Below are 57428 nucleotides of genomic sequence, written 5' to 3'. Positions count from 1 at the left end.
CAATCCGCCCGCGCAACGCAATCTGCCGTCCGGCGACGGGGATGGCGGGGCGCCTGATGCCCAGGCCCCGTATCTGCTGGAAATCAGCCATGTCAGCAAGGGCTTTCCTGGCGTGGTTGCGCTCAATGATGTGCAACTGCGTGTTCGCCCTGGCAGCGTGCTGGCGCTGATGGGCGAGAACGGAGCCGGAAAATCGACCCTGATGAAAATCATTGCGGGCATCTATCAGCCGGACGCGGGTGAAATCCGTCTGCGGGGCAAGCCGGTCAGCTTCGATACGCCTCTTTCCGCGTTGCAGGCAGGCATCGCCATGATTCATCAGGAACTGAACCTGATGCCGTTCATGAGCATTGCCGAGAACATCTGGATCGGTCGCGAGCAGCTCAACGGCCTGCACATGGTCGATCACCGCGAGATGCACCGCTGCACTGCCGAGCTGCTGGAGCGCCTGCGCATCAAGCTCGATCCCGAGGAACTGGTCGGCACGCTGAGTATTGCCGAGCGGCAGATGGTGGAGATCGCCAAGGCCGTGTCATACAACTCGGACGTGCTGATCATGGACGAACCGACCTCGGCGATCACCGAAACCGAAGTCGCTCACCTGTTTTCGATCATCAGCGACCTGCGTGCCCAGGGCAAAGGCATCATCTACATCACCCACAAGATGAACGAAGTCTTCGAAATCGCCGACGAGGTGGCGGTGTTCCGCGACGGCGCCTACATCGGTCTGCAGCGCGCCGATAGCATGGACGGCGACAGCCTGATCACCATGATGGTGGGCCGGGAACTGACCCAGCTGTTCCCCGAGCGGGAGAAACCGGCAGGCGATGTGCTGCTGTCCGTCAACCGGCTGAGCCTGAACGGCATTTTCAAGGACGTGAGCTTCGACCTGCGTGCCGGGGAAGTGCTTGGCATTGCCGGGCTGATGGGCTCGGGGCGCACCAATGTGGCCGAGACGCTGTTTGGCATAACCCCCAGCGACAGCGGCGAGGTGCGCTTCGATGGCAAGACGGTGCACATCGGCGATCCACATCAGGCCATCGAACTGGGTTTTGCGCTGCTCACGGAGGATCGCAAATTGACCGGCCTGTTTCCATGCCTGTCGGTGATGGAAAACATGGAGATGGCCGTGCTGGCCAACTATGCCGGTAACGGTTTCGTGCAACAGAAGGCCTTGCGCTCCCAGTGCGAAGACATGTGCAAAAAGCTTCGGGTCAAGACGCCGTCGCTGGAGCAGTGCATCGACACATTATCCGGCGGCAACCAGCAGAAGGCGCTGCTGGCGCGCTGGCTGATGACCAACCCCAAGGTACTGATTCTGGATGAGCCCACACGCGGTATCGACGTGGGTGCCAAGGTAGAAATCTACCGCCTGATCTCCCTGCTGGCCAGTGAAGGCATGGCAGTGATCATGATTTCCTCGGAGCTGCCGGAGGTTCTCGGCATGAGTGACCGGGTCATGGTCATGCACGAAGGCGAAATGATGGGCATCCTTGATCGCAGTGAAGCGACCCAGGAAAAAGTCATGCATCTGGCCTCCGGCCACAAGGTTCATTGAGTTCGCACTACAGGGCTCGGTAGAAGAAGAACAAGAGGATAACGAACATGAGCGACGCGATTCTGCAAAATAAACCGGCCATGACGCCGACCAGAAGCAAACGGCGGCTGCCCACCGAGCTGAGCATCTTTCTGGTGCTGATCGGCATCGGCCTGATCTTTGAACTGTTCGGCTGGATCGTCCGCGATCAAAGCTTCCTGCTCAATTCGCAGCGTCTGGTATTGATGATCCTGCAGGTGTCGATCATCGGCTTGCTGGCCATCGGTGTGACCCAGGTGATCATCACCACCGGCATCGACCTCTCCTCCGGCTCGGTGCTCGCGCTTTCAGCGATGATTGCCGCGAGCCTGGCTCAGACTTCCGACTTCTCCCGGGCGGTGTTCCCGTCGCTGACCGACCTGCCGGTATGGATTCCGGTCGTCGTCGGTCTCGGGGTCGGGCTGCTGGCCGGTGCCATCAACGGCAGCATCATTGCCATAACCGGCATTCCTCCCTTCATTGCCACGCTGGGCATGATGGTCTCTGCGCGCGGTCTGGCACGTTTCTATACCGAAGGCCAGCCGGTCAGCATGCTCTCCGACTCGTACACGGCCATCGGCCAGGGCGCGATGCCCGTGATCATCTTCCTGGTGGTGGCGGTCATCTTTCACATCGCCCTGCGTTACACCAAGTACGGCAAGTACACCTACGCCATTGGCGGTAACATGCAGGCTGCACGTACTTCGGGCATCAACGTCAAGCGCCATCTGGTGGTTGTCTACAGCATCGCCGGGCTGCTGGCCGGGCTGGCGGGGGTGGTCGCCTCGGCGCGGGCGGCAACCGGACAGGCCGGGATGGGCATGTCCTACGAGCTGGACGCCATCGCCGCTGCGGTCATCGGTGGCACCAGCCTTTCCGGTGGGGTGGGGCGGATCACCGGTACAGTGATCGGTGCGCTGATTCTCGGCGTGATGGCCAGCGGCTTCACCTTTGTCGGCGTGGACGCTTATGTGCAGGACATTATCAAAGGCCTGATCATTGTCGTGGCCGTGGTAATCGATCAATATCGCAACAAGCGCAAGACCAAGCGCTGATTCAATCATCTGCATCAGAGGGCCTTTTCAGGCCCTTTTGTGCGTTGGATGTTGCAGGAACCGATTCGTTGTCAATGGGTCAGAGCCTCATCAAGCAACCTGCTGGCCAGGTCTTTCGCCCGCATTTCAAGGGTTTTACGGCAATTGTTGTACAAAAACCCTTCAATTGTGTTGCCGAGCCCGCTAGCCGGCCTTAGACTGCCGCCCCTCGTAAATTGAGTGCCAGGTGGCGCTTGGAGATTATTGGTTTGTACGGCAACGTCAGGCCGCTCCTCAATGCACGTTTTTTTATAGAGAAATAAATGACAAAGGAAAAGTTGCTGGCCATGCCGGCCGATGACTACATGAACGCCGAGCAGCACGCTTTCTTCGTCGAGCTGTTGCAGGGCATGAAGGTCGAGATCCACGAGCGTATCGAGCAGAGCCGCATTGCGATCGAGAGCCTGGACACGCCTGCCGACCCGGCTGACGCTGCTTCGGTCGAAGAAGAGCGTCACTGGCTGGTCAACGTGATCGATCGCGACCAGCGCATGCTGCCACAGTTGGAAATGGCCCTTTCGCGCATTGCCGATGACACCTTCGGCTGGTGCGACGACAGCGGCGAGCCAATCGGCCTCAAGCGCCTGCTGATCAGCCCGACCACCAAATATTGCATCGAGGCGCAAGAGCGCCACGAGCAGATCGACAAGCACCAGCGCCAGGCCTGATACGCAGGCAGCCGCGACTGAGTGACCAGACCGGGAGGCAAGCAATTGCCTCCCGGTTTTGTTGTGCCCGGAATTTGTCGAAAACGCTTTGATCGCCACCGCCTGGTCGCTACGACCAACAGCGCATGGCACAAGGCCGTTATCTGGCGTTTAATAGCGTCATAACGACAATGACAGACGGGGTGACGCAACATGGCCGAGAACCTATCCATGGCAGCCGGATTGCCGCTGGCCGATACGCCCGACGCTACATCCAGGTGGTGGGTGCCGGCGGTGCAAAGCGTTGTCCTGTGTCTGCTGTTCGCCGCCATGAGTGTTGCGGGCCTGTCGCTGTATGTCGTCGTTCCTCTGGCCTTGCTGGTGGTCTGGTTGCCGCGCCTGGTGCGCAGCCGGCCAGCGTTGCCGCAACGCGCGTTGGCTGACAGCGATATCGCCTTGCTGACCCGCGACCTGTCGCGCACCACCAGTCATAACGCGCTGTCCGCGGCCCAGGTGGCTTTTTCGGTCGGGCACCTGGCCGGCAAGGTGCAGTCGCAACTGGGGGCTGCCGAACAGATCGTCAGCAGTGCCGAGCAGATGATCGCCACCGAACAACAGACGGCCCAGTTGAGTCAACAGGCGTTGGTTGCCGCCAGCGAGGCGCGGCAGCGCAGCGAATCGGGCAGCGGCGTGCTGAATGAGTCCATCGAACGCATGCACCGCCTGAGCAAGCGTGCCGTCGGCAGCCGCGAGTTGATCGAGGCGCTGAGCCAGCGCAGCGAAGAGATCCAGCGTGTGACGCTGGTCATTCAGTCGATTGCCAGCCAGACCAACCTGCTGGCGCTCAATGCCGCCATCGAAGCGGCGCGGGCTGGCGAGCACGGACGCGGTTTCGCCGTGGTTGCCGACGAAGTCCGTGGTCTCGCTGGCCGCACTGCCAGCGCCACAGGCGAGGTAGGGCAGATGGTCGCGGATATCCAGCAGCGTACCGCACAGGTCGTGGAGCAGATTCGCGAGCTGTCGTCCGATCTGGATAGGGGGGTCGAGCAGATCGAGCTGACCGGCGAGCACCTGGGCAATATCGCCCGGCTTGCGGTCGAGCTGGAAAGCCAGGTCGGCGAAATCGCGCAGGGCGCGCGGAGTAATCAGGATCAGTTGGCGAGCCTGTTCGACGCTGTCGAGCATATGCGCAGTGACCTTGCCGTCAGCGATGAGCAGACCCGGCAACTGGCCAGGTCCGCAGTGCAGATGGAGGGGCAGGCCGAGACCATCAGCCAGCGTCTGGCGCAGGTTGGTCTGGATGAATACCACCAGCGCATTTATGACCTGGCCCGTGAAGGCGCGCGAATGATCAGCGAAAAGTTCGAGGCCGATATCGAACAGGGGCGGGTCAGCCTTGATGACCTGTTTGATCGTAACTACAAACCCGTCGCCAATACGTCGCCCACTCGGTTTACGACGCGTTTCGACCGTTACACCGATCAGGTATTGCCAGCACTGCGGGAACCGCTACTGTCTCGCCATGAAGGTCTGGTATTTGCCATCGCCTGTACCCAGCAGGGCTATGTGCCGACGCACAACAATGCCTTCAGTCAGCCCTTGACGGGCGACGCGACGGTGGATAACGCGCGCAATCGAAGCAAGCGCAAGTTCGATGATCGCACCGGCATTCGCTGTGGCAGCCACCAACAGCCGGTCCTGCTGCAAACCTACACGCGAGACACCGGCGAACTGATGCACGACCTGTCCGTGCCGATCATGGTCAACGGGCGACACTGGGGTGGTCTGCGCCTTGGGTACAGGCCGCAAGGCCGCTGATGTGTAAGCGATCATTCAGGTCGGTAAGCCCGGCAAGGGAGCTGGCCTTTTAGTTGGTCTTTTTAACGCAAGAACGCATCAAAAAAGTTATCGCTGCGTGTGTGTAGGTTTCTATTCATAAATAATAAATTCATGGCTACAGATGTTGTAGGAGTTGTCTGAAAAGACGCAACATGACTTGACTGCTCACTGTCTTTAAGCAAGCTGTTTAAATCAACGTTATTTACGTTTTGATTTAAGTGCGGCCTTTTCTTGGCTTGCCTCTAAGGACGGAAAAGTTATGAGCGATAAACGGAGTTTTCAACAGTCAGCAGTCCTTTCAGATGTGGTCACGCGGCGCGTGACGGCGCGAGTAGGCATTTTCTTCGACGGTACGGGAAATAATCGCTTCAATAGTCAGATCGGGGCCGACTGCCAGGCATTGATCGAGATCAATGAGGGGCAGCACATTAAAGCGTGTGCGGGTCGTCATGTTCAGCCTGGCAGTAGTTACAATAATGATCCGAGCAATATAGCCAGACTGGTCGATATCTACCGCCTGCAACCTGTTGCCGAAAATGACGGTGACGGCCTGAAGGTGTATTACCCGATCTATGTAAGCGGGGCCGGCACTACTTCCGGTGGACGTGATTCGGTATGGCCGGGGCAGAGTTTCGGTCGCGGGGCAACCGGTGTGATCTCCAAAGTGGAAAACGCATTCAAAAAGCTGGCGTCGGTATTGAAGGCGTTCCCCCGCGACAACCCCGATTGTGTGCTGGACGCGCTGGAACTGGACGTGTTCGGCTTCAGTCGAGGTGCAGCGTCGGCCAGGCATCTGGTCAATGAAATTCTCAAGCAGCGTTCGGGCATGCTCGAGCCGATACTCGAAAGCCGCAAGGTCAGGTTGAGCGACCGTTTCAGCTGGAGCAACGGCAGCGTACGGCTCAAGGTTATCGGTCTGTTCGACACCGTTGCAGCCATAGGCAGCTTCAAGGACATGGGCAATACCCGCGATGCGAGCAACAGGAGGGTCAATCTGTACCTGCCTCCAGGGTGCGCGCAGCAGGTGTTGCATCTGGTGGCCCGCGATGAATCCCGGCGCAACTTTGCGTTGAACAGCGTCCTGCCAGTGTGGCCCCGGGAAATCGTTCTGCCCGGTGCACATTCCGATATCGGTGGTGGTTATCCTCCACAGATGGAAGAAAACGTACTGCTCACGCGCCCTCGCGGCAGTGTGGTCAGCCGTGGCAGCCCGTACGAGGCGGCACCGAGCTGGAAGGAGGCACAGGCTGAATTAAGCCGAATGAATCGCGATCACTGGATCGACCCGCTCGATAGCCAGGCCTGGCTGAGGGTTCAGGCATGCGAGAGCAAGTGTTATCCGTGCAGGAAAAGTTTGAATGGCATGAGTACGGTCGTTGCCGCAGTGGGCATGAGCCGTCAGGTGTTTGGCCACCTGTCGAGGGTGTCGTTACTGATCATGCACACACTGGCGTGTGACGAGGGCGTGCCTTTCGACCCGGTGCCACAAGCACCTGAATTCCAGCTTCCTCCCGAGCTTGAGAACATTTCTACCCGGTTGATTGATTATGCGCGAGGCGGGTCTTACCTGCTGGACAGCCATGAAGAGGCATTACTGCGCTGGCGCTACATCCATCAGTCTGCGCACTGGAATGCAGTCGTCGGCAGAGTGGGTACTTTTGGCGACGCTGTTTTCGTCCACGCACCACAGCCAGGCGGCCGGATATTGCATCCCAATATCGGCCAGCCCGGTTATCCGCAATAGGTATCAACGCCCGAGTGGCTCACTCGGGCTTTTTGTGAAGGCGCACGTTGAGTTCGTCGACCACCATCGCCCATTCGGCATCTTCGTGCAGCTGTTCCTTGAGAAAGTCAGACTGACGCGGCGTCCAGAACTCTGCGTCGATCAGTTTGACGTCGTCGGGCAGAGGATGGCTGGCGATAAACTTTTCGATGCTCTCATCATCGGAGTCAAGCCCCAACTGTTCGAACAGGTCTTTGATGGTAGTTGTAGTCTGTTCCATGTCATCTCCTCGCCGGGGGGTATCCCCGTATTCATCAGTTCTTATGGGAGTGGCGGGCACAGGCAAGAGTTCGATGCATTTGGCTGTGCAGGAAAAGATGGCTTTTTCTACAGTGGATATAAATGCTATGTTTCCGCTATCGCAGGATGCACCCAACGCAGGCTGGAACCCGTCCAGCCTTTGCGCCGTGCCCGGGGTGGCCGCTATTTTCAGGGCCCCAGCGCTTGCGCGACACTGCTGTGTACAAAAGGTATATATCCCGTAGCAGCCATGAGCCGGTAGAATCCGCCACCCGCCTGCACAAGGTGTGCGGCGGCGCTGTCTGCGTTTCTGCGTGCAGCATGCCGGACAATCTCCGGCCACATGAAGCGGTCTATGGATGAATCACTTTCTCGACTGCCCTGACATCAGGCAGCCTCATTTCATGTTTGAGGGTTTGTACTTTGGCTGTAAGTAATCTGGATACCCACGCCTTGTTCGTGCTCGGCGACCTCCGCGCACAATTGGTCAAGCAGTTCCAATCCCGTTTTGTCTACATCACCGAGCAATCAGCCGAAGGCATTTATATCGCTGAAATCGACACCGAAAGCGCCTTGGTCGTCGACGACAAACCTCGCCTTGAGCTAAAGGTGGGCGACCATTTTCGCGCGTCTGTCCTGCCCAGCCGCGAGGGCGGCAAGCTTGAATTGAAATTTCGTGAAATCAAGACCACCGTGTACGGGCTGGGTGAATATGCCTTCGTCGATATTCCCGAGGGCCACGGTATCGTGTTCAAGGAAGGTCAGACCGTCTTCATGGTCTTCGCTGCGAAAGAGCAACTGCAGATCGGCATGAGCAAGCTTCTCAAAGGCGCCGTCGGCAAGACCGCCAAATGGCGCAAGGGCGAGCTGACGTTCAAGGCCAGCGAGTAACACTGGCCAGGCATCGACTCAGCCGCCTGCTGATTCTCCATTGCCGTTACCACTGCTGACTTCCGCGGGCACATCGTCACCGGCCATGCGCTTGCGGAACAGCGCTGTGCGCGCCAGCAACAGGGTGGTCACCGGTACCGTGATCGCCAGCAATACCGGGATCAGCCAGGCGTGGATCACCGGTTCCGACTTCAGCGCCGAGAAGTAGATGATCGACGCCAGCGCAACGCACCAGGCACCCAGCGTCGACGCCAGGGCGGGCGGGTGCATGCGCTGGAAAAAGTCCTTGAGGCGCAGCAGCCCGAGCGCGCCGGTCAAGGCGAACAGGCTGCTGGCGATCAGCAGCCCGGCGGTCAGTATTTCCACCCAGAAGGGCACTGTATTCGGCAGTCCGGTCATTCGATCACTTCTCCGCGCAGCAGGAACTTGGCCAGAGCGAACGAGCCGACAAAGCCGAACAAGGCAATCAGCATGGCTGCTTCGAAATACGTGTCGCTGGCATAGCGAATGCCAAGCACCAGCATCATCAGCATGGCAATGATGTACAGGTAATCCAGCGCCAGTACCCGGTCCTGGGCCGAAGGCCCCTTGAGCAGGCGCACCAGGGTGATCACCATCGCCAGGGCGAAGATCAGCAGGCTGATCAGGATGGCGTTGTCGAGCAGTGCACTCATTGAAAGATCTCCATCAACGGTCGCTCATAAGTGGTTTTGAAGTGCTCGATGAAGTGCGCTTCGTCCTCCAGATCGAAGACATGCATCAGCAGCACGCTGCGATCCAGTGCCAGCTCCGACCACACCGTTCCCGGCACTACCGTGGTGACCATCGCCAGCGCGGCGAGGCCGTGGGCGTCGTGCAGGTCCAGTGGAATGCGCACGAAAGCCGAGCGTGGCGGACGGCTTTCGAGCCGCCAGACGCTCAGGCCGACCTGCACGTTGGAGACCACCACGTCGCGTCCCACCCGCCACAGAAACTTCAGGATCGTGCCGGGTTTGCGAATACGTACCGGCAGCGGGCGCAAGGGGGCCATCAATATTGGGGCGAGAAACCCCAGCACCGCGCCCAGCAGCAGGTGACCGGGGCTGATCGACAGATTCAATACCAACCACAACAGCCAGAGTGCCAACGAGAGCAGTGGGGCGGGAAACAGGCGCTTCATGGCTGCTCCTCCGGATCTGCTTGCTGGCTGGTGGGGCCGGGTATCGGGCGTGTGGCGAGCACTGACTGCACATACTGTTTGGGCTCATGCAGCGCTGCGGCGGTGTCCTGGGTGTAGCGCAACAAGGGCTCGGCCTTGAAGGTCAGCGCGATGCACAGACCCAGAAGAATGATGATCGGCAGGCATTCGTTGCGACGCAGCATCGGCGAAGGGCGCTCGTGTGGCGTCCAGAAACGTTGCGTGCCGAGCCTTGAAAAAGCGATCAGCGACGCCAGCCCGGAAAAGATCAGCAGGCCGATCAGCATCCATGCCTGAGTGGAAAGCGCCTCATCCTTCGCGACGTCCAGGCCCAGCGGGTTCATCAGCGCGCTGATCAAGGTGAGCTTGCCGATGAACCCCGAGAGCGGCGGCATGCCGATGATCAGCAAGGCGCAGGCAATGAAACTCAGACCCAGAAAAGCCATGGTCATGGGAATGACCTGACCGACCACGACCTTCTGTTCGTCGTCCAGGTTGGCGCCGGGCGGCGGATGCAGAGATTCCAGGGTACGAGGCAATTGATCCACGTCGTATTCCAGAGGGATCTCGTTGGCCGAGCGGGAGCGTTCGATCAGTTCGCCCAGCAGGAACATGGCGCTCAATGCCAGCGTCGAGCTGACCATATAGAACAGCGCGCCCGAGGTCAGGCTCGGCTGGGCGAAGCCGACGGCGGACAGCAGAATGCCCGCTGACACCAGTATGCTCAGGCTGGCGAGGCGTTCCAGGCGCTGGGCGGCGATGATGGCGATGGCCGCGGTGAAAATCGTCGCCATGCCGCCGTAGATCAGCCAGTCGCCGCCGAAGAATGCCGAGGCACCGGCCTGACCGGAAAACAGCAGGGTCCACAGGCGCAGCAGGGTATAGACACCCACTTTGGTCATGATCGCAAACATTGCCGCCACCGGCGCGCTGGCTGCCGAGTAGGCGGGAACCAGCCAGAAGTTCAGCGGCCACATGCCGGCCTTGGCCAGGAACGCCGTGGCCAGAATCGCAGCCCCCGCGTGCAGCAGGCCAAGATCGGACTCCGCCACCTGCGGGATCTTGATGGCCAGATCGGCAAAGTTCAGCGTGCCGGTCACCCCGTAAATCAACGCAGCACCGATCAGAAACAACGACGAAGCCAGCAGGTTGATCGAAATGTAATGCAGCCCCGTCGACACCCTTGCCCGGCCAGAGCCATGCAACATCAAGCCGTAGGACGCTGCGAGCAGTACTTCGAAGAACACGAACAGGTTGAACAGGTCAGCGGTCAGGAACGCACCGTACAGCCCCATGAGCTGGATCTGGAACAGCGCGTGGAAGCTGGCACCGGCCCTGTCCCAGCGAGCCAGCGCGAACAGCAGGGCGCAGACACCGACGATCCCGGTCAGCACCAGCATCATCGCCGACAGGTGGTCCACCACCAGCACGATGCCGAACGGCACGCCCCAGTTGCCCGGCAGGTAGACACCGATCGAGCCGCTGCTGCCGCTGTGTTGTACCCAGAGAAACAGCACCACGGAAATGCCCAGCCCGAGGATGCTGGAAAACAGATTGATACGGCCCTTGAGCGGCCGGTGCTTTTCACCCAGCCAGAGCATCAGCCCGGCGGTCAGCAGGGGCAGCAGGATGGGCGCGATGATCAGTTGGTTCATCCAGCTCATGCCTTGGGCTCCCGGCCATCTACGTGGTCGGTGCCGGTCAGGCCTCTGGAGGCGAGCAAGACCACCAGAAACAGCGCGGTCATGGCGAAGCTGATGACAATCGCGGTCAGCACCAGCGCCTGTGGCAACGGGTCAGTGTAATTGAGCAGGTCCTGAGGAATGCCGTCCTTGATGATCGGCTCTCTGCCGATGAACAGGCTGCCCATGCTGAAAATGAACAGGTTGACCCCGTACGACAGCAGGCACAGACCCATGACCACCTGAAAGGTACGTGGCCGCAGGATCAGCCAGACGCCCGAGGCGGCCAGCACGCCGATGGCGATTGCAATGACTTCTTCCATCAGAGGATTCCTTGCGGGTTGGCGACAGGCTTGGGCAACTGCGTCGGCCGATGGCTGCGCACCGACTGGTGCGCCAGTGCGGTAAGAATCAACAGCGTCGAGCCGACCACCACGGCGTACACGCCGACATCGAAGAACAGCGCGCTGGCGATGTGAATGTCACCCAGGATCGGCAAATCGACATGGGCGGTGTGGGTGGTCATGAACGGATAACCCAGCAGCATCGAGCCCGCGCCGGTCAGCACCGCGCATAACAGGCCTGTGCCCATCCAGCGTAGCGGGCGCAGGCTCATTTGCGCCTCGACCCACTGGGTGCCTGCCACCATGTATTGCAGGATGAACGCCACCGACATCACCAACCCGGCGACAAACCCGCCGCCGGGCTGGTTGTGGCCGCGGACGAACAGGTACATCGAGATGATGAAGGCAATCGGCAGCAGCAATCGAACCAGCGCTGCCGGAACCATCATGAAGCCGAGCGCGGTATCGCTGGCGCTGCGCGGGTTGACCAGATCCGTCACCACATCACGGGCCAGCAGGCGCTGCTGGGCGGGCAGCAGAATGCTTTCCTTCGGTGGGCGGAAGCGTCGCAACAGGGCGAACACTGTCATGGCGACCGCCGCCAGCACGGTGATTTCGCCAAACGTATCGAAGCCGCGGAAATCCACCAGCATCACGTTGACCACGTTGGTGCCGCCGCCCTGGGGCAGCGCGCGACTCAGGTAGAAGGACGAGATGGCGTTGGGCGTCTGGCGGGTCAGCATGGCGTAGGAGAGTATCGCCATGCCCAGCCCCACGAGCACTGCCAGGCCGAAGTCGCGTATGCGCCGGGTACGGGCACGCAGGCGTGCGCTGAGCGGGGCGACGTCTTCATTGCGTCGTGGCAGCCAGCGCAGACCGAGCAGGATCAGCACGGTGGTCACCACCTCCACGACCAGTTGCGTCAGCGCCAGATCAGGGGCCGAGAACCAGACGAAGGTGATGCAGGTCATCAGCCCGCAGACGCTGACCATGACCAGTGCCGCCAAACGGTGATATTTACCTTGCCAGGCCGCACCTATGGCGCAGGCAATCGCGATCAGCCACAGCGTGACAAACACCCCGGAACCTGGAATCTTCGGCCGGTCGCCCCAGGTCAGGCCGCTGAAATACATCGGAATGAAACCGCCCAGTACCGCCGCGAGCACCAGCAGAAACAGTTGTGGCTGCAGGCGGCGAGTGCTGACCTTGCGTTCGAAACGGCGTGCCCAGTGCATCATCACCACCTGACTGCGCTCGAAAAAGCGCTTGCCATTGAGGCGTCCCACCAGCGGCGGGGCGGTAATGCGCTCGTGCTTGAGCGGCTTGCGCAGCAACAGGTACAGAATGATACCGCCCGCCATCGCCACCAGGCTCATGACCATCGGCAGGTTCCAGCCGTGCCAGATCGCCAGGCTGTACTCGGGCAGTGTGCCACCGACAACGGGGCGCGCAGCGGCGGCGAGCAGGGGAGCGACCGATTGCGCCGGGAAAATCCCCACCACCAGACACGTCAGCACCAGCAGTTCGACCGGCGCACGCATCCAGCGCGGCGGTTCGTGGGGCAAGTGGGGCAGATCCTTGGCCGCCGGACCGAAAAACACATCGACGGTGAAGCGCAGCGAATAGGCAACGCTGAAGATCCCGGCGATGGTCGCAATCACCGGCAAGGCAATCTCGACCCAGGCAGTGGCGGAAATGAACACGGTTTCGGCAAAGAACATTTCCTTGGACAGAAAGCCGTTGAGCAGCGGCACGCCGGCCATCGAGGCGCTGGCGACCATCGCCAGCGTCGCGGTGTAGGGCAGCAGCCTTATCAGGCCACTGAGACGGCGGATATCGCGGGTCCCGCTCTCGTGGTCGATGATGCCGGCGGCCATGAACAGCGACGCCTTGAAGGTCGCGTGGTTGAGAATATGGAACACCGCGGCCACCGCAGCCAGCGGGCTGTTGAGGCCGAGCAGCAGGGTGATCAGGCCCAGGTGGCTGATGGTCGAGTAGGCGAGCAGCCCCTTGAGATCGTTCTGGAAGATGGCCGCGTAGGCGCCGAGAATCAGCGTGCAGGCACCCGCGCCACTGACGATCCAGAACCATTGCTCGGTGCCGGACAGCGCCGGCCACATGCGCGCCATGAGAAAGACCCCGGCCTTGACCATGGTCGCCGAGTGCAGATACGCCGACACCGGCGTGGGCGCGGCCATCGCGTGCGGCAGCCAGAAATGGAACGGGAACTGGGCGCTTTTGGTCAGTGCGCCGATCAGAATAAGGGTCAGTAACACCGGGTACAGGGCGTGCGCACGAATCGCGTCGCCGGAGGCCAGAACACGGTCAAGATCATAACTGCCGGCCACATGGCCGAGGATCATCATGCCTGCCAGCAGCGCCAGACCGCCCGCGCCGGTAACCATCAGCGCCATGTAAGCGCCGCGTCGGGCATCGGCCCGATGGTGCCAATAGCCGATCAGCAGGAACGAGAAAAGACTGGTCAGCTCCCAGAAAAACACGATCTGAATCAGATTGCCGGACATCACCAGACCGAGCATGGCGCCCATGAAGGCCAGGAAAAACGCAAAGAAGCGCGGCACCGGGTCGTCCGGCGACATGTAATAGCGGGCATACAGCGAAACCAGCGCACCGATGCCCAGTACCAGCATCGAGAACAGCCAGGCGAAGCCATCGATACGCAGAACGAAGTTCATGCCCAGGCTTGGCAGCCAGAAATACTCTTCACGAATCACGCCGCCGTCGGCGATCTGCGGGAACCACAAGGCCATCTGCACAGCGCCGATGAGAGCGATCAGACCGGCCAGAAATGATTCCGCGTTACGCGCGTTGTGCGGCAAAAAGGCCGCCAGACAGCTGCCGATGAAAGGCAGAAGCAGTAGAACTATCAGGGACATAGGCTTCTAATCTGCAGGGGAATGTCAAGCATCATACGTGCCAGACACTCCGATACCAAAGGGACGGTTTCCGAAATTTCCTACAAAAAGTGTCTGTTTTTTTAATTCAGTAAATAATTGCTTCTAATGCAGCGAAAGGTCGTTGACGCAGTTCCGAGGAAACAAGGTGTTTCATGGCTGGCAATACCCGCTGTTCATTCAGCTTTGCGCGCGCCTTGTTGTCCTTCCTCTTCGTCGACAGTGTTGTGTTCATCAGGCGCAGAACGCCGTTTCATTTCGCTGACGATCACCCCGGCCACGATCAATGCCGCACCCAGCAGGGCGATGCCCGGCAAACGCTCGCCGGCGAGTCTTCCGACAATGCCGGCCCAGACCGGTTCACCGGCATAAATCACCGTGGCGCGGGTCGGCGAAACACTTTTCTGTGCCCAGTTCATGGCGATCTGGATCGCCGCACTCATGGTCCCAAGCCCCACAGCGCTGAGCACCAGCAACCAGGAAAACTCCGGCAAGTGTTCCTGGGTGGGCACGATCATCAGAAATGCCAGCGCCGATGCGGTGGCCAGTTGCACCACGGTGACTCGACGCACATCGACCTCACCGGCATAGGCACTGATCATGATGATCTCGGCGGCGATGGCCACCGTGCTGATCAGTGTCACGATCTCGCCGGAACTGAGTTGCAGAGACGCTCCCTGCGGCCCGGCTACCAGCATCAGCCCGGTGAAAGCGAGGATGATGCCCAGTGTCGGCATCAACCCTGGTCGCCGGCCCAATACCAGCCATTGCAACAACGGCACGCAGGGCACGTAGAGTGCCGTGATGAACGCCGACTGACTACTGGGGATGGTCTGCAGTCCGATCGTCTGCAGGCCGTAGCCGAGCATGATCGCGGTGCCGATGAAGACACCGGCCTTGAGTTCGAGAAAGGTAAGACCGCGCAGCACCTGCATTGAAAACAGCGCTACGATAAGCGCTGCGGCGGCAAAGCGCAGACCGACGAAGAACATCGGCCCGCTGACAGTCATCGCATGCTGGACCAGCAGAAAGGTGCCTCCCCAGAGCATGGTGATCAGAATCAGTACGGCTTCTGCCTTGCTGATGCGGGGTATGCGGCTGATAGACTTCATGTCAGCTCCGGATTCCTGTTAATTGCCATGTGCGCGATGAGAGGCTGAACACCCTGACAGTGTCCCTGGGCTGGGCAGTATAATGCGCAACGGTTTGATGTGAGCACCAGCATGCACAAAGAAAATTCCCAGCGCCCTCCGGTGCTGCAGCACGTCAGCCAGAACGTGCGGCGTCTGCGTACCAGTGCGGACCTCAGCCAGACGGCGCTGGCGGAAAAGTCCGGGGTCAGCCGACGCATGCTGGTCGCTATCGAGGCCGGCGAGAAAAACGTCAGCCTGGCGACTCTGGACCGCGTGGCCGAAGCCCTGGAAGTGGCGTTCAGCGACCTGATCCAGGCGCCCGAAAATCGTGATTACAGCCGCATCAACGAGCTGGCATGGGCCGGTACTATCGCGGGCAGCAAAGCGGTGCTGCTGGCCAGGGCCGTTGCCCGGCGCGAGGTGGAGTTGTGGGAATTCTGTCTGCAGCCTGGGGACGCCTATGTCTCGGAGGCCGATCCCGATGGCTGGAGTGAACAGGTCTACGTCGTCGAAGGGCATCTGACGTTGCGCTTTGCCGACCCCGCGGCCATGCAGCAGGTAGGGGCGGGCGAGTTCTTCATGTTCCCCAGCAATCAGCCGCACCGCTACTGCAACGACGCCGATGTGCCCCTGCGCTTTGTGCGTAACGTCGTGCTCTGACCTTCCCACTCTTTTACAGCCACCCCAGCGAGGCACTGTTCGATGACCGAAGATTCCCACCAGACGGCTGACATTCTGATCATCGGCGGCGGTCTGAGCGGGACCATGCTGGCGGCGCAACTGCTGCGCAGACCGGGCCGGCGCCGAATCCTGATCATCGAAACCCGCAGCGAACTCGGCAGGGGCGAGGCCTACAGTGCGACGGAGCCGGGCCATACACTCAATGGCAACGCTGCACGGATGAGCGTCGATCCGGATAACCCGGATGACCTCACCCAGTGGCTGACTGACTATCTGGCTGCCGGTGGCTGGCCTGAAGCCGCCGAGCAGAGGGTCCCGGTCGCCGAGCTGTTCCCGCCGCGCGGCGTGTTCGGGCTTTATGTCCAGCAGCGACTGCGTGAAGCCCGAAGCGCTGGTGAAGCCTTTGGCTCGACCGCCGTGCATGTGCCCGGCGAGGCAGTGGACCTGCAGGTCCATGCAGATGGCGTAAGTATCTCGCTGGCTGACGGTCGTATGCTGCGCGGCAGTCGGGCCGTGCTGGCGACCGGCATGTACGCGGCTTCACGCACCCCGCGACGTGATTCGAACGAGCTGAACACGGCAGCACTGGACCCTTGGGATGTGGCGGTGATGAGAAAGCTCGATCCGCAGTCGAGGGTGCTGATCATCGGCTCGGGGCTGACCATGGTCGATGCGCTGGTTTCGCTGGAAACGGCCGGGCATCGTGGGCCCATCCAGATATTTTCCCGGCACGGCCTGTTGCCGCATGTCCGGCGTCAGCCGCCGGAATGGTCTGATTTTCTTGCTCAGGACCCGAGTATCCGCACTACTCGGCAACTGGTGCGCAAAGTGCGTGAACAGTGCGAGCTGGCCATCGAGAGCGGCATTGACTGGCAGGCCCCGCTGGACACTGTGCGCGCCAACGTCGGCCGGCTGTGGAATCAGGCCAGCGATCAGCAGCGCCGCCAGTTCGTCCGTCATGTAAGGCCTTGGTGGGAGAGCCACCACCATCGCTCCCCGCCACCGAGCGCTGCGCTGCTGGCGCGGCTGATCAGGCAAGGGCGGTTGAGCATTGACGCGGCCTTGTTGCAGGGCGTGGCCAGCCTGCCCTCAGGTCAGGTACAGATCAGCGTGCGTCGGCGCGGTGAGAGTCAGCCGACGCAGATCAGCGGCGATGCGCTGATCAACTCCACCGGCATCGAGTACGACTGGCGACGTGTGGACCGCCCGTTGCCCCGGCAGTTGCTGGCACGCGGGCTGATCCAGCCCGGCCCGCTGGCACTCGGCATCGCTGCCGACGCTGCGGGCGCAGTACTTGACGCACACGGTCAGTACTCGGCACGCCTGTTCGCCATGGGCCCGCCATTGCGCGGCATGTGGTGGGAAAGCACCGCAGTAACCGACGTGGCGATCCAGGCCAAGGCGCTGGCGATACATTTGTCGTAAGGCGCCGCTTGCTCAAAAGAGGACGCAGAGCGTCCGGAAAGGCATACCCACGCGGAGCATGGGTACGATAGTGTTCTCGCGAGCACCTTTCGTTCCTCACGCTCCAGCGTGGCAATGCCGTTCATGGCGCTCTGCGTCAGCTCTTGGTGCAGCGCCGCGGAGCATGGCTACGATAGTGTTCTCGCGAGCACCTCTCGTTCCTCACGCTCCAGCGTGGCAATGCCGTTCGTGACGCTCCGCGTCAACTCTTGGTGCAGCGCCGCGGAGCATGGCTACGATAGTGTTCTCGCGAGCACCTCTCGTTCCTCACGCTCCAGCGTGGCAATGCCGTTCATGGCGCTCTGCGTCAGCTCTTGGCGCAGCGCCGCGGAGCATGGGTACGATAGTGTTCTCGCGAGCACCTCTCGTTCCTCACGCTCCAGCGTGGGAATGCCGTTCGTGACGCTCTGCGTCATCGGTCTGGGCCTTCACACCGACAGGTGCAGCATGCGGTCGCCCTGGACATTTTCACCCGGCCTGCGTTTGTTGACCGCCAGTTCGCCAATCTTGATCAGACGTGTGCGCGTGACGTTGCGGGTCAGGCCCAGCAGGCTGGCCGTGTGCACCTGGTTGTGGTGGCAGAAGCGATAGGCGGTTCTGAGCAACGTATCTTCGACCTTCTCGTGCAAGGCACCGGCCTGTTCTTCAAACAGTTTCTGAAACGCCCGGTTGAGCAGTTGCTCGGCGGATTCGTCAGGCGGGTTGTGTTCATCCTGACGCTCGATTCTAAGGTTCGACATGCGCAGGTCATCACGCTGAATGACACCTTCACGGCACACCAGCAGGGTGTGATGGATGACGTTTTCCAGCTCGCGAATATTGCCTGGCCAGCTGTAGGTCTTGAGCTTGTGCTCGGCTTCGGGGCTGATCCGCACCGGACCATGCCGCAGCCGCTGGCTGTAGACCTCTATGAAGTGCCGGGCCAGGGGCAGGATATCGCCCGGCCGCTCGCGCAGCGGGCTCAATTCCAGATTAACCACGTCGAGCCGGTAGTAAAGGTCCTCGCGGAAATGCCCGGCGTTGATGGCCTTTTCCAGTTGCACGTTGGTGGCTGCGAGCACCCTTACATCAATGGGCACACTCTTTCGCGAGCCCAGACGCACCACTTCACGCTCCTGAAGCACGCGCAGCAATTTGACCTGCAAGGTCATGGGCAGGTCGCCGATCTCATCGAGAAACAGCGTGCCGCCGTTGGCCTCTTCAAACCAGCCGGCCTTGGCGCTGATCGCTCCGGTGAACGCGCCTTTTTCGTGGCCGAACAACTCCGCCTCGATCAGGTTCTCGGAGAACGCGCCGCAGTTGACCGCCACGAACGGTTTGTCGCGGCGGGCGCTCAGTTCGTGGACGTGGCGAGCAACCAGTTCCTTGCCGGTGCCGGTCTCGCCGATGATCAGCACACTGGCATCGCTGGGCGCGACCTGGCGTACGTGAGCGAGCAGGGCTCGCGACTTGGGGTCTTCGAACACCTGCGCAGTGGCCCTGATCGAGGTGGCCAGCGCAGGCGAGTGGGGTAAGGTCAGCAGTTGCCCGGACATCACTTGGCCTGCGGGGGCAGATCGTTGGCGATCATTTCGCCGAACGGGCCCGTCAGGTTGGTGATGCCGCGCCCGGCGAGGCTGGCGTAAGGCTCAGGCAGCAGCGGGAAGACCAGTTCGGCGAAGCGGTAGGCTTCTTCAAGATGCGGGTAACCCGAGAAAATGAAGCTCTCGATGCCCAGGTCGGCATATTCCTTGATGCGTGCCGCGACCTCTTCGGGATTGCCGACCAGCGCCGTGCCTGCACCGCCGCGCACCAGGCCTACACCGGCCCACAGGTTGGGCGCGATCTCCAGGTTGTCGCGGCGCCCGTCGTGCAGCGCGGCCATGCGCCGCTGACCTTCGGAATCAAAACGCGAAAAGGACTTCTGCGCTGCAGCAATGGTGTCATCGCTGATGTGTTCGATCAGCGTGCTGGCGGCTTTCCACGCTTCTTCGCTGGTTTCGCGCACGATCACGTGCAGGCGAATGCCGAACTTCACGGTGCGTCCCTTGCGCGCTGCCCGTTCACGTACATCGGCGAGCTTCTGCGCTACGGCTGCCGGAGGCTCGCCCCAGGTCAGGTACACGTCCACCTGATCGGCCGCAAGGTCATGCGCCGCGTCGGAGGAGCCACCGAAGTACAGCGGCGGGTAGGGTTTTTGAATCGGCGGGTAAAGCGCCTTGGCGTTCTGCACGCGCAAGTGCTTGCCTTCAAAGTCGACCGCTTCGCCCTGCAGGACGCGGCGCCAGATTTTCAGAAATTCGTCGGTAACTTCATAGCGCTCACTGTGGTCGAGAAAGCTGCCATCGCCACGGTTTTCGTCCGGGTCGCCACCGGTCACCACGTTGATCAGCAGCCGGCCGCCGGAAAGACGATCCAGCGTGGCGGCCATGCGTGCCGAGACGGTCGGCGAGATGATCCCGGGGCGGATCGCCACCAGATACCTCAGGCGCTCGGTCAGCGGCACCAGCGCCGAGGCGATGACCCACGAATCCTCGCAGGAGCGACCGGTGGGGATCAATACACCGTAATAACCCAGGTCATCGGCGGCCTGCGCCACCTGTTTCAAATAGTTGAGGGTGACGGGACGTGCGCCCTTTGTCGTGCCCAGATAATGGCCGTCGCCGTGAGTCGGAAGAAACCAGAAAACGTTCATGACAAATCCTTGGAAGTAATCAGCCGGGTGAAAGCTGACGGGACCCGCTGTCGGTTGGCAGACACCTCACCAACAGCGTTCGGGGTGGGGCCATTTATAGAACGTCTTTTTTATTCCGTAAAAGAACGTTAAACCATATTTTTAGACCCTAAATGCATATAAGGGCCGGGCAACTTTGCATAACCTCGCGCAGCCCTTGCACTACGAGGCTTTGACGGAGGTACGACCCGGATCCCTATCCCGGCTATCAGGAGCCAAAACGTTGACAGTTGGTTCTTCAGGATAAAAAAACTCGTTCAGCACAGCGGGTTTCCCGGCGCTCGTCAGGCGGCCGAAACTTTTCTCCGACCGGCCCTGTCACCTTTCCAGGACCAACAGGAGTCAGACCATGGCAAGGGCAATCTGGAAGGGCGCAATCAGCTTCGGGCTGGTGCATATACCGGTCGCGTTGGTTTCGGCGACAACGTCGACCAGTGTCGACTTCGACTGGCTCGACAAACGCAGCATGGACCCGGTCGGCTACAAGCGAATCAACAAGGTCACCGGCAAGGAAGTCACCAGCGAAAACATCGTCAAGGGCGTGGCATACGAGAAGGATCGCTATGTGGTACTCAGTGAGGAGGAAATTCGTTCCGCCCACCCCAAATCGACGCAGACCATCGACATATTCGCCTTCGTCGACAGCCAGCAGATCCCTTTGCAGAACATCGACACGCCTTATTTCCTGACGCCCGACAAGCGCGGCGAGAAAGTCTATGCGTTGTTGCGCGAAACCCTGGTCGATACCAAAAAGGTCGCGCTGGCTAACGTCGTGCTGCATACCCGCGAACACCTGGCGGCGGTCATGCCGCTGGAGTCGGCGCTGGTGATGGTGATCCTGCGCTGGCCTGCCGACGTGCGTGAACTGGACACACTGGAACTGAGCGACGCGGTGACCGACGCCAAGTTGAACAAGAGCGAACGTGACATGGCCAAGCGTCTGGTCAAGGACATGAGCGCTGACTGGCAGCCTGAGCAGTATCGCGACACTTTTCAGGACAAGATCATGCACCTGGTCAAGACCAAGGCAGACGAAGGCGAGATCGAGGATGTCGAGACCGATCCGGCCGAGGAAGAACGCAAGAGTGCCGATGTCATCGACCTCACCGACCTGCTGCGACGCAGTCTGGCGGGCAAGGGCGGGGCCGGTAAAGCCAAGACGAGCAAGCCTGCGGCGAAGGAAAAACCGGCCGACAAGGACAGCCCGAGGCCCAAGCGGCCGGCCGCACGCAAGAAAACCAGCAAAGCCTCTTGAGCCCTACGGAGTGACCGGTGATGGCCAAGCCCGCCAGTGAATACACCCGCAAGCGCAATTTCGCCATCACCTCCGAGCCTGCGGAGAGCAAGCGTAAGGGCAAAGGCAAGTCGCAGCCTGGCGCGCTCGGTTTCGTGATCCAGAAGCATGACGCACGGAACCTGCACTACGACTTTCGACTGGAGCTGGAGGGCACGCTCAAGAGCTGGGCCGTGCCCAAAGGTCCGAGCCTGGACCCCACGCAAAAGCGTCTGGCAGTGCATGTCGAAGACCATCCGCTGGACTACGCCGGCTTCGAGGGCAGTATCCCGCAGGGTCAATACGGTGGCGGCGATGTGATTGTCTGGGACCGGGGTGTCTGGCAGCCGCACGGTGATCCGCAAAAGACCTACGAGGAAGGCAAACTCAAGTTCACCCTGGTCGGCGAGAAACTCAGCGGTGACTGGGCGCTGGTGCGTACCCGGCTCAAGGGCAGCGGCAGCAAGGAACAGTGGCTGCTGATCAAGGAAAAGGATGACGTCGCGCGACCTGCTGCCGAGTACGACATCACCCATGAGCAGCCGCAAAGCGTGATCAGTGGAGCTCATGTCGGCAAGCAACGCGGCACCTCGAAAAAGTCCGGGGCCAGCGCCGCAAGCAGCAAAGCCAAGGCCGCGACACCCGCCGCAGCAAAAGCGTCAACACCCGCTGCAAAGCCGGCGCGCAGGAAAGCGAAAGCGGCTTTTCCGGACGCGCTTTCGCCGCAACTGGCGACGCTGGTGGAGGCGCCGCCAGCCGGTGACTGGCTGTACGAGATCAAATTCGATGGCTACCGCATGCTGACTCGTATTCAGGGCGACGATGTGCGGCTGTTCACCCGCAACGGGCATGACTGGACCGAGCGGCTGCCGGAACTGGTCAAGGCGCTCAAGGGCATGAAGCTGCGCGACAGCTGGTTCGACGGCGAAGTGGTGGTTCTCGATGAGCAGGGGCTGCCCGACTTCCAGGGCCTGCAGAATGCCTTTGACGCGGGCAACAGCAAGGACATTCTGTATTACCTGTTCGACATGCCGTTTCTGAGCGCGGAGGACCTGCGTGAAGTGCCGCTCGAGCAGCGTCGTGATGCCTTGAAACAAGTTCTCGATGCACAGAAAAGTCGCCTGTTGCGTTACTCGGATGCCTTTCAGGCAGGCCATCAGGACATTGTCGCGAGTGCTGCGGCAATGGGCCTGGAAGGGGTGATCGGCAAGCGTGCCGGCAGTGCGTACGTCAGCAAGCGTAATGCCGACTGGATCAAGCTCAAATGTCGCTTGCGACAGGAATTCGTGGTTGTCGGCTATACGGCGCCGCAGGGCAGCCGATCGGCGTTCGGGGCCTTGTTGCTTGCGGTCAATGCCGGTGAGGACGGGTTGATCTATGCCGGGCGGGTCGGCACCGGATTCACTGAAGTGAGCCTTGAGCAACTGCATAAACAGCTGAAGAAGTTGCAGCGCAAGGAATCACCGCTGGCCAAAAAGCTCTCCGCGTCCCAGGCGCGTGGCGTGCAGTGGGTGGCGCCGCAACTGGTCTGCGAAGCCGAGTTCGCCCAGTGGACCCGAGAAGGCATCGTGCGCCAGGCTGCCTTTGTCGGGCTGCGTAGCGACAAGCCCGCCAAAGACGTGGTGCGTGAAGACGCTCAGCCTGCCAAAGTGGCCAGCCAGCCCCCAACCACAACGGCAGCGCCCAAGGCACGCAAAAAGGCCGCGCAGGGAAAAGTTGATGTGGCGGGCACCGGCATCAGTCATCCGGACCGCGTCATCGACAGCAAGTCCGGCACCAGCAAGATCGAACTGGCGCAGTTTTACCAGTCCATCGCCGACTGGATTCTGCCCTACCTGAACAAGCGTCCCGTGGCTCTGCTGCGCTGTCCGGGGGGCATCGACGGTGAGCAGTTTTTCCAGAAGCATGCCGAGCATCTGGCGATCCCGCACATCAGGCAACTGGATCGTGCCCTGGACCCCGGGCATGCTGCGCTGATGGAAATAGATTCGGTGCCGGCACTGGTCGGTGCTGCGCAAATGGGCGCCATCGAGCTGCATACCTGGGGCGCGACGCGTGACAGAATCGAAACGCCGGACCATTTCGTGCTGGACCTTGATCCCGATCCGGCACTGCCCTGGCGCAGCATGATCGAGGCCACGCAAATGGTGCTCGCCGTGCTGGAAGAACTGGGGCTGGAGGCTTTCCTCAAGACCAGCGGTGGCAAGGGCATGCACATCATTGTGCCGTTGGCGCGCCAGGCAGACTGGGACACGGTAAAGGCGTTCGCCAAGGCCATCGCCGAGTTTGCCAGCCGTCAGCTGCCGGAACGCTTCACCGCCACCATGGGGCCGAAAAACCGCGTCGGAAAAATCTTCATCGATTACCTGCGCAACAGCCGCGGCGGCAGCACCGTAACCGCCTACTCAGTACGCGCCCGGCCCGGGTTGCCGGTCTCGGTGCCGATCGCGCTGGATGAGCTGGCGGGTCTGAAGTCGTCGGCACAGTGGGACATCACCAACCTTGAGCAGCGTTTGAAGCGGCTCAAGGACGACCCGTGGGCCGGTTACAGCAACCGGCGCAAAATCACGCAGAAGATGTGGAAGCAACTGGGTGCGAAACGGCCTTGAGGCAAGGCCACTGTCCGGGTTTTGCAAGGGGATACGTGGGCCGGCACGCCTGATCATAGCTCGCATGCCGGCCGCACGTTGAGGGCTCAGAGAATCCGGTACAACAGTCGCTCGACCCGCACACGGCTGACACGCTTGAGGAACTTGCGCACGCCTTCGGGGTAGTTGGCCAGTGTGTCGAGCTCGTCATACTGGTTGACGCGCTGCGTGTTGCGCATCAAATGCGCGATTTCCGCTTCCCGTGGCTCGCTCCACTGGCCCTTCGGATCGTCGATCAGCAAGGCGTTTTCCAGGTCCAGATTGAAGGCGCGAGGGTTCAGGTTGTTGCCGGTCAGCAGGGTGTAGCGCTGGTCGACCCAGATGCCCTTGAGGTGGAAGGTGTTATCGCCGTGTTTCCACAGGTGCACATTGAGGCGATGCTGGGCGATTGCCTTCTGATGCTTGTGGGCAAAGCGCCGCAGGCTGATCTCATAGAGATAGGGCAGGGCCGAGATCACCTTGAACGGCTCATCCGGATCGATGAAGAAGTCGTTGGCGGTCTTGTCGCCAATGATGATGTCGACCTGCACGCCGCGCTTGAGCGCCCGATTGATTTCGCGAGTGACGGCCACCGGCAGGTTGAAGTATGGCGTGCAGATGGTCAGCTGAATCTTGCTCGACGCGATCAGATCGCAGATGGCGCGGTTGAGATTGTTGCGCGGGCCGACGCCAAGCAGCGGAATCACGCGCATGTCGCCGTTTTCCTTTTCGCCCGCCGAGGTGTCGTAGGCGGCGCGTTTCAGGTCGCCACGAAACGCACGGATCTCGCTGCGCAAACTGCGTGAGCTGGGCGGCGATTGCAGATCGAGGCGGTGCACGGCCGGCGAGGAGAGTATTTCCCGCTGCACCAGATTCTGAAAAGCGTCGGCCAGTGCTGCGTTTTCGATCAGGTGATAACGGTCCAGACGGTATTTATCGAGCTTGTGCAGGTAGACGTTGTTGATGCTGGCGCCGCTGTAGATCACGCAGTCGTCGACCACACTGCCCTTGAGGTGCAACACCCCGAACAGTTCGCGGGTCTGCACCGGCACGCCGTAGATCGGCACTTCTTGATCGTATTCGAGGTTCTGCGCCTGGTACCAGGTCGAGTTGCCGGGCTGGCGTCCGGCACCGATCAGGCCGCGTTGCGCGCGGAACCAGTCGACCAGCACCACCACATCCAGCTCCGGCCTCGCGGATTTGGCAGCGTACAGCGCGTCGAGAATCTCCTGGCCGGCTTCATCCTGTTGCAGGTACAGCGCGATGATGTAGATGCGCCGGGTGGCCGAAGCGATCTTTTCCAGCAGGCAGCGTCGATAGTCGGCGGCAGAAGGAACAATGGAGATTGCATCGCTCTGCAGGGCAAAACCGCGAAGTGCTGCCAGGGTCGAGCGTCGGAAAGTGGACTGCATAGGCCTCTCGATGGGAAAACCAATAGCCTGTGAGCTTACACGACAGTCGCCCTCCTGTGGCTGTCGCCAACCTGTTTCAAGGCATTGCGGAACGCCACGGGTCGCCATTCACGCTGATTTTTAACGCCGGGCGCGGGAACGACCCGCGTGGCGTTGCTCGCCTCTCACTTTTCATGCGTAAACAAATGATAAGCATTACCAGTAACATCTGATATCATTTCGCATCCACCCGATCGGTGATGTCCAGGACGGTTGCTTCCGATCTCGTTCAACTTGTCTGCAGGACCTATTGATGAACTCCCCATCGTTCCCGATGCGCCTCACGTTGCTCGCGTTTTGCTGTTCCATTGGATCTCCGGCCTGGGCCGCTGCAGAGGCTGCCGGTCGGCAGGACGGCCCTGTGGTGTTGGGCGAGACCGACATCAGTGCCGACAAGGCCGATCCTCACGCGCTACCGCCGGTTTATGCTGGCGGGCAGGTGGCGCGCGGCGGGCAACTGGGTGTTCTGGGTAATGCCGACATCATGGACGTGCCGTTCACCATGAGCAGTTACACCGAACAGTTGATCGAGGACCAACAGGCCGAAACCGTCGGCGACGTATTGCTCAATGATGCATCGGTGCGTCAGTCGAGTGGCTATGCCAACGCCTCGAGCATCTTCGTCATTCGCGGCCTCAAGCTGACCACCGACGATATTTCCTACAACGGTCTCTACGGCGTACTGCCGCGCCAGATCATATCGACCGATGCGCTGGAACGCGTTGAAGTGTTCAAGGGTCCCAACGCCTTCATCAACGGCGTGACCCCGACCGGCTCCGGGATTGGCGGCGGCGTGAACCTGCAGCCCAAGCGCGCGCAGGATACGCCGACACGTCGTTTCACCACCGACATCAGCAGCGACGGTCGGGTCGGCGAGCATCTCGACCTGGGGCAGCGCTTTGGCGAAGGCAATCGCTTTGGCGCGCGTCTCAACCTGTCGCAGCGCGAAGGCGAGACCGGCGTCGAGGATGAAGAGCATCGCAGCAAGCTGTTCGCGCTGGGGCTTGATTACCGAGGTGACAACTTCCGTCTGTCCGGCGATTTTGCCTATCAGAAGCAGCGCATCAACCAGAGCCGCAATACGGTGTTTGTCGACAGCGCCCTGACCAGCGTGCCGCATGCTCCGGACTCGGATACCAATTACGCGCCGAACTGGACCTGGACCGAAACCGAAGACACCTTCGGCATGAGCCGCGCCGAGTACGACCTCAACGAAGACTGGACGCTGTATGCCGCAGTGGGCGCGAAGCACACTCGCGAGGTCGGCGTATATGGCTCGCCAACCGTCCACGATGCCGCAGGCAATACCACGGCCGCACCGTCCTTTATCCCGCATGATGAAGACAACAAGACGGCCATGGCCGGCATCAACGGCAAGCTGCAGACCGGCGCGGTCAGTCACAAGGTCAACTTCGGGCTGTCGGGCATCTGGACCGAACAGCGCAGTGCGTATCTGTTCGGCGGCACCTCCAGCAACAACCTTTACGAGCCTGTCTCCCAAGAGCGCCCGGCACTCGACAGTTTCACCGCAGGCGATCTGAACGATCCCGGCATTGTCGGCAAGAGCCGTATGCGCAGTGCGGCGTTCTCCGACACGCTGGGCTTTTTCGATGATCGCCTGTTGCTGACCGCAGGCCTGCGTCGCCAGCAACTGCGTGTTCAGGGGTATGAATACGGCAGCGGCCCGCGCAATGCGCTGTACGACGAAGCGATCACCACGCCGGTCTACGGGGTGGTATTCAAGCCCTGGCACTATGTGTCGTTCTACGCCAACCGCATCGAGGGCCTGGCCCAGGGGCCGACCGCTCCCGACACGGTGACCATCAACCCCGGTGAGGTCTTTGCGCCGGCGCGCTCCAAGCAGGTCGAGGCAGGCGTCAAGCTGGACATGGGCACGTTCGGCGCGAGCCTGGGCGTGTACCGCATCGAGCAACCGTCTGACGGCTACCAGGTTCTGGAAGGCACCGGGTCGCGTTATGTCCGTGATGGTCAGCAGCGCAACCGCGGCGTGGAGATGAACGTCTTTGGCCAGCCAGTCAGCGGCCTGCGTCTACTGGCCGGCCTGACCCTGATGGACACCGAGGTGAGCGGTACGGCCGGCGGCAGCAACGACGGCAATCGGGCCATTGGTGTGCCGACCTTCCAGTTCAACGCCGGTGCCGATTGGGATATTCCCGGCATCGAAGGCGCGGCCATCAATGCGCGCATGCTGCGCACCGGTGGGCAATATGTCGATGCTGCCAACAACCTGAGCATCCCGACCTGGAACCGCTTCGACCTGGGCGCACGCTATACCTTCAACGTCGCACAGAAGGACGTGACCCTGCGTGCCAACGTCGAGAACCTGATGAACAAGGATTATTGGGCATCAGCCAATGGCGGTTACCTGACTCAGGGCGAGCCGCGTACCCTCAAGCTGTCGGGCACTGTCGACTTCTGATTGACTGGCCGCATCGCAGGATGCGGCCAGCCGCTGAATCAGTAACCGTTGCGCTTCAGAATCGTTTCAATGCTTTCTTTCGCTGGCCGCCCGTAGAACTTCAACAGTTCGGCGGTGCGGTTGGTGAAGAAGCCGTCCGCGCCATCATGGCTGATGCGCTTGAAGTCCTCTGCGTCGTCCACCGTGTACGGATGGATCACCATGCCTTTCTCGTGGGTCAGGTTGTTCATCCAGGGTTTGACCAGGTCCATGTAGCTCTGGTCGCCACCCTTGGCCAGTTGCGACGAAGGGCCGGTGCCGATGGCGCCGTGGGCCTTGGCCCAGTCAATCCACTGCTCGAACTCCTGCGGTGATTTGACTTCCTGGGTCGCGTAATAGCTGGCCTTGTCCTTGGCCCCCGAGTCCTTGAACGCGACGCTGGATTTGGGCTCTATCGAGCCTTCGCCAATCCACAGCAGCATGACCTTGGGCACTTTCGGCATTTCTTTCTGCAGCAGTTCCAGGCTTTGCTTCTCGAACGTCTGCAGGACCACGCGTCCTGGCATGTGCGCAACGTTGACATGGCCGGCCGCTGCCGCAGGCCGCTGTTCGAGCCAGCCGCGTTTGGCCAGCAGTTTTTTCAGGTCGGCTTCGACACCTGGAAACTTGTTCGGCACCTTGGTCTCGATGTACAGCCCCGGCTTGTTGGCGCCGCCCTCGGCGATGTCGATGACCTCATCCAGCGTCAGGATCTGCAACCCGTTGTAACTGTCGCGAGCCCTGTCCGGGTAAGCCTTGTTGAACCACGAACCGGCGTCCAGTTGCTTGAGCTCCGCCAGAGTGAACGTGCTGACCGGGTCTTTCACCCGTGTCGGGAACACTTGAGCAATGTTGGTGGTGCGTTCCAGCACGTCATCGTGCAGCGCTATCAGCACGCCGTCCTTGGTTCGCTGGATGTCCATTTCCAGGTAGTCCGCGCCCAGGTCCCGCGCCAGGGTGTAGGCCGGGGTGGTTTCTTCCGGTGCGTCGAACGAAGCACCGCGATGGGCGATCACGGCCGGCCAGGGCAGGCCGTATTTCTCGCTCAGCACCTTGCCTGGGGCGTCCGCCGCCGCTGCCATGCCTGACGACAGCATCAGGCCCGACATCACAGCCGCAGCCAATAGGGTCTTTTTCAACAGGGTGGTGGGAAATCCTTGCATGGGCGGGTGTTTCCTTGTTTTTTGAGAAAGCCTGTTTTATGAACAGCGTGCGCGCCAGCCCGAGCCGCTGGTTGCGTCACTGCACGCAACGATAGCGCACCTGGGTGATTGCCGGGTCAGCTTGCTCATGAGTCTGTCCGGCAAATGCGTCCACTTTATGAACGCCCGGCGTATTCGGGAAGGCTTTTTTCAGTTCCGGCGTCAGCGACGCTGCACAAGCGCGTCGAGTCGCGTTAAGGTCAGCGTTTTGCTGATCGAACGGGAGCGCGCATGACAACGGTATTGGTGCTGGTGGAAAACCTGGACACGTATTTGCCGATTCTTGAAAGCAGCGGTTTTCAGTTGATTCGCGCCCCGACGGCCGAACTGCGCGCCGCGGCGATTGCCACGCACGGGCAGCGCATCAGCGCGGTGGTGACACGCGGGCCGCTGGGATTTTTCGCTGAGGAAATGGATGCACTGCCGCAGCTGCGCATCATTTGCGTAAGCGGCGCCGGTTACGAGAAGGTCGATCTGCCTGCCGCGCAGGCGCGGGGCATCGTCGTCACCAATGGTGCAGGCGTCAACGCCGCCACGGTGGCCGATCATACGCTGGCGTTGCTGCTGTCTTTGGTGCGCGACATTCCGCAGGCCGATGCCTCGGTGCGCCGCAGCGAATGGCGCAAGGTGGTACGCCCGTCACTGGCAGGCAAGCGTCTGGGGATCGTCGGTCTGGGAGCGGTAGGGCTGGCGATTGCCAGGCGTGCAGCCGCTTTCGATATCGTCATCGGTTACCACAACCGCAAGCCGCGCAGCGACTGCGATTACACCTGGCATGCGACAGCGCAGGCGCTGGCGGCCGCATCGGATTTTCTGGTCATCGCCACGCCCGGTGGCAGCGGCACGCAGCACCTGATCGACGCTCGGGTGCTTGAAGCGCTGGGCTCTGACGGGTTTCTGGTCAACATTGCCCGCGCCAGCGTGGTGGACACCCAGGCGTTGGTCAGTGCACTGCAGCATGAGCAGATTGCCGGGGCCGCGCTAGACGTGTTCGACGATGAGCCGACTGTGCCGGATGTGCTCAAGACGCTGGACAATGTGGTGCTGACACCGCACGTGGCAGGCCTGTCCCCCGAGGCGTCCAGAGACAGCGTGCAGATGGTCAACGATAACCTGCTGGCGTTTTTTGCCGGGCAACCGGTGCTGACGCCTGTGACTGAATGAGCAACCGTGCACGCTTGCACGCGAGGCATTGCTGTAACGCCCATTCTGCTGGTTTTGCTGCCTGTTTATAGTCCGCCCGGGCTGTACGAAACCAGACAGGGAGCAGGGCATGGGCAAAGCAGATAACACACGCAACGGGATACGGATTGGTCTGGTCGGGGACTTCAGTGAGGATGTCCCCGCGCATCAGGCCATTCCGTTGGCCTTGCACAGGGCGGCTGCGGAGGTGCAGGTAGCGGTTGATATCGAATGGCTGCCGACCCCGCAGATCGGCAGCGGTGCGCACCTCGCGGAGTTCGACGGCCTGTGGTGCGTCCCGGCCAGCCCTTATCGGGACATGCAGGGCGCGCTGACCGCCATCCGTTTCGCCCGCGAGCATCGGGTACCGTTTCTGGGGACTTGCGGGGGCTTTCAGCACGCGTTGCTCGAGTACGCCCGCAACCGGCTGGGATGGGCAGACGCCGAGCATGGCGAAACTGCGCCGGACGCGGCAAACGTGATTATCGAGCCACTCAGCTGCTCGCTGGTTGAATCGGTGGCAGCGATCCAGTTGCACCCCGACACGCTGATTGCCCACGCCTATGGCAGGCTCGACATCGACGAGCGCTACCACTGTCGCTACGGCCTGCGCCGCGAGCTGGAGTCGGCGCTGTTCGGCGAGCACCTGAAGGTCAGTGGGCGCGGTCCCGAGGGCGAAGTGCGCTGTATGGAATTGCAGGGGCACCCGTTCTACGTCGCCACACTGTTCCAGCCCGAGCGCGCTGCGTTGCAGGGCCAGACGCCGCCTGTGGTGGCCGCGTTCGTCCGCGCCTGCCTGAGCAACTTATCGTGATGGCCGCGCGGTTTGCCAAGCCTTACTTCGCCGTGGTGTTCACCTCGTTGCGTACGCCTGACGATGATCAGGCGTATGCAGAGGCGGCGCAGCGCATGGTCAGCCTGGCCCGACAACAGCCCGGCTTTCTGGGTGTGGAGTCGGCGCGCGGTGACGACGGCCTGGGCATCACCGTGTCCTACTGGAGCGATGAGGCCGCAATTCTGGCCTGGAAACAGCAGGCCGATCATGCCCAGGTCCGCGAGCAGGGACGTGCGCACTGGTATCAGGCGTTTACCACGCGAATCTGCCGGGTCGAGCGTGACTACGCGTTCGACGTTTAGGTATCAGGGCATTACCGGTGGCACATAGGCCAGCGTGGTGCCCAGTGCCCAGAGCAGAAACAGCACCAGCGGCGTGTGCACCAGCAGCTGCACGAACGAGAAGCCGATCAGGTCACGCGCCTTCAGGCCCAGTACACCCAGCAGCGGCAGCATGTAGAACGGGTTTATCAGGTTGGGCAGGGCTTCGGCTGCGTTGTAGATCTGTACTGCCCAGCCGAGGTGATACTGCAGGTCGTTGGCAACTTGCATCACGTAGGGCGCTTCGATGATCCACTTGCCGCCGCCTGACGGAATGAAAAAGCCCAATATGGCCGAATAGACCCCCATCAGAATCGCGTAAGTATCGTGGGAGGCAATGCTGGTGAAGAACGTCGAGATGTAATGCGCCAGGGTCTGCGCGTCGCCGCCCTTGACCGTGGTCAGTAGCGCGGCGATCGAGCCGTATAGCGGGAATTGAATCAGCACGCCGGTGGTGGTGGGCACCGCCCGTGCGACGGCATCGAGAAAACTGCGTGGCCGCCAGTGCAGCAGGGCACCGAGCATGATGAACAGGAAGTTGTAGGTATTGAGCCCGGAAATCGCCGTGATCGCCGGTTTGCTCGAAAACTCGTTGAACAGCCAGCCAACCCCCAGCAGCACCATGAGGATGATCAGCAGCGGGCTATATTCCAGCCATTCCCCGGGCCGTGTGCGGGGCGGCAGCGGCGGCAGGTTGAAGGCCGGATCGACACCACAGGCTTCGGCATCGCGGGCGCTGTTCGGGCCGGGCGCGGTGGCGTAGGCAACGATCAGTGAGATGACCACCAGCGCGGCGAGCATGACCCCGGATTGCCAGAGAAAGATGGTTTCGGTGAACGGGATCACCCCGGTAATCGCCAGGATCGACGGCGGCAGACTGGCCGGGTTGGCCTGCAATTGCGCGGCCGAAGACGACAGCCCCAGCGCCCAGACCGCGCCCAGGCCCAGATAGGCCGCGGCGCCAGCTGCACGGTAATCCATGCGCAGGTCAGTGCGGCGGGCGAGGGCGCGCACCAGCAGGCCGCCGAACACCAGCGACAGGCCCCAGTTGAGCAGCGAAGCGAGCATGGAAATCAGCGCCACCCAGGCCACCGCCGAACGGCCGCTGCGCGGCACCCGGGCCAGGCGGTCGATCAGGCGTACCGCAGGCGGTGAGCTGGCGACCACGTAACCGCCGATGACCACGAAGGCCATTTGCATGGTGAACGGAATCAGGCTCCAGAACCCGTCACCGAACGCCTTGGCAGCCTCGGCCGGACGTGCGCCGATGGCCAGCGTCGCCAGCGTGACGATGACCACCGCCAGTGCGGCAAATACCCATGAATCGGGAAACCAGCGTTCAGCCCACGCAGCACAGCGCAAGGCAAATCGGGCGGAGCGGCTTTCTTCTATGTTGGCGGCCATCAGGGGCACCTCTTTTTGTAATTATTATCGGGGAGTGACTTCAACAGCCGACTATTGCGGACGCAGAGCGCCCAGAACGGCGTTACCACGCTGGAGCGTGGGAACGATGGTGGCTGGCCATGAGTATCGTTCCCATGCTCCGCGTGGGAATGCAGTTCGTGACGCTCCGCGTCACACCGTTACGCAGGCCACACGGGCGTGTGGCAACGAGAGACGCATCAAGGATGTCCGCACTCAGAAACTCATCTCGATCACGTCATCCGGCACGATCAGCTTGCCTGCGGTTTTGGCCACGATTTCTTCCACGCTGACCCCCGGCGCGCGTTCGCGGAGGATGAACGCGCCGTTTTCGATTTCCAGGTAGGCCAGATCAGTCAGCACCTTGCGGATGCAGCCTGCGCCGGTCAGTGGCAGGCTGCAACGGGTGAGCAGCTTGGATTCGCCGTCCTTCGACGCATGGGTCATGGTGACGATGATGTTGTCAGCGCCCGCCACCAGGTCCATCGCGCCACCCATGCCCTTGATCAGCTTGCCGGGGATCATCCACGAAGCGATGTTGCCCTCGATATCCACCTCGAAGGCGCCGAGCACTGTCAGGTCGACATGGCCGCCGCGGATCATGGCAAAGGATTCGGCCGACGAGAAAATGGAGGCGCCAATGCGCGCGGTGACCGTCTGCTTGCCGGCATTGATCATGTCCGCGTCGATGGTGTCTTCGGTCGGGAAGGCGCCCATGCCCAGCAGGCCGTTTTCCGACTGGAGCATGACGTCGATGTCATCGGGTACATAGTTGGCCACCAGGGTCGGAATGCCGATGCCAAGGTTCACGTAATAACCGTCCTTGAGTTCACAGGCGACGCGTTGAGCCATTTGTTCGCGGGAAAGTGCCATCGTCTGAAGCCTCTTTATGGTTGTAGGGCCAAGGCTGCGCTGTCAGGATTTTCTGACGGTGCGCTGTTCGATGCGCTTTTCGAAAGTGCCCTGAATGACCCGGTCGACGTAGATGCCAGGGGTGTGGATCTGGGTCGGCAGCAGCACGCCGGGCTCGACGATTTCTTCGACCTCGACCACAGTGATCCGTCCGGCGGTGGCCACCACCGGGTTGAAGTTCTGCGCGGTATGACGATAGACGACGTTGCCGAAGTGGTCGGCTTTCCAGCCCTTGATCAGGGCGAAGTCACCGGTGATGGCCTCTTCCAGAATCACGTTGCGGCCGTTGAACTGGCGGGTTTCCTTGCCTTCGGCGACCGGCGTTCCGTAACCGGTGGCAGTATAGAACGCCGGAATGCCCGCGCCACCGGCACGCAGTTTCTCCGCCAGGGTGCCTTGCGGCGTGAGTTCGACTTCCAGCTCGCCGCTGAGCAGCTGCTTTTCGAACAAGGCATTCTCGCCCACATAGGACGAAATCATTTTCCGGATCTGCCGGTCTTCAAGCAGGATGCCGAGTCCGAAGCCGTCAACGCCGCAGTTGTTGGAGACCACGGTCAGGCCCTTGATGCCCATGCGCCTGATCTGCGCGATGAGGTTTTCCGGGATGCCGCACAGGCCGAAGCCGCCGCAGAGTACCGTCATGTCGTCGGTCAGCCCGGCGAGGGCTTCTTCGTAGGTCGCTACTCGTTTATCGAGTCCAGCCATGATGATCCGCCTTTTATAGTTGTTGACCGACAGTCGCGCTGCCGGAGGATCGGGTGACCTGCATCTTCTCTCGGTGCGACTGATTTGTTAATTTTGTTTTTCTGATCAATTCATAAGAAAAGCAAATATATGAACGTCAAGCAGCTTCGTGCTTTTCTGGCCGTCGCGCAGTACCTGAGCTTCGCTCAGGCCGGCGAGCGACTCAACGTTTCGCAACCGGCCTTGAGCCTGACGATCAAGAGCCTTGAGGAGGACCTCGGCGGACAGTTGTTGACGCGCACCACGCGCAACGTCGGTCTGACGCCTGAAGGCGAAACCCTGTTGCCGCTGGCGCGCCAGTTGCTGGCCGACTGGGACAACACCGAAGAACTGCTGCGCCAGCGTTTTACGTTGCAAATGGGGAGGGTGTCGGTGGCCGCCATGCCGTCGTTTGCCGGCAATCTGCTGCCCGCGGCCTTGAAGGTGTTTCGCGGGCGCTACCCGCGCGTCAATGTGGCGGTGCATGACGTGATCAATGAGCAAGTGCTGGAAATGGTTCGCCATCGCCGTGTCGAACTGGGTATCGGCTTTGAGCCCGAGTCGAACAGTGCCCTGTCGTTCACCCCGTTCTATATGGACCGCTTCGTCGCCGTGGTGCCCCGGGAGTCGCCGCTGGCCGAGCGGCGTGAGGTTACCTGGGCAGAACTGCTGCGTGAAGATTTCATCGCCCTGCAACGCCCGTCGGCAGTACGTTTGCTGCTGGAACAGGCCATCGAGCCGCGCCACGGCAAGCTGGCGGTCGCGTTCGAGAGCCATCAGTTGTCGACCATCGGGCGCATGGTTGCCAATGGCCTGGGCGTCAGCGCGGTGCCGTCACTGTGCATCGGGCAGATGCAGGAACTGGGGGCCTGCTGCGTGGCGCTGGTGGAGCCGCTTATCGAGCGGCGTATCGGCCTGATGATGCTCGCCGATCACGAGCTTTCAACTGCGGCTCAGGCGTTGCGCGAGGTGTTGATCGAGAATGCTCGCAACAGTCGATAGCGACTATCACGGCGGATGATTTTTGCTGTGTCAGGGGCAGGCGTAACCTTGCTTCATTCCTGAAATGAAGCCCCACCGGAGGCCCCCGATGAACCGTATGCTTGCCCTTGCGCTTGTCCTGACATTCACTGTTGCGCTGGTTTCCGGCTGCTCCACTCACCATGCTGTCGAGCAGCGGGCGTTCAGCGCTGAAGAAAGTCATCAGTTGGCCCTTGAAGACCTCAACCGTCGCGGCCTGTCATTTGATGAGTACCAGGCGCGCAAGGCGCAATTGATGGCAGATCCGCAGATCCAGCAGGCGCGGGACTTCGATGAAAAAGGCGAAACGAGCGTCGATCTGGGTGTCACCGGTCAGCAGCCACAAGGTTAACAGTCTGACTGAAAAGTGCTTTGCGTAAAAACTGTACTGCAGTAATTGGCTGTCAACTGTCCGTGTGTTTCCTGCACCGCCTTCGATAGGGTGAGTACCTGACTCACTGATCCGGACAGGCAGCATGGTTCTCTCTTTCGATTTGCTTCTGGCATTCACACTCTTCGCGTTCGTCACCTCCATTACTCCCGGCCCCAACAACATGATGCTGCTGGCCTCGGGCGTGAATTTCGGTTTCAGTCGCACCCTGCCGCACATGCTGGGTATCAGTGTCGGTTTTTTCGTTCTGGTGCTGGCCGTTGGCTTCGGTCTGGGCAGCGTGTTCAAGGCCTGGCCGGTGCTTTACACGATTCTGCGCTACGTGGGCGCTGCCTATCTGCTGTACCTGGCCTGGAAAATCGCCACCTCGGGGCCGGCCTCCGATAGCCTCGACAGCGAGGGCAAGCCGCTGAGTTTCATGAGCGCCGCGCTCTTTCAATGGGTCAATCCCAAGGCCTGGATCATGGCGATCGGCGCGATCAGCACGTACACCCCCATGCAGGGCTACTTCTACAACGTGGTGGTGATTTCGGCAGTGTTTGCGCTGATCAACCTGCCCAGCGTGGGCGTCTGGGCAGGCTTTGGCAGTTTGCTGCGCAATGTGCTGCGCGATCCGCTCGGGTTACGTATTTTCAACGGCGTCATGGCAGCGCTGTTGGTGGCCTCGCTGTATCCGTTGTTTATCGAACATTGATTCCGGGGCTATTCCGGGGCTACAACGCCAGCTGCAAATGTCCGCCAGCCTGCTTGTGACGCGCCTGCAAGCGGCGTTGCAGGCCGTGATGGAAATGCTCCAGCCCTTCATGCAGGCGCTCGGTGAGAATTTCGTCCAGCGTACCGCCTAGTTCGTTGTCGTCGTAGCTGACCTGGGTATCGATAGCGAAGATGCCGTGCAGCACTTCCTGCGACTTGAGCGCCGACAGCACCGGTTTGAGCGCGTAATCCACGGCCAGCATGTGCGCGATACTGCCGCCGGTGGCCAGCGGCAAGACCACTTTGCCATGCAGCGCGCGCTCTGGCAGCAAGTCGAGCAAGGTTTTCAGCGCGCCGGAAAATGACGCCTTGTACACCGGCGTACCAATCAGCAGGCCATCGGCCTGGCTGACCGCTTCGATCAATTCCAGCACCTGCGGGCTGTCGAAACGGGCGAAAAGCAGGTCCTCTGCATTGAAGTCGCGTATGCGCAATGTGGTAACTTCAACGCCGTGACTCTGCAGCCAGCGGCCGGCGTGGGCCAGCACAACGCCGGAACGGGATTTGGGGGAGGGACTGCCTGAAAGTGAAACGACGCGCATATGGGATGTCCTTGCGATAAGCGTAAATGTGCAAAGCAGCTTATGTGCCAGCCTTCTTGTGTGTCTGGCTATGGCCCGCAGCCGTTGGGCCTGCGTCTGTTGCATGCCGCAGGAGAGGGTTCGCCGCGCTGATGCAAAAGCCGTCAACTGTTGAACAGCTGTTGCTCTGGCAACAGTCTGACGCGGTGCGACGGGCAAAAAAAATCCCTGCACAACTGCGTGCAGGGAGATCGGCGAATGGCCGCCCGGGTCAGTTGCGAAAGGCCGCACCGGTCTGTATCACACTGGCCGAGCCGAGCAGCTGGCTGATGAAGCGGCTCCAGCGGGTGATATCGGCAGGGCCGACGAACACCACATCCTGTGCCTTGAGCTCGAACTGCCCCGCCAGCAGGTAGGCGGTGGGCTTTTTGGCATTGAGGTGGTAGACGGTGGAGGGCGCCTGGGCGAAGTTTTCCGCACCACGTATGACGTACACCGCATCGCCGTCTGCGCTGTCCGGGCTGAGGCCGCCGGAGTTTCCCAACGCCTCGAGCAGGGTCAGGCGCGTGGTGCCGAACGAGATCACCTGAGGGTTACGGACCTCGCCCAGCACGTAGATCTTGTTTCGCGAGTTGCTGTTGAGGTGCAGGTAATCGCCGTCCTTCAGGAAGATCCGGCTCAGTTGCGAATCGCGGCGATTCAGCGAGTCGATGTCGATCAGGTAGTCCTTGCCCTCGCGGCGCAGGGTCAGCCCGGCCAGGTTGGCATCGGTCAGGTCGACACCGGCGACACTCACCGCCTGCACCAGGCTCAACGGAATATTGGTAATCGGTTGCGGGCCGGGAACCTTGAAAGAGCCGGACAGCAGTATTCGCTGGCTGTTGTAGCGCAGCACTTTGACGTCGACCTTGACCTCGGTGTATTGCGGCGCCAGGCCCATGCGTAACTGCTCACGAACCTCGCTGACCGTTCTGCCACTCGCGCGGATTCTGCCTACATAGGGGAAGTAGAGCGTGCCGTCATTGAGCACTTCCCGGGTGTTGGCATCCAGCTGGTCCTGTGAGCCCGGCGCGGTCAGTTCGGGGTGTTCGAACACGGTGACCAGCAAGGTATCGCCAGCACCGATCACGTATTCCGGAGTCCTGTAGTCGAGCAGCACCTGCGGCAGGGCTTTGGCCTCGGCGGTGGCGCGCAATTGCTGTTGCTGCAGGGTTTTCGGGGTGACCTCGATCAACTGTGCCCGGGGTTCGTCCGGCGTGTCGAGGGTGACGTCATCCGGCGTCATATGTTGCCCCGGCGCGAATGCACAGCCTTGCAGCGCCAGGCTGACCAGCAGTAACGCAGTAATGCTTCGATTCATGACGTTTTTCCTTTCATGGCATTGCTCCTTTCGTGTTGCGTACCGAGGGTGTTCGGTGGGTGCTCAGGTCAGCGCAGGCATCAGAAGGCGTTCTTGTTGACGAACCCCTTGAGCAGCGTCAGCAGAATGATTTTCAGGTCCAGCCAGATCGACCAGTGCTCGATGTATTCCAGGTCGAATTCGACACGCATGCGCATCTTGTCCAGCGTGTCGGTCTCGCCGCGCCAGCCGTTGATCTGCGCCCAGCCGGTGATGCCGGGCTTGACCTTGTGGCGCAACATGTAGCCGCTGACCTGCCTGCGGTACTGTTCGTTGTGGGCAATGGCATGGGGGCGTGGGCCGACGATGGACATGTCGCCGAGCAGCACGTTGAAGAACTGCGGCAGCTCATCCAGCGAAGTCCGGCGTAAAAAGCGGCCCAGCGGTGTTACCCGTGTATCGTTGCGCGTCGCCTGCAGCACCACGTCGGTGTTTGCCTGGACGCTCATGCTGCGGAATTTCCAGACCATGATCGAGCGACCGTCCAGCCCGTAGCGGCGCTGGCGGAACAGCACCGGCCCGGCGGAGGTGAGCTTGATGGCTGCCGCGATGATCAGCAGCGGCACAGCGATCAGCAACAGAATCAGGCTCGACAGCACGATGTCTTCGGCGCGTTTGGCCAGGCTCCAGGCGCCGTCCATGGGCGAGTCGAAAATGCTGATGCTGGCCAGGCCGTTGATGCTTTCGCTGCGCGCATGCAGCAGGTCGAACATGAACACATCCGGAATCAGGTACACCGAGGCGGTGGTGTCGCTCAGGCCGGTAATCAACTCGCGCAGTTGCGGTTCGGCGCTGAAGGCGAGGGTGATATACACCTTGTCGATGCGGCCTGCGCGGGCATCGTCGATCAACTGCTGCAGGTCACCCAGTACTCGCGGGCGGCGCTTGTGCGCCTGCAGATTCATCTGCTGCGGGTGCGAGTCGTAGAAGCCGAGCAGGATCAGGCCCATCCAGGGCGCCAGGGCGATGGACCGGGCCAGCCGCTCGCCGACCTGCCCGGTGCCGACGATGGCCACCCGGCGCGTGTTGAAGCCACGCCGACGCAGGGTGTGCAGGGCCAGACGAATCAGCAGCCGGTAGCCGCACAGCACGGCGAGTGCCAGCGCGAACCAGCTCATCTGGCCGTTATCGGGCAATTGCGTCTGGTTGAGCAGCAGGCTGTTCAGCGACAGCAGAGTGATGAAGGTCATCGCCCAGTAACTGAAGACCTTGGTCAGCTCGCGCAGGATGCGCTCGCCGCGCCATGAGCCATACAACTGGTGATACTCGCTGACCCAGTGAAAGACCAGCACCGCGAGGAAAATGTGCGACCAGGCCTCTGTGCTGTCGGTGACCGTCAGCCCGGTTTGCCAGTAACCGATCAGCACGATGACAGCCAGGTCCAGCAAGCGGTGGGCGAGCGAAAGCGCTGACTGGTGGGCACGCAGAATGCCGCGGACTGAAGTACGCATGGGAAGGGCTCGCTCAGACGATTTTCAGGGGGACGACACGGTTCGGCAGCTCGCTGCCGAGGCCGGGTGATGCCTGGGCGACCCGTTGCGACTGAGGCGGGCGCGCCAGATGAACCCCGTGTGAGAGGGCCAGACGGTCTTCGACGAAGGCTTTGATTTCCTGCTCGAAACGCGCGACCGAAAACCGCTCGGCATTGGCCCGGCAGGCCTCGGGAGAAATGCGCGATTGCGCCGCTTCGAATTCGCCGATGGCGGCGATCAGTGACGCTACCGTTTGCTCTCGGTAGAACACGCCGGTCGGCTGCGGGTGATCCAGGCCGCGCACGGTCTCCATGACGCCGCCCTTGGCGAAGGCGATGACCGGCGTACCGCAAGCCTGGGCCTCGACCGGGCTGATGCCGAAATCCTCCTCGGCGGCGAAGACAAACGCCCTGGCGCTGCGCATATGCTCGAGCAGCACGCTGCCTGGCTGAAAACCCAGCAACGTCACGTTGCTCACTTGGCTGGCAATGGCCTGCGCCTTGGGCAGGTCCGGTCCGTCGCCGATCATGATCAGGCGTTTGTCAGGCATGGCGGCAAAGGCTTCGACGATCATCGGCATGCGTTTGTAAGGCACCATTCGCGAGGCACAGAGATAGAAGTCCCCGCGCGCGCCCTGGGCGGTGAAGCCGAGCGTGTCCACCGGCGGGTAGATGACGGTGGAGTCGCGACGATAGGCCTTGATGATGCGCGCGCCGATAAACCCGGAGTTGGCAATGAAGGCGTCCACGCCGGTCGATGTGCGCTGATCCCACAGGCGCATGTAATGCAGGATCAGGCGTGCCAGACCGCCCTTGGCTCCCTTGTTCAGCCCTGATTCCTGGAGGTACTGGTGCTGCAAGTCCCAGGCATAGCGGATCGGCGAGTGCACATAGCTGATGTGCAGTTGGTCCGGGCCGCACAGCACGCCCTTGGCCACCGCATGGCTGCTGCTGATGATCAGGTCATAGCCGGACAGATCCAGTTGCTCGATGGCCAGCGGCATCAGCGGCAGGTAGCGCGAATAGTGTTTGCGCGCGCCGGGCAGCTTCTGGATGAACGTCGTTCTGGCGACCTTGCCATGCAGGTGCGCGCGGTCCTGATCGCTGAGGAAGTCGATGACCGCAAACAGGTCCGCAGCGGGCCAGACGTTGATCAGTGACGCGAGCACGCGCTCGGCGCCGGCGTAACTCACCAGCCAGTCGTGGACGATAGCGATTCTCATGGGCGTTCCTTGCTGTAATGGCCCGCGCTACTGCGGACGCGACGGCGCGCATCCTGGCGTTGCTGTTGTGGGTTCAGGGTTTGCCGCTGGGTGAGTCGGCAGCGACGTGCAGCTTGCTTTGCTGCACGGGGTCAGACGCCAGCAACGTATCGATGCGCTGGGAAAGGCGTTGCGCGGAAAGCTCCCAGGAAAAGCGCTGCACGTTTTGCAGGCCCTGGACGCGCAACGCCTTGCGCAAGGGCGCATCCAGCAGAATGCGCTGCATGGCTGCGGCCATGTGGCTGACGTCCAGCGGGTCGAAATACAGCGCACTGCCCTGCAGAACTTCGGGGATCGATGCGGCATTGGCCGCCAGCACCGGACAGCCGCAGGCCTGGGCTTCGAGCGGCGGGATGCCGAAGCCCTCGTAAAGCGACGGGAACACGAACGCGGTCGCGCCCTGGTATTGCGCGATCAGCTCGGCGTCACTGAGGCGCCCCAGAAAACGGATACGCGGGTCACGGCAGGCGAGGTGTTGCAGGTTCGGGTCGGCGAACAGCGCGCTGGCTGCGCCGACAATGTGCAGCTGCAGATCCGTGTGGCCACGCAGGCTGAGAAAGGCCTGAATCATCCGTCTGAAATTCTTGTGCACGGCCGGCGAAGACACGGCCAACAGGTATTTTGGACGATTCACAGCGGTCGGCCCCGGTATGAAATCGTCGCTGACCGCAGCCGGTACGACGAGCACCTTGTCCTCGGCGTAGCCATAGAACGAGGATATTTCTCTGCGCGAGAAGCTGCTGCCGGTGATCAGCGTTCTGGCGCGCGCCAGCAGGATCGGGGTGATGGTCCGATAGGCCAGCCGGAACAGCCGGGTGTAGCTTTGCGGGTAGCGCACATAGTTGATGTCGTGGTGAGTCGCAATCTGGTTGCCATACAGCATGGGCCCGGTGTTGCTGATCGAGATCAGCAGCGGACTGCCCCGACGTTTCAGGTACAGCGGCAGGTCGATCTGCTCCCACGCATGCCCGGTGGAGCGCCCGATGCAGTGCGCCTCCAGTGCGCTGGCGCAGTCATGCAGTCTGATGTTGTGCGGGGCAACGAATACCAGATCGTCGCGCAGTCGCTTCAGCGCTCGGCACATCTGCTCTGCGTAGCGCTGTACACCACTGATGTCCTGGGTAAGAAACCGTGCATTGATGAAAATCATCTTGAGCGTCCTGCTGATGAAAGTGGGCTGGCGGGTGCCACACCGTGTCCTTGATGTCGTCAAAGGGGGCAATTGCGCCCGTTCGCCGTGTTTTGTGCCAGGTGCTACGTGCTGCGGTCCTGCAAGGTCTGGGCGAAGATGCTTTCGTACTGGTCCAGCATCAGGTCCAGGTTCATCAACGACGCGACGCTGCTGCGTGCCTGGCTGCCGAGGCGTGCCAGCAGTTCGGGCTGCTGATGCAGCCTGAGCATCGCCAGCCCCAGTGAATCGGGGTCATCGGGGCTGCACAGCAAGCCATTGAGCGGTTCCTGAATGATTTCCGTGAGCCCGCCCATGCGGCTGGCGATGACCGGCAGCGAGTGCGCGCACGCCTCGACCGCGACCATGCCGAATGGCTCATTCCACAGGGAAGGCACAATCGCCACGTCGATCTGGCGGTAAAAATTATCGGGTCTCTGCAAGCCGACGAAGCTGATGTCGGGGGACGTGACCATGGCCCTGAAGCGCTTTTCGTCGGATGGCTGTCCGCGCCCGGCAATCTGCAGGGTGGCTTTGAACGGCAGGTGCTGGAACTGCTTGATCAACCACTCCAGCCCCTTGTTGGTCGACAGTGTGCCCAGGTAACCGAAGCGCAACGGTGCGGTATCGACAAGTGCTTTGGGTCGCTCGCGGATCGCTGGCGTAAACGGGCTGGCGTTATGCACCACATACCCTCTCGCGCCCTTGAAATAACCTTGCGCCTGCAGCGTGTCGAGCATGAAGCGGCTGACACCGACCACCGCGCTGACCTGTTCCGACTGTTGTGCATGATGGCTGCGCAACCGTGTACACGTCGTGCACTGGCGCTGACAGCTTTTGCCTTTTCTGAACATCGTGCTTGCCGGGCAGAGCAGGTAGAAGTCATGCAGCACCTGCACGATCGGGCAATCGGCCTGGGTGATCTGGTCCCATGCCGAGACCGACCAGCCTGTCAGGTTATGGCACACCACCAGTTCCGGCTGCTCCAGTTCCATCACGCGCTCCACGTACTCGCGCATGTCCGCGTTGTAGCGATCACGCCAGTGCCAGGCAAACCGCGCCAGTCGTCCTGGGCGCTGGGCCATGAAGTGCCAGTAGCGGTTGAGCAGGCCGGCCCGATAGACCTTCACCCGATTGACCTCCGCCAGCTGCAAGCCAGGCTGGTCGGTGGTGGCCAGTACCGCGACGCTGTGCCCACGCTGCTGTAAGCCCTCGACGGTGCGTTGCAGAATGATTTCTGCGCCGCCGCCGATATCGGGTGCGTAGAGGCTGTTGATGAAAAGGATTTTCATAGCGGGTAGGCCCTGTTCAGGCCCAGCCTGCCGTCTTCGCCCTCGCGAATGGCGTCGTTGAGCAGGTCCAGACGCTGGGCCGCGCCATAGCGCCAGGCATACAGGTTCAGCAGGCAGAGAAAGACCCGGCGATTGAGCCGATAGCTGAGTGTGGAAGCTGCCCAGACATGCCTGTCGAACCAGGCCTGATTGCGCGCTGCGTAGTAAGCGCGCAGATCCGATCCGCCCAGCAGGTAGCTTTCATAGACATTGCGGGTCCGCGCCTTGATGTTCCAGGAGTCTTCCAGATCGTCCAGCCGCGCGTCGGGCACCAGAAACAGCTTTCCGCCGCCGTCGGTGATGCGCCAGGTGTATTCGCTGTCATCGCTGTACAGCTTGAGAGCATCCAGTGGCAGGCCGATCTTTTCGTAAAGGCTGCGATGGGCAAGCAGCCCGCCGTAAGTGGCAAAGGGCAGTTGCACGCGCTGTGGCATCAGCCGGGTCGCGTCGGGCTGGCCCCAGGGCAGACGCCGCCAGATCTTGTACGGCAATTGAGCGATGTGAAAACCGAAGAAGCTTGAGCGCCGCTGGATCGCGTATTGCAGCGGTACACCTGCGGCGATGTCGGCTTGGTGGGTGGGGCGAAAACCGAGCACCGCGCAGTTGTCCTGGCCCTCGACTGTTTGTCGTTCCCATAAGGATCGATGCAATACCTCGATGGCCTGCGCGGTCGGTGCGTTGTCATCGTCCATCAGCCATATGCAGTCGTCTCCGGCCTGCAGCGCGGCCTTGATGCCTACCGAATAGCCATTCGCCGAGCCTGTGTTGTGCGGCAGCCAGATCACCTCAACCCGATCAGGCCACTCATCGCACAGCGCTTGCAGCGGCGCGGTGGAAGCATTGCTGACAACGATCACACGGCCGATCAGCGGGCTTTCCAGCGAGCGGCTGATCAGGGTGTGCAAATAGCTGAAACGGTCACCATAGGTGAGCGTCACCAGGGTGGTCTGGCGCGGCATGGTGTGGTTCCGAGGCTGGTGGAGTAGGCATGCGACACATGTTTTCAGGCACACGTCGTGCGGCAGGTTTCTGCGGATTCCAGTGCTAGGCGCGGGCTTCGATTCGCGACAGGCTGCTGATGGGAAGCACCACTTTTTGCTGGCGCTGCAACATATTGAGCAGAATAACCGCCCGCTGCGTGCCGTCTTTGCTCAGAAAAATGGCCTCGACGTCACCCCAACTGGCATGCGTGATCAGCACCGCGTCGCCTTGGGCAAACTGAGTTTTCGGTGCGGGCGTGGCCAGTCGTTGGCGGATCTGCTCGATCAGATGATCCCGAACCGGCACCGGATGACCACCGAAGGTCACGATGCGCGAGACGCCGCGGGTGGAGCGAATCGGGTACCAGTTGTCTTGTACCTGATCCATGTGAATGAACAGATAGCCGGGGAACAAGGGCTCGCCGGCCTGAACCCTGGTACCGGTTTTTTTTGCATCGGCCTGTAACGGTCGATAGCACTCGAACTGCTGACGCCGCAAATGCTCTTCGGCGCGAGCTTCCTGCCGTGGTTTGGTCTGGATCAGGTACCAGCGGACATCCTGTTCGGAGTGGGACATGGTTAATTCCTTTTAAATGAAACAGCTCGGTCGGCGGCAGGCAGCGTCCCTTCTATCGGGGCGCGGGGTGGTAGTTGTAGCCGTAGGCGGCGCAGTCGTAGTCGGACGTTGTGGCCTTGCGCACCACCGCGTTGAAAATGGCGCCCTTGATCAGGATTCCGTTCTGACCCAGACGGCGTTTGCTGGCTTCGATTTCCTGGACGGTGGTCATGCCAAAGCGCGCCACCAGCAGGCAAGTGCCCGCCTGACGGCCCACCAGCGTCGCGTCGGTCACGGCCAGAATGGGCGGGGTGTCGATCAGAATCAGGTCATACAGCGGCGACAGTTCGGCAAGCATCTTGTGGAAGTTGTCATGCATCAGCAGTTCCGAGGGGTTGGGCGCGGCGAAACCACAGGAGATGAAATCCAGATGCCGGACACGGGTGGTGTTGATGACCTCGGTACAACGCAACCGCGCCGCCAGTGTGTCGGACAGCCCGTGTTTGGGTTGTAGCCCGAAGAGGCGATGCAGATAGCCTTTGCGCATGTCGGCATCGATCAGCAGGACCCGTTTGCCGGTCTGGGCAATGATGGTCGCCAGATTGCTCGATACAAACGATTTGCCGGCACCCGGTGTCGGGCTGGATATCATCAGCACGTTGTTGCGTGCTTCAAGCATGGCGAAGTGCAGGCTTGTGCGCAGGCTGCGCAATGATTCAATCGCCAGCTCGGCGGGCGCCGCGATGCTCAGCAACTTCGACTCCTTGCCGGCATGGTCGCGCTTGTCCAGATGCTCCTGTTGACGAGAGTGAGGCAGCGACGCGTAGACCGGCATACCCAGATTTTCGATGATCTCGGCGCTTTCGACGCCGCGGTAGAACGCCTGGCGCACGAAAACCATGGTCATCGCGACCAGCGCGCCGAGCAGCGTGGCGATCAGCACAATCAGTGTCTTCATCGGTTTCACGGGCCTTTCGACATTGGTGTCGGCGTTGTCAATGACCCGTACGTTGCCGATGTTGCCGGCGCGCAGAATGTCCTGCTCCTGGCTTTTGTTGAGCATCAGCGTGTAGGTCTGGCTGATGACCTGCATATCGCGGGTCAGACGCAACAACTCCTGCTGGGTCATGGGCAGCGCGTCGATTTTTTTCAGCAGGCCCTGGCGCTGTTGTTCCAGCTGGTTTATCTGGCTCATCAGACTGCGATAGGTCGGGTGCTCACGGGTATACAGCCGTTCCAGTTCGACGCGTTTGAGTTTCAGCTCAGACAGCATCGAGTCGAGACTGACCACCTGGTCAAGCACCCCCTTGGTTTCGATACTCAGGTCCACCGATCGGGCGCTGGTCTGGAAGGTATTCAGTGCGGTTTCCGATTCCTCGAGCTGCTTGCGCACGGCCGGTAACTGCGAGCGCAGGAACTGCAGCCGCTGGGCGGCTTCAGCCGAACTGCGCTCGACGTTCTGACGTACGTACAGATGGCTGACCTCATCGAGAATCCGGTTGGCCCTTTGTGCGTCCTGGTCCTCGATCGACAGATAGATGATGCCCGAGTCCCTGCCGGCCTCGGCGATCTTCAGGCGGTTCTGATAGATCAGCGCGGTGCTGAGTGTGCGCTGTCTGGAGACAGTGAAGTCGGTACCGGGCCGGGCCTGCAGCGTAGCGACCTGAATCTTGATGCCGTGGCCTTCGACCACGCGATTGATCGCACCACCGAGCAGCAGAGTGTGTTCGCTATCGTAGAGCGAGAACTGGCCGGGTTTGCCTGCGGTCAGGGTGAGTTTTTCACCCAGCAGGTGCTCCGGCACTTCCAGTTGGAACACCTCTATTTTTTCGCCGCCCCACGCGTAGTGGGTCAGGCCGAACAAAGGCTGCGCCAGTTCACCTTCGCGTGCAGGCTTGAAGGTGCGATACAGATAAGGACCGATCACGGGAAACAAATCAGGTGTCTGGAGCCTATTGAGCTGCAGATCGTCGACGACCTTGCCCAGCAGTGCGCGGGACTTGATCAGCTCGATCTCGGTGGTCGCCTGCGACACCGAGAGTGGCTTGGCACTGACCTCCGGCGTGCCCTCGATGCCGATTTTCCGGGGCTCTATCTGAATCATGGCGGTGGCCTGATACACCGGCGTGGCCAGAATGGCATAGCCCAGGCCGATCAGAAAAAACACGCCGACGGTCCACAGGATCAGGGCTTTGTGATCGAACAGCATGCGCAGGACTGTTGCCAGATCAATCCGGGAGTCCGGTTGGAAATTCAGGGAAGGATGGTTCATGGCGGTCATTTATCCTGTTGCTCCTGACTGAAAATGGGGAAGCCAGTCGTCAATGCAGCGTGAGAGCTGCGCGTAGGTCTGTTCGAAGGCCGACGCGGGTCGTCGGTAAGGGTCGGTGATGTCGAGCGGGTCCTGCCATTTACCGATCAGAAAGGCTTTGCCGCGCACTTCGGGGGCAAGGTCGAGGACGTCGGAAAAATGCGCCTGCTCCATCAGCAGGATCAGGTCGGCCTGGCGCAGCAGCTCGCGACTCATCTGGCGAGCGGCATGCCGCTGAGGTTGAACCCGGTGCGACTGCAGAACCGCATGTGCTGTCGGGTCGATCGACGAACCCGATAACGCAGCGATGCCTGCCGACTGAATACGTACCTGTGTGGCTTTCAGGCGTTGATGCAGCATCGCGACGGCCATCGGGCTGCGGCAGACGTTGCCCACGCACACCACCAGCACACTACTGAACATGAGCTTTGCCGGTGGCTGGCAACAGGCGCCTGGCCAGGTTGCCGATCACGTTGCCTGCCACTTTGCACAGCGTCTGCAACTTGTGGCGGGGGGCGAGTGCCGCCAGCGACAGGCACACCGTCTGCATCAGGAAATACTGGTACAGCGGCTGATTGCCGAGGCGGTTGTAATAGTTGGCCAGGCTTGAGCAGGTCTGCAGGTTCATATGCAACTTGCGTTTGTCACTGCGCATCGAGAACACCCCTCCAGGGTGCATCCGATAGGCGGCCGGCTTGATCCCGGCCATGAACTTGCCCTTGCCGTAGGCCCCCAGCAACGACCACCAGCACATATCGTTCAACGGCGCGCTGCACAGGCTCAATTCGGGTGGCATCTGGCTGAACACATTGCGAAAGCAGACGGTCAGGGTCGACAGGCGTCTTGCCTGTTGCAACTCCAGTGCCGAGGCATCGGCGCGCAGATGGCCTTGCAACTGCACGCCATACTGGCCGTGCTCATCGAAGACGAACGCGTCGTGATAGGTGATGACGTAATCCGCATGAGCTTCGAGAAAGTCCACTTGCTGCTGCAGCTTTCGCGGATCGGTCCAATAGTCGTCGGCTTCGCAGTAGGCGATGTAGCGACCGCGTGCATCGCCAAACAGGCCCGGGACGCACGCTCTGCCCTGACTGTACTGATTGACCTGCTGATAGAAGGCCCGAATGATCGTCGGATGCCGCTCGGCGTAGTGCGCAATGATGCGCGCGGTGGCGTCTGTGGAGGCGTCGTCGTTGATCAGGATTTCGTACCTGAAATCGGTCTGCTGTGCCAAAAGCCCGTCCAGCGCCTGAGCGATGAAGGCCTCCTGGTTGTAGGCAGGGCATATGATGCTCAGCAGCGGCGGTGCCAGACAGGTTTCGTCGGTATTTTTTACAGTGTCGTCCATGGCTCAAGTACTCGGTTTACTGAACAGAACATAGAGTTTCGATGCCAGCGGCCTGTGACTCGCCGCCACCAGCGTCAGCGTGACAAGGCCGCTGAGTGCGAGTGCCAGAAGCAGGCTGGCACGGCTTTCACCGGCAATCAGATTGAAGACGGGGGCGCTGACCACCAGGCCTGCGGCGGTCATCGCGCTGATACGCAGGATGTCGCTCAACCACTGGCGGTGAAGACCGGGCGCCAGATGTCGATGCACGATGACTGGCCATATCGCGAAGGACGTCGCACGCAGAAAAAACCACGCCAACGCCGCGCCGTACACGCCTTGGTAATGGATCGCCAGAATCATCACCGGCACGCTGACCAGCGTCGAAATCAGGCTGTACCACAGGTGCAAATGCATCCGGCCGTAGGTGTATTGCAAATAGAACTGAAAGGCACTGGCGGCCATTATGGCGCTGCCCAGTGCATACCAGCCCAGCACCGGACGACTCCAGCGTGCAGCGACCGGATCGCCGGTCCAGGCGAGGATCAATGGCTCTGCATACAGGGTAATGACCGCAGCCAGCGGGAACAGAAAGGTACAGGCGAGACGATTGGCGGCCAGAAACAAGGCGTGCATCTCGTCGCGCCGCCCCTCGGCCATCAACACGGTCAGGCGCGGCAGCAGCGTCTGAACCAGCGGGTTGGTCAGCATCACGATGCCGGTGGCGATCAACGCCACCAGTGAGAAGTAGCCGTACTGGTCCAGCGGCAACAGATTCGACAGAAGTGCCTTGTCCACCTGGGTCAGCACAATCCACAGCACAGCGCTCAGCGACAGGCTGGCGGCAAAGGGCAGCAGCGGCTTGATCAATGGCCAGTCCAGGCCGGTCAGCCAATGTGGCGCAGGCATCTGCCCGCGGGCCTTGCCAGCAAACAGCAGGGTTTCGATCAGCCCCACCGCCAGTTGAAATTCAAAGAAGTCCTGCGGGTCCCGGGAAAACTGACTGACCAGCACCAGGCCGCCGAAGTAGCGCAACGTGGCGATCGACACATTGGCGGCGTTGAGCCAGCCATGTTGTTCAAGGCCCTGAATGCCGCTTTTGTACAGTGTCGAATACAGACGCAGGGCAATGATGATGCCCATCAAGGTGATGCAATGCGTCAGCGTGTCAGGTTGTAACGTGTTCGCGTTCAGCCAGTGCGCAGCGATCCAGGGGCTGGCGACACAGATCAGCAGGGCGCTGAACATGGCCATCGGCAGAAAGATCAGTTCGAACGAGCGCAACAGACGGCCCAGATAGTGTTTGCTTGCAGGAGTGTCTCGCCCGTGCGCCACGGCACGCACCAGGCTGGGCGACAGACCGGCATCCAGCAATTGCAGCCAGGCTTGCAGCAGGGTGAAGAAACCGATCAGGCCGTACGCTTCGGCACCCAGGTGGCCCAGATAGAACGGCATGATCAGAATGCCGATCAGCAGCACATAAGCCTGCCCGCCGTAATTCAGAAGGGTGTTGCGGATGAGGGAATGTTTGCCTGGCATGATCGTCAGCAGACCCGCGCAACGGTGCAAGCCCGGTAGTCAGCTTCAGTCACAGTGCAGGCTTCGATCAGGGTGCGGATCACCAGGTCCTGCTCGCTTCTCAGCAGGCCTGGATAGATCGGCAGGCACAGCACTCGTTCGCTCAACGCTCTGGAGACCGGCTGGCCGGGTTGAGGCTGCAGATATTCAAGGGTGTCCAGCGAGGGGTAGAAGTAGCGGCGGGGGTTGATCTTGTGCTGGTTGAGTGCTGTGCGCACGCTCAACAGTTGTTGCTCGTCGCGCAGGGCCACAGGGTAATAGCTGTGATTCAACTGGCTGTCGGCTTGGGGTGTCTGCAGATCCAGATAGTCTTGCAGCGATGAGGTGTAGTGATCGGCTATCTCTACGCGCTGTTCGAGAATGCTGTCGATATTGTCGAGAACGCACAGCCCCATGGCGGCGGAGAACTCGTTGAGCTTGGCGTTAATGCCGATCCCATCGATCCGGTCGACGCCGGAAATGCCGAAGTTGCACATCAGATGGGCCTGTCTGGCCAGTTCGTCATCGTTGGTGATGATCGCGCCACCTTCAATGGTGTGAAACAGTTTGGTGGCGTGAAAACTCAGGGTGCTGATATCGCCATGATTGAGCACCGACTGGCCGGCGTGACGCACGGCGAATGCGTGTGCGCCGTCATAGACGACCTTGAGCTTGTGCTCGCGGGCTATGTGCTCAATGGCTTGCACGTCACAAGGATTGCCAAACACGTGGGTGGCGACGATCGCAGTGGTGTCTTCGGCAATACTGTTTTCGATGTGTTTGGGCGAGATGTTCCAGGTGTGAGCATCGATATCGGCAAAGATGGGCCGGATACCTTCCCACTGCAGCGAGCTGCTGGTCGCGACAAAACTGAATGGCGTGGTCACTGCGCTGCCACTCAGGCCGAGAGCCCGATAGGCCACTTGCAGAGCCAGGGTGCCGTTGTTGGTCAGAATAATGTGCCTGACACCCAGGTAGTCCTTGAGTCGATCCGTCAGTTCCCTGGCCAGCGGACCGTGATTGGTCAGCCAGCCACGTGCGTAGATGCCTTCGACGTAGCGTTTGAACTGGTCGATATCACCCAGATACGTCTTGGTCACGTTAATCATCGAAGCCTCCATGTTTCTTTGAATCAGCGCGTTGCCAAGCGGGTGACCGGGCATCTGTCGCAGAGGTACGTTGATTGCCGGGCACGCTACCGCCGAATCGTGTCGATCCAGTCAGGGCATTGCTTACACAGAATCAACGCGTAAGCGTCGAGTGGGTCGCATTGCAACAGGCAACGCTACCGCCACACCGAACGCATTCAGCATTTTAAAAAGGAAGTGAGAGTCAACAGACATCCGCCAGCGCCTGATAAGCGCCGTGGAAATAACTGACAGAGTGAGACGGAACAACAGTCAACTTCGGCTGATTATTCCGACGCCATGCTCTGCGGCATGTGCGTAAAACCGGAATGTGCCTGACGGTCCTATATATCGGTGGCGGCAGGGTATCTGTCAAATTATTTCGTCAGGTTTCTGTTAGATTTTTGATAAATGGTAGGGTAGTGAATCTAACGTACTGATTTATATGTATGTCAAAAAAATATCATCCGCCGATGTGTATTTAATGACACAACCGACCGCTTCTCTCAGACGTCAAGAGATAAACAGATTTTTTACGACAGTACCTTTTTATATATTCTATTTTTGTCTATATAAATTCTAATTGATAATTTTTGGTTCTATTTGATTTCGTGCATGATCCTCTTCATGGTCTGTGAACGAGGAACGCGCATGAACGAGCCAGTGCTGTATTTTGATTCCGCTGCCACTACGCCTGTGGACGAGCGTGTCATCAGGGTGATGGTCGATTGCCTGGGGGCGTCGGGCAACTTCGGCAACCCTGCCTCCAGCTCCCATTCGTTTGGCCAAAAGGCCCGCCTTGCAGTGGAACTTGCCCGTGAGCAGGTTGCGCATCTGGTGGGTGCGCAAGCCTCGCAGATCATCTGGACTTCCGGCGCGACCGAGTCCAGCAATCTGGCACTCAAGGGGGTGGCTCAGGAACGTGCCAAGCGGCAAGCCGCCGCCGGAGGCAGACCTGGTCATATCATCACCAGCCTGATCGAGCACAAGGCTACCCTCGACACTGCTCGTCAACTTGAGGAACAGGGCGTCGATGTCACCTGGCTGGCGCCGGACAGCGAGGGTCTGATCAGTGCCGATGCAGTCAGTGCAGCCTTGCGTGACGATACCTTTCTGGTCTCGCTGATGCTGGTCAATAACGAGCTGGGTACCGTCAACGACATCGCCGAAATCGGCAGGCGCGTACGTGGGCACGGGGCGCTGCTGCATGTCGACGCTGCACAGGGCGCTGGCAAGCTGCCGATCGACCTCAGCCAGCTCGCGGTGGATTTGATGTCGCTCTCGGCACACAAGATCTACGGGCCCAAAGGCATTGGCGCCTTGTATGTCGGCCCGCGTGCGCAGCAGCGTGTTCTCGCCCAGATTCACGGGGGAGGGCACGAATGCGGCCTGCGCTCCGGGACGCTGGCGACGCATCAGATCGCCGGAATGGGCGCGGCTTTTGCCCTGGCGGCAGAAGTGCTTGAAGAGGAGGCGGTTGAAATACAGCGCTTGAGCGATCTTCTTTGTGATCGCCTGGCCGAGATCCCCGGCGTGTGTATAAACGGCAGTCCCACGCAGCGGATTGCCCACACACTCAGTTTTACTTTTACCCATAACGATCTGGACGTCGCCGCGCTGGGTGAGAGCCTCGCCTTTTCGTCCACCTCCGCCTGCAACTCGGCGAAAAACCTGCCGTCGCATGTCCTGCTCGCCCTGGGACTGAGCCCGCAGGCCGCCAGCCAGACCATACGCCTGAGTCTGGGGCGCTTCACTCGCGAGCAGGACATAGCGCGCGCAGCTGACTTGATTCGCGCCTCTTTGATTGAGCCAGCGTTCTGGGCGGTTGCTCAGGCTCGGTGAGTGCTCCATTATCTGAACCAATGAAAGCAGTCAATTTCCGGGTCAGCAGGAGAGTCAATGAGCACGCAATCCAATGCCAGTTCAGACGTGGCAGAACGTTTGGCGCAAACCCGCGCCTTGATGAGCAGGGAGCGCATCGATGCCTATCTGGTGCCGTCAGCGGATCCGCACCTCTCCGAATACCTGCCCGGCTATTGGCAGGGGCGCCAGTGGCTGTCGGGTTTTCACGGCTCGGTCGGTACACTGATCATCACGCAGGATTTTGCCGGCATATGGGCTGACAGCCGCTACTGGGAACAGGCCACCAAAGAGCTGGCCGGCAGTGGCATCGAGCTGGTGAAACTGGTGCCCGGCCAGCAAGGTCCGCTCGAATGGCTGGCAGACGAGGCCAAGGCCGAGAGCGTGGTGGCCGTTGATGGGGCGGTTCTCGCCGTTGCTTCTTCGCGAACCCTGGCAAGCAAGCTCTATGAACGTGGCGCGCGGCTGCGAACCGACATCGACCTGCTCACCGAGCTGTGGCAGGACCGCCCCGCGTTGCCGTCTCACCCGATTTACGAGCATTTGCCTCCCCAGGCGTCACTGGACCGTAGCGCAAAACTTGCGCGGGTTCGTCAGATCATCGCCGAGCGAAAGGCTGACTGGCACTTCATTGCAACGCTGGACGACATCGCCTGGCTGTTCAATCTGCGTGGCGCAGACGTTTCCTACAATCCGGTGTTCATCGCATTTGCCTTGATCGGTCCGCAAAGCGTCACGCTGTTCGTGGACTCGAAGAAAGTGCCGGACCCGGTAAGTGCGCGCCTGGAGCGCGACGGCATCAACCTCATGGAGTACACGCAGATTGGCGCCGCCTTGCGCGAGCTGCCGAAGGACGCGCGACTGCTGGTCGATCCGGCCCGGGTTACCTGCGGGCTGCTCGATTACCTGGACAGTGAAGTCACGCTAGTTGAAGGGCTTAACCCGAGCACGTTACTGAAGTCGCAAAAAACCGAAGCCGATACGGCCCACATCCGTCAGGCAATGGAGCAGGACGGCGCAGCGCTTTGCGAGTTCTTCGCCTGGCTGGACAGTGCGCTGGGGCGAGAGCCTGTAAGCGAACTGACCATTGATGAAAAGCTCACGCAGGCACGCGAGCGGCGTCCGGGCTATGTCTCGCCGAGCTTTGCCACCATTGCAGGCTTCAACGCCAATGGCGCGATGCCACATTACCGCGCGACCGAGGCGGAGCATGCGCGGATAGAAGGTGATGGGCTGCTGCTGATCGATTCGGGCGGCCAGTACCTTGGCGGTACCACCGACATCACGCGCATGGTGGCGATCGGAACACCGAGTGCCGAACAGAAGCAGGACTGTACGCGCGTCCTCAAGGGTGTGATCGCGCTGTCGCGTGCTCATTTTCCCAAGGGCATTCTGTCGCCGCTGCTGGACGCAATTGCCCGAGCGCCTATCTGGAGTGAGGGTGTCAATTACGGCCACGGCACCGGGCATGGTGTGGGGTATTTCCTGAATGTGCACGAGGGGCCGCAGGTCATTGCCTATCAGGCGCCGGCAACGCCGCAGACGGCCATGCTGCCGGGCATGATCACGTCCATCGAGCCGGGTACGTACCGTCCTGGACGCTGGGGGGTGCGTATCGAAAACCTGGTGATCAATCAGGAAGCCGGCAAAACCGAGTTCGGCGAGTTTCTGCGCTTTGAAACCCTTACGCTGTGTCCGATCGACACCCGTTGCCTTGAGGTGTCGATGTTGAACGCAGAAGAGCGCGCCTGGCTGAACGACTACCATGTGCAGGTTCTGAAGCGGTTGAGCCCACTGCTGCAGGGCACTGCGCTGTTGTGGCTGCAGGCCCGCACGATCCCCGTCTGATCAAGGCTCTGCGTTGCCGCGGGCTTAGTCCTGCGGCGACGGATCGGCCAGAGGTGCAGCTTTCCTGCACACGATGATCATGCTGCGGCTGGTGTAGCCCGCCGGGTTCAGGCCGAACGGATAGTCTTCGGGCTCCTCGGTGGCATCGCCGGACTTCGCGATCACCTTGAAAGTCCTCGACGCGCAGGAGTTGGTAGCCAGTTCGTAGCATTTTGCCCAGGACGATGTGAGGCCTGAGCAGTTGATGTGGATGCCTCGCTTGCTTTGCGTGACGGGTTTGGACGTGGCTGCACAACCTGCCACAGCCAGTATGGCCAATACGACAAAAATGTATTTCATTCCTTTCCTTAGCGGGCCATTGCTGATCGCGATCCATCCGATTGACTGGACCATGAGTCTTTTGAACTGTAACGCATAGCCACCGAAGATAAATCGGTCAGGTACAAACATGGCGCATGCGCGTTACAAATGCTAGTGCCATATGGCTTCTTGCTGCGTGGTAAGTTCAGTCGGCCGGCACCAGTTGAGGTTTGCTGTTTGCCGAGCCAAGGGTTGCACCGATGGACGCGAAGATGATTGCGCCGATCGCCAGCCATTGAGTCAGTGAAAGGCTTTCATGAAGAAACATCAGGCCTGAAAGCGCAGCGAAGACGGGTTCCAGGCTTGCCAGTGTGCCAAATGTACGCGCCGACATGCGCGTCAGGGCAATCATCTCCAGGCTATAGGGCAGGGCAGTCGAGAGGATGGCGACACCCAATGCTGCGGGTATCAGTGAAATATCCAGTAACGCAGAGCCTGCGTGTATCACGCCTATCGGCCCTATAAAGAGCGCGGCAATCACGACGCCGAGCGCTGCTGTCTGCACACCGTTGTCGGCGCCGGCCTTGTGACCGAACACGATGTACGCGGCCCAGCACACACCGGCGCCCAAGGCGTAGCCGGCACCGAGCAGATCAATTGCGGCAGATGAGGTCCCCAGAGGGATCAACAGCAGCAAGCCAATGACTGCCAGAGTCACCCAGAGAAAATCGATGGGCTTGCGGGAGGACAGCAAAGCCACCGCCAGCGGACCGGTGAACTCAAGGGCTACTGCAATTCCCAGGGGTACTGTCTGCAACGACATATAGAAGAGAAGGTTCATGCAGCCCAGCGCAACGCCGTAGATCACCACAGTGCGTAACGACTTTGCAGTCAGATTCGCCCGCCACGGGCGCAGGACGGCAACCAGGATAAGGCTGGCGAATACCAGCCTGAGTGTTGTGGTGCCTTGCGCGCCCACGACAGGGAAAAGACTCTTTGCCAGCGACGCGCCGCTTTGAATGGAGATCATGGCGATCATCAGCAGTCCCAGAGGGAACAGGGCAGAGGCTATGTTGCGGGATTTCTCAGACATTTCAGATGTACATCCTGGGTGTGATCCGGGCACAGGTAATGGCGCATGATGCGGAATAATCAATGAATGGGCAATATATTGCGCAAGGTGTGCGTGCTCTTCTATATAGGTAATCACGAAACGGTCAATTTCGGCGATTTTAAAATTAACGGTTGACGCCCTCTGTGAGGTGTCTATAATTCGCCCCACTTCCGGCGCAGACGGAGACGAAAAAGCCTTGTAGATCAATAGATTGCAAGGGTTTGGAGTGAGGAGTCAGCGAGGAAGCAGGTCGGGTCTAGAGTGATCGACAGCGGTGAGAAAAAAGAGTTTGACACGCGGTTGTAACGCTGTAGAATTCGCCTCCGCTGATGAGCAACTCAAGAGTTGATCGCAGCGCAAGTGGTTGAAGTTGCAAAGGAAACTTTGAAAACTTCTTGAAATAACCGCTTGACAGATACAGAGGACGCTGTAGAATGCGTGCCTCGGTTGAGACGAAAGGTCTTAACCCACCGCTCTTTAACAACTGAATCAAGCAATTCGTGTGGGTGCTTGTGGTGTCAGACTGAAGTCAACAGATTATCAGCAAC

49 protein-coding genes (1 of these 49 running past the window's edge) are annotated in these 57428 nt (G+C 60.6%); 19 read left to right on the top strand and 30 right to left on the bottom strand.

What is annotated here, in order from left to right:
* From KBY02_RS19630 to KBY02_RS19610, 5 genes are all read left to right on the top strand, one after another.
* Nucleotides 1-1558 carry the 3' portion of a sugar ABC transporter ATP-binding protein gene (locus KBY02_RS19630; protein WP_011268315.1) on the top strand. 20 nt of this gene lie to the left of the window's left edge, so 1558 of the gene's 1578 nt are visible here — the last part of the coding sequence; its start codon lies beyond the left edge, outside the window; its stop codon occupies nt 1556-1558.
* 47 nt (nt 1559-1605) lie between these two features.
* Nucleotides 1606-2631 (top strand): ABC transporter permease, encoded by a 1026-nt coding sequence (locus KBY02_RS19625; protein ID WP_032654918.1) that lies wholly within the window; start codon nt 1606-1608, stop codon nt 2629-2631.
* 302 nt (nt 2632-2933) lie between these two features.
* A complete protein-coding gene (locus KBY02_RS19620; RefSeq protein ID WP_002554078.1) occupies nt 2934-3338 on the top strand; it encodes a TraR/DksA family transcriptional regulator in 405 nt (134 codons plus the stop codon).
* A gap of 192 nt (nt 3339-3530) precedes the next feature.
* Nucleotides 3531-5135 (top strand): methyl-accepting chemotaxis protein, encoded by a 1605-nt coding sequence (locus KBY02_RS19615; protein ID WP_263870185.1) that lies wholly within the window; start codon nt 3531-3533, stop codon nt 5133-5135.
* 280 nt (nt 5136-5415) lie between these two features.
* Nucleotides 5416-6900, top strand: coding sequence for a T6SS phospholipase effector Tle1-like catalytic domain-containing protein (locus KBY02_RS19610; protein ID WP_054091460.1), 1485 nt, complete (start codon nt 5416-5418; stop codon nt 6898-6900).
* Nucleotides 6901-6919: 19 nt separating this feature from the next.
* Here KBY02_RS19610 and KBY02_RS19605 read toward each other — a convergent pair whose 3' ends face one another.
* On the bottom strand, nt 6920-7159 hold the full coding sequence (locus tag KBY02_RS19605; RefSeq protein WP_003397146.1) for a DUF2789 domain-containing protein: 240 nt from the start codon (nt 7157-7159) through the stop codon (nt 6920-6922).
* Nucleotides 7160-7602: 443 nt separating this feature from the next.
* On the opposite strand from KBY02_RS19605, the gene KBY02_RS19600 reads away from it, so the two are divergent.
* A complete protein-coding gene (locus tag KBY02_RS19600) occupies nt 7603-8070 on the top strand; it encodes a hypothetical protein (RefSeq protein WP_225650701.1) in 468 nt (155 codons plus the stop codon).
* Between the two features lie 18 nt (nt 8071-8088).
* On the opposite strand, the gene KBY02_RS19595 is transcribed toward KBY02_RS19600, so the two are convergent.
* From KBY02_RS19595 to KBY02_RS19565, 7 genes are all read right to left on the bottom strand, one after another.
* The gene (locus KBY02_RS19595; protein ID WP_011268312.1) at nt 8089-8469 is read right to left on the bottom strand and encodes a Na+/H+ antiporter subunit G; all 381 of its coding nucleotides are present in this window, start codon (nt 8467-8469) and stop codon (nt 8089-8091) included.
* Nucleotides 8466-8744, bottom strand: a complete 279-nt coding sequence (locus KBY02_RS19590; RefSeq protein ID WP_024650948.1) for a K+/H+ antiporter subunit F — start codon at nt 8742-8744, stop codon at nt 8466-8468. The genes KBY02_RS19595 and KBY02_RS19590 overlap by 4 nt, the downstream gene beginning before the upstream one ends.
* On the bottom strand, nt 8741-9229 hold the full coding sequence (locus KBY02_RS19585) for a Na+/H+ antiporter subunit E (RefSeq protein WP_024650949.1): 489 nt from the start codon (nt 9227-9229) through the stop codon (nt 8741-8743). The genes KBY02_RS19590 and KBY02_RS19585 overlap by 4 nt, the downstream gene beginning before the upstream one ends.
* The gene (locus tag KBY02_RS19580; protein ID WP_003397125.1) at nt 9226-10911 is read right to left on the bottom strand and encodes a monovalent cation/H+ antiporter subunit D; all 1686 of its coding nucleotides are present in this window, start codon (nt 10909-10911) and stop codon (nt 9226-9228) included. The genes KBY02_RS19585 and KBY02_RS19580 overlap by 4 nt, the downstream gene beginning before the upstream one ends.
* Nucleotides 10908-11252, bottom strand: a complete 345-nt coding sequence (locus tag KBY02_RS19575) for a Na+/H+ antiporter subunit C (protein WP_002554068.1) — start codon at nt 11250-11252, stop codon at nt 10908-10910. The genes KBY02_RS19580 and KBY02_RS19575 overlap by 4 nt, the downstream gene beginning before the upstream one ends.
* Entirely contained in the window at nt 11252-14170 is a 2919-nt protein-coding gene (locus KBY02_RS19570; protein WP_011268309.1) for a monovalent cation/H+ antiporter subunit A, read from the bottom strand. The genes KBY02_RS19575 and KBY02_RS19570 overlap by 1 nt, the downstream gene beginning before the upstream one ends.
* Nucleotides 14171-14364: 194 nt before the next feature.
* Entirely contained in the window at nt 14365-15300 is a 936-nt protein-coding gene (locus tag KBY02_RS19565) for a DMT family transporter (RefSeq protein ID WP_024641110.1), read from the bottom strand.
* Between the two features lie 111 nt (nt 15301-15411).
* On the opposite strand from KBY02_RS19565, the gene KBY02_RS19560 reads away from it, so the two are divergent.
* On the top strand, nt 15412-15981 hold the full coding sequence (locus tag KBY02_RS19560; RefSeq protein WP_024661205.1) for a helix-turn-helix domain-containing protein: 570 nt from the start codon (nt 15412-15414) through the stop codon (nt 15979-15981).
* 42 nt (nt 15982-16023) lie between these two features.
* Nucleotides 16024-17427, top strand: coding sequence for an FAD/NAD(P)-binding protein (locus KBY02_RS19555; protein WP_225650700.1), 1404 nt, complete (start codon nt 16024-16026; stop codon nt 17425-17427).
* A gap of 467 nt (nt 17428-17894) precedes the next feature.
* Here KBY02_RS19555 and KBY02_RS19550 read toward each other — a convergent pair whose 3' ends face one another.
* Both KBY02_RS19550 and ssuD read right to left on the bottom strand, forming a co-directional pair.
* Nucleotides 17895-19001 carry a sigma-54 interaction domain-containing protein gene (locus tag KBY02_RS19550; RefSeq protein ID WP_003407646.1) on the bottom strand — a complete coding sequence of 369 codons (1107 nt, stop codon included), beginning with the start codon at nt 18999-19001 and terminating at the stop codon, nt 17895-17897.
* Nucleotides 19001-20140 carry an FMNH2-dependent alkanesulfonate monooxygenase gene (ssuD, locus tag KBY02_RS19545; RefSeq protein WP_003407645.1) on the bottom strand — a complete coding sequence of 380 codons (1140 nt, stop codon included), beginning with the start codon at nt 20138-20140 and terminating at the stop codon, nt 19001-19003. The genes KBY02_RS19550 and ssuD overlap by 1 nt, the downstream gene beginning before the upstream one ends.
* Nucleotides 20141-20528: 388 nt before the next feature.
* Between ssuD and KBY02_RS19540 the strand changes: the two genes are divergently transcribed.
* Complete coding sequence (locus KBY02_RS19540) at nt 20529-21434, top strand: Ku protein (RefSeq protein ID WP_003407644.1); 906 nt, start codon at nt 20529-20531, stop codon at nt 21432-21434.
* A gap of 20 nt (nt 21435-21454) precedes the next feature.
* Nucleotides 21455-24061, top strand: a complete 2607-nt coding sequence (ligD, locus tag KBY02_RS19535; RefSeq protein ID WP_225650699.1) for a DNA ligase D — start codon at nt 21455-21457, stop codon at nt 24059-24061.
* An 86-nt stretch (nt 24062-24147) separates the two neighbouring features.
* Here ligD and pssA read toward each other — a convergent pair whose 3' ends face one another.
* The gene (pssA, locus tag KBY02_RS19530) at nt 24148-25491 is read right to left on the bottom strand and encodes a CDP-diacylglycerol--serine O-phosphatidyltransferase (RefSeq protein ID WP_024652155.1); all 1344 of its coding nucleotides are present in this window, start codon (nt 25489-25491) and stop codon (nt 24148-24150) included.
* A gap of 292 nt (nt 25492-25783) precedes the next feature.
* On the opposite strand from pssA, the gene KBY02_RS19525 reads away from it, so the two are divergent.
* Complete coding sequence (locus KBY02_RS19525; RefSeq protein ID WP_225650698.1) at nt 25784-27970, top strand: TonB-dependent receptor; 2187 nt, start codon at nt 25784-25786, stop codon at nt 27968-27970.
* Between the two features lie 38 nt (nt 27971-28008).
* On the opposite strand, the gene KBY02_RS19520 is transcribed toward KBY02_RS19525, so the two are convergent.
* A complete protein-coding gene (locus KBY02_RS19520; protein WP_003407635.1) occupies nt 28009-29151 on the bottom strand; it encodes a glycerophosphodiester phosphodiesterase in 1143 nt (380 codons plus the stop codon).
* A gap of 270 nt (nt 29152-29421) precedes the next feature.
* Between KBY02_RS19520 and KBY02_RS19515 the strand changes: the two genes are divergently transcribed.
* The 3 genes from KBY02_RS19515 (at nt 29422) to KBY02_RS19505 (ending at nt 31509) form a co-directional block, all read left to right on the top strand.
* Entirely contained in the window at nt 29422-30354 is a 933-nt protein-coding gene (locus KBY02_RS19515; protein ID WP_225650697.1) for a 2-hydroxyacid dehydrogenase, read from the top strand.
* A 109-nt stretch (nt 30355-30463) separates the two neighbouring features.
* Entirely contained in the window at nt 30464-31186 is a 723-nt protein-coding gene (locus tag KBY02_RS19510; protein ID WP_225650696.1) for a CTP synthase, read from the top strand.
* Nucleotides 31183-31509 (top strand): antibiotic biosynthesis monooxygenase family protein, encoded by a 327-nt coding sequence (locus KBY02_RS19505; protein ID WP_054092637.1) that lies wholly within the window; start codon nt 31183-31185, stop codon nt 31507-31509. The genes KBY02_RS19510 and KBY02_RS19505 overlap by 4 nt, the downstream gene beginning before the upstream one ends.
* A 3-nt stretch (nt 31510-31512) precedes the next feature.
* Here the strand turns inward: KBY02_RS19505 and KBY02_RS19500 are convergent, their stop codons facing one another.
* The 3 genes from KBY02_RS19500 to KBY02_RS19490 form a co-directional block, all read right to left on the bottom strand.
* Complete coding sequence (locus KBY02_RS19500; RefSeq protein ID WP_225650695.1) at nt 31513-32931, bottom strand: short-chain fatty acid transporter; 1419 nt, start codon at nt 32929-32931, stop codon at nt 31513-31515.
* A gap of 234 nt (nt 32932-33165) precedes the next feature.
* Nucleotides 33166-33822 carry a CoA transferase subunit B gene (locus KBY02_RS19495; protein WP_225650694.1) on the bottom strand — a complete coding sequence of 219 codons (657 nt, stop codon included), beginning with the start codon at nt 33820-33822 and terminating at the stop codon, nt 33166-33168.
* Between the two features lie 42 nt (nt 33823-33864).
* Nucleotides 33865-34566, bottom strand: a complete 702-nt coding sequence (locus tag KBY02_RS19490) for a CoA transferase subunit A (RefSeq protein ID WP_116829179.1) — start codon at nt 34564-34566, stop codon at nt 33865-33867.
* Nucleotides 34567-34695: 129 nt separating this feature from the next.
* Between KBY02_RS19490 and KBY02_RS19485 the strand changes: the two genes are divergently transcribed.
* The 3 genes from KBY02_RS19485 to KBY02_RS19475 all read left to right on the top strand — a co-directional run bounded on the left by KBY02_RS19485 (nt 34696) and on the right by KBY02_RS19475 (nt 36689).
* Nucleotides 34696-35586, top strand: coding sequence for a LysR family transcriptional regulator (locus KBY02_RS19485; RefSeq protein WP_225650693.1), 891 nt, complete (start codon nt 34696-34698; stop codon nt 35584-35586).
* Between the two features lie 88 nt (nt 35587-35674).
* Nucleotides 35675-35956, top strand: a complete 282-nt coding sequence (locus tag KBY02_RS19480) for a lipoprotein (RefSeq protein ID WP_003348622.1) — start codon at nt 35675-35677, stop codon at nt 35954-35956.
* Nucleotides 35957-36080: 124 nt separating this feature from the next.
* The gene (locus tag KBY02_RS19475) at nt 36081-36689 is read left to right on the top strand and encodes a LysE family translocator (RefSeq protein ID WP_011268298.1); all 609 of its coding nucleotides are present in this window, start codon (nt 36081-36083) and stop codon (nt 36687-36689) included.
* Between the two features lie 19 nt (nt 36690-36708).
* Here the strand turns inward: KBY02_RS19475 and ssuE are convergent, their stop codons facing one another.
* From ssuE to KBY02_RS19410, 13 genes are all read right to left on the bottom strand, one after another.
* On the bottom strand, nt 36709-37290 hold the full coding sequence (gene ssuE, locus KBY02_RS19470; protein WP_011268297.1) for an NADPH-dependent FMN reductase: 582 nt from the start codon (nt 37288-37290) through the stop codon (nt 36709-36711).
* Nucleotides 37291-37540: 250 nt separating this feature from the next.
* Complete coding sequence (locus KBY02_RS19465; protein ID WP_024638410.1) at nt 37541-38629, bottom strand: polysaccharide biosynthesis/export family protein; 1089 nt, start codon at nt 38627-38629, stop codon at nt 37541-37543.
* Between the two features lie 80 nt (nt 38630-38709).
* Nucleotides 38710-40119: an undecaprenyl-phosphate glucose phosphotransferase gene (locus tag KBY02_RS19460; protein WP_011268295.1), complete on the bottom strand. Its 1410-nt coding sequence runs from the start codon at nt 40117-40119 to the stop codon at nt 38710-38712.
* 13 nt (nt 40120-40132) lie between these two features.
* Nucleotides 40133-41362, bottom strand: coding sequence for a glycosyltransferase family 4 protein (locus KBY02_RS19455; RefSeq protein ID WP_096126626.1), 1230 nt, complete (start codon nt 41360-41362; stop codon nt 40133-40135).
* A 73-nt stretch (nt 41363-41435) separates the two neighbouring features.
* Nucleotides 41436-42551 carry a glycosyltransferase family 4 protein gene (locus tag KBY02_RS19450; protein WP_003407613.1) on the bottom strand — a complete coding sequence of 372 codons (1116 nt, stop codon included), beginning with the start codon at nt 42549-42551 and terminating at the stop codon, nt 41436-41438.
* A 104-nt stretch (nt 42552-42655) separates the two neighbouring features.
* Nucleotides 42656-43861, bottom strand: coding sequence for a glycosyltransferase family 4 protein (locus KBY02_RS19445; protein WP_225650692.1), 1206 nt, complete (start codon nt 43859-43861; stop codon nt 42656-42658).
* Nucleotides 43858-44859 carry a glycosyltransferase gene (locus tag KBY02_RS19440; RefSeq protein WP_024642982.1) on the bottom strand — a complete coding sequence of 334 codons (1002 nt, stop codon included), beginning with the start codon at nt 44857-44859 and terminating at the stop codon, nt 43858-43860. The genes KBY02_RS19445 and KBY02_RS19440 overlap by 4 nt, the downstream gene beginning before the upstream one ends.
* Nucleotides 44860-44944: 85 nt before the next feature.
* A complete protein-coding gene (gene rfaH / locus KBY02_RS19435; protein WP_024642981.1) occupies nt 44945-45457 on the bottom strand; it encodes a transcription/translation regulatory transformer protein RfaH in 513 nt (170 codons plus the stop codon).
* Nucleotides 45458-45509: 52 nt separating this feature from the next.
* Nucleotides 45510-47717, bottom strand: a complete 2208-nt coding sequence (locus tag KBY02_RS19430; RefSeq protein WP_024642980.1) for a polysaccharide biosynthesis tyrosine autokinase — start codon at nt 47715-47717, stop codon at nt 45510-45512.
* Nucleotides 47718-48170 carry a low molecular weight protein-tyrosine-phosphatase gene (locus KBY02_RS19425; RefSeq protein ID WP_011268288.1) on the bottom strand — a complete coding sequence of 151 codons (453 nt, stop codon included), beginning with the start codon at nt 48168-48170 and terminating at the stop codon, nt 47718-47720.
* Nucleotides 48160-49095, bottom strand: a complete 936-nt coding sequence (locus KBY02_RS19420) for a glycosyltransferase family 2 protein (RefSeq protein WP_024638417.1) — start codon at nt 49093-49095, stop codon at nt 48160-48162. Before KBY02_RS19420 ends, KBY02_RS19425 begins: the two co-directional genes overlap by 11 nt.
* Nucleotides 49096-49098: 3 nt before the next feature.
* Nucleotides 49099-50613 carry a lipopolysaccharide biosynthesis protein gene (locus tag KBY02_RS19415; protein ID WP_032626483.1) on the bottom strand — a complete coding sequence of 505 codons (1515 nt, stop codon included), beginning with the start codon at nt 50611-50613 and terminating at the stop codon, nt 49099-49101.
* A gap of 5 nt (nt 50614-50618) precedes the next feature.
* Nucleotides 50619-51740: a DegT/DnrJ/EryC1/StrS family aminotransferase gene (locus KBY02_RS19410; protein WP_129450770.1), complete on the bottom strand. Its 1122-nt coding sequence runs from the start codon at nt 51738-51740 to the stop codon at nt 50619-50621.
* A 669-nt stretch (nt 51741-52409) separates the two neighbouring features.
* Here KBY02_RS19410 and KBY02_RS19405 point away from each other — a divergent pair.
* On the top strand, nt 52410-53600 hold the full coding sequence (locus tag KBY02_RS19405) for a cysteine desulfurase family protein (protein ID WP_225650691.1): 1191 nt from the start codon (nt 52410-52412) through the stop codon (nt 53598-53600).
* A 57-nt stretch (nt 53601-53657) separates the two neighbouring features.
* Nucleotides 53658-55466: an aminopeptidase P family protein gene (locus tag KBY02_RS19400; protein ID WP_096126629.1), complete on the top strand. Its 1809-nt coding sequence runs from the start codon at nt 53658-53660 to the stop codon at nt 55464-55466.
* A 24-nt stretch (nt 55467-55490) separates the two neighbouring features.
* On the opposite strand, the gene KBY02_RS19395 is transcribed toward KBY02_RS19400, so the two are convergent.
* Together KBY02_RS19395 and rhtA are read right to left on the bottom strand one after the other, a co-directional pair.
* Complete coding sequence (locus KBY02_RS19395; protein WP_003315720.1) at nt 55491-55805, bottom strand: hypothetical protein; 315 nt, start codon at nt 55803-55805, stop codon at nt 55491-55493.
* A gap of 166 nt (nt 55806-55971) precedes the next feature.
* Nucleotides 55972-56859: a threonine/homoserine exporter RhtA gene (gene rhtA, locus KBY02_RS19390; protein ID WP_003407592.1), complete on the bottom strand. Its 888-nt coding sequence runs from the start codon at nt 56857-56859 to the stop codon at nt 55972-55974.
* Between the last annotated feature and the right edge of the window lie 569 nt (nt 56860-57428).

Origin of the sequence: Pseudomonas sp. P129, assembly GCF_020312195.1 — a bacterium.
GTDB lineage: Bacteria > Pseudomonadota > Gammaproteobacteria > Pseudomonadales > Pseudomonadaceae > Aquipseudomonas > Aquipseudomonas fragariae.
The sequence above is the reverse complement of the archived record's forward strand: the minus strand, read 5'-3'. Positions and strand labels throughout refer to the sequence as shown.

Excerpts from the sequence above, each read along its gene's own strand:
- KBY02_RS19625 (WP_032654918.1), top strand. The coding sequence starts at position 1,606 with ATGAGCGACGCGATTCTGCAAAATAAACCGGCCATGACGCCGACCAGA.
- KBY02_RS19620 (WP_002554078.1), top strand. The coding sequence starts at position 2,934 with ATGACAAAGGAAAAGTTGCTGGCCATGCCGGCCGATGACTACATGAAC.
- KBY02_RS19615 (WP_263870185.1), top strand. The coding sequence starts at position 3,531 with ATGGCCGAGAACCTATCCATGGCAGCCGGATTGCCGCTGGCCGATACG.
- KBY02_RS19610 (WP_054091460.1), top strand. The coding sequence starts at position 5,416 with ATGAGCGATAAACGGAGTTTTCAACAGTCAGCAGTCCTTTCAGATGTG.
- KBY02_RS19605 (WP_003397146.1), bottom strand. The coding sequence starts at position 7,159 with ATGGAACAGACTACAACTACCATCAAAGACCTGTTCGAACAGTTGGGG.
- KBY02_RS19595 (WP_011268312.1), bottom strand. The coding sequence starts at position 8,469 with ATGACCGGACTGCCGAATACAGTGCCCTTCTGGGTGGAAATACTGACC.
- KBY02_RS19590 (WP_024650948.1), bottom strand. The coding sequence starts at position 8,744 with ATGAGTGCACTGCTCGACAACGCCATCCTGATCAGCCTGCTGATCTTC.
- KBY02_RS19585 (WP_024650949.1), bottom strand. The coding sequence starts at position 9,229 with ATGAAGCGCCTGTTTCCCGCCCCACTGCTCTCGTTGGCACTCTGGCTG.
- KBY02_RS19580 (WP_003397125.1), bottom strand. The coding sequence starts at position 10,911 with ATGAGCTGGATGAACCAACTGATCATCGCGCCCATCCTGCTGCCCCTG.
- KBY02_RS19575 (WP_002554068.1), bottom strand. The coding sequence starts at position 11,252 with ATGGAAGAAGTCATTGCAATCGCCATCGGCGTGCTGGCCGCCTCGGGC.
- KBY02_RS19570 (WP_011268309.1), bottom strand. The coding sequence starts at position 14,170 with ATGTCCCTGATAGTTCTACTGCTTCTGCCTTTCATCGGCAGCTGTCTG.
- KBY02_RS19565 (WP_024641110.1), bottom strand. The coding sequence starts at position 15,300 with ATGAAGTCTATCAGCCGCATACCCCGCATCAGCAAGGCAGAAGCCGTA.
- KBY02_RS19560 (WP_024661205.1), top strand. The coding sequence starts at position 15,412 with ATGCACAAAGAAAATTCCCAGCGCCCTCCGGTGCTGCAGCACGTCAGC.
- KBY02_RS19555 (WP_225650700.1), top strand. The coding sequence starts at position 16,024 with ATGACCGAAGATTCCCACCAGACGGCTGACATTCTGATCATCGGCGGC.
- KBY02_RS19550 (WP_003407646.1), bottom strand. The coding sequence starts at position 19,001 with ATGTCCGGGCAACTGCTGACCTTACCCCACTCGCCTGCGCTGGCCACC.
- ssuD (WP_003407645.1), bottom strand. The coding sequence starts at position 20,140 with ATGAACGTTTTCTGGTTTCTTCCGACTCACGGCGACGGCCATTATCTG.
- KBY02_RS19540 (WP_003407644.1), top strand. The coding sequence starts at position 20,529 with ATGGCAAGGGCAATCTGGAAGGGCGCAATCAGCTTCGGGCTGGTGCAT.
- ligD (WP_225650699.1), top strand. The coding sequence starts at position 21,455 with ATGGCCAAGCCCGCCAGTGAATACACCCGCAAGCGCAATTTCGCCATC.
- pssA (WP_024652155.1), bottom strand. The coding sequence starts at position 25,491 with ATGCAGTCCACTTTCCGACGCTCGACCCTGGCAGCACTTCGCGGTTTT.
- KBY02_RS19525 (WP_225650698.1), top strand. The coding sequence starts at position 25,784 with ATGAACTCCCCATCGTTCCCGATGCGCCTCACGTTGCTCGCGTTTTGC.
- KBY02_RS19520 (WP_003407635.1), bottom strand. The coding sequence starts at position 29,151 with ATGCAAGGATTTCCCACCACCCTGTTGAAAAAGACCCTATTGGCTGCG.
- KBY02_RS19515 (WP_225650697.1), top strand. The coding sequence starts at position 29,422 with ATGACAACGGTATTGGTGCTGGTGGAAAACCTGGACACGTATTTGCCG.
- KBY02_RS19510 (WP_225650696.1), top strand. The coding sequence starts at position 30,464 with ATGGGCAAAGCAGATAACACACGCAACGGGATACGGATTGGTCTGGTC.
- KBY02_RS19500 (WP_225650695.1), bottom strand. The coding sequence starts at position 32,931 with ATGGCCGCCAACATAGAAGAAAGCCGCTCCGCCCGATTTGCCTTGCGC.
- KBY02_RS19495 (WP_225650694.1), bottom strand. The coding sequence starts at position 33,822 with ATGGCACTTTCCCGCGAACAAATGGCTCAACGCGTCGCCTGTGAACTC.
- KBY02_RS19490 (WP_116829179.1), bottom strand. The coding sequence starts at position 34,566 with ATGGCTGGACTCGATAAACGAGTAGCGACCTACGAAGAAGCCCTCGCC.
- KBY02_RS19485 (WP_225650693.1), top strand. The coding sequence starts at position 34,696 with ATGAACGTCAAGCAGCTTCGTGCTTTTCTGGCCGTCGCGCAGTACCTG.
- KBY02_RS19480 (WP_003348622.1), top strand. The coding sequence starts at position 35,675 with ATGAACCGTATGCTTGCCCTTGCGCTTGTCCTGACATTCACTGTTGCG.
- KBY02_RS19475 (WP_011268298.1), top strand. The coding sequence starts at position 36,081 with ATGGTTCTCTCTTTCGATTTGCTTCTGGCATTCACACTCTTCGCGTTC.
- ssuE (WP_011268297.1), bottom strand. The coding sequence starts at position 37,290 with ATGCGCGTCGTTTCACTTTCAGGCAGTCCCTCCCCCAAATCCCGTTCC.
- KBY02_RS19465 (WP_024638410.1), bottom strand. The coding sequence starts at position 38,629 with ATGAATCGAAGCATTACTGCGTTACTGCTGGTCAGCCTGGCGCTGCAA.
- KBY02_RS19460 (WP_011268295.1), bottom strand. The coding sequence starts at position 40,119 with ATGCGTACTTCAGTCCGCGGCATTCTGCGTGCCCACCAGTCAGCGCTT.
- KBY02_RS19455 (WP_096126626.1), bottom strand. The coding sequence starts at position 41,362 with ATGAGAATCGCTATCGTCCACGACTGGCTGGTGAGTTACGCCGGCGCC.
- KBY02_RS19450 (WP_003407613.1), bottom strand. The coding sequence starts at position 42,551 with ATGATTTTCATCAATGCACGGTTTCTTACCCAGGACATCAGTGGTGTA.
- KBY02_RS19445 (WP_225650692.1), bottom strand. The coding sequence starts at position 43,861 with ATGAAAATCCTTTTCATCAACAGCCTCTACGCACCCGATATCGGCGGC.
- KBY02_RS19440 (WP_024642982.1), bottom strand. The coding sequence starts at position 44,859 with ATGCCGCGCCAGACCACCCTGGTGACGCTCACCTATGGTGACCGTTTC.
- rfaH (WP_024642981.1), bottom strand. The coding sequence starts at position 45,457 with ATGTCCCACTCCGAACAGGATGTCCGCTGGTACCTGATCCAGACCAAA.
- KBY02_RS19430 (WP_024642980.1), bottom strand. The coding sequence starts at position 47,717 with ATGACCGCCATGAACCATCCTTCCCTGAATTTCCAACCGGACTCCCGG.
- KBY02_RS19425 (WP_011268288.1), bottom strand. The coding sequence starts at position 48,170 with ATGTTCAGTAGTGTGCTGGTGGTGTGCGTGGGCAACGTCTGCCGCAGC.
- KBY02_RS19420 (WP_024638417.1), bottom strand. The coding sequence starts at position 49,095 with ATGGACGACACTGTAAAAAATACCGACGAAACCTGTCTGGCACCGCCG.
- KBY02_RS19415 (WP_032626483.1), bottom strand. The coding sequence starts at position 50,613 with ATGCCAGGCAAACATTCCCTCATCCGCAACACCCTTCTGAATTACGGC.
- KBY02_RS19410 (WP_129450770.1), bottom strand. The coding sequence starts at position 51,740 with ATGATTAACGTGACCAAGACGTATCTGGGTGATATCGACCAGTTCAAA.
- KBY02_RS19405 (WP_225650691.1), top strand. The coding sequence starts at position 52,410 with ATGAACGAGCCAGTGCTGTATTTTGATTCCGCTGCCACTACGCCTGTG.
- KBY02_RS19400 (WP_096126629.1), top strand. The coding sequence starts at position 53,658 with ATGAGCACGCAATCCAATGCCAGTTCAGACGTGGCAGAACGTTTGGCG.
- KBY02_RS19395 (WP_003315720.1), bottom strand. The coding sequence starts at position 55,805 with ATGAAATACATTTTTGTCGTATTGGCCATACTGGCTGTGGCAGGTTGT.
- rhtA (WP_003407592.1), bottom strand. The coding sequence starts at position 56,859 with ATGTCTGAGAAATCCCGCAACATAGCCTCTGCCCTGTTCCCTCTGGGA.